Origin of the sequence: Cupriavidus sp. SW-Y-13 (genome assembly GCF_009793345.1) — a bacterium.
Lineage (GTDB): Bacteria > Pseudomonadota > Gammaproteobacteria > Burkholderiales > Burkholderiaceae > Cupriavidus.
Genome location: NZ_WHLX01000001.1, coordinates 741,872 through 799,542, shown reverse-complemented (window position 1 = coordinate 799,542; position 57,671 = coordinate 741,872). Strand labels below are relative to the sequence as shown.

The following is a 57,671-nucleotide window of genomic DNA, read 5'->3' as shown; positions in this document are numbered from 1 at the left end:
CGCGTTTCGACGACCGCATCCGCGTGGGCGGCATGGCGCAGATCGTGGGGTACGACCGCTCGCTCGACCCCAACAAGCGCCGTACGCTGGAACACGTGGTGACCGACCTGTTCCCCGGCGCCGGCGACGTGAGCCGCGCCACGTTCTGGACCGGCCTGCGCCCGATGACTCCCGACGGCACCCCGGTTGTGGGCCCTGCCGGCATTCGCGGCCTGTGGCTCAACACCGGACACGGCACGCTCGGCTGGACGATGGCTTGCGGTTCGGGACAATTGCTCTCCGACCTGGTCTCGGGCGCGCGTCCGGCGATTCGTGCCGATGACCTGTCGGTGGATCGATATCGGAAGTCGGCGCGCACGCACCATGCGCCGAGGCCGGTGACGGCGTAAAAAAGGCGACCCGAGTGAACTGCACCCCAAAAGTTGGACATCAATCCAACCTTTGGGGTGTTTTTCATGACGAAGTACAACGAGGCGTTTAAACGACAGTTGGTTCAGGAGTATCTGGCGGGCCAGGTTGGGACTCGGGCTCTTAGCGAAAGGCATCAGATCAGCCATTCGACCCTCCGACGCTGGATTGCTGGGTGGCAGCATCACGGGCAGGCCGGGCTGCGCAAGAAGCATGAAACGTATAGCGCCGAGTTCAAGCTGAAGGTGCTGCAACGCATGTGGCGCGACGAGTTGTCCTTCCAGCGGGTAAGCGCGCTGTTCGATCTGCGTGAAGCAAATGGAATCGCTCGGTGGGAGCGCCAGTATCATGAGGGTGGTTTTGAAGCTCTCCAGCCTCGCCGCAAAGGCCGGGCGCCCACAATGTCCCAAGCCAAGCCGCCAACTCTCCCCCCGTCCGTGCCGGTTCAAGACCGTTCGCGTGAGGATCTGCTCAAAGAAAATGAGTGCCTGCGCGCTGAGGTCGCGTACTTAAAAAAATTGAGGGCCTTGCGCCAGGCCAAGGAACAATCGGCGCAAAAGAGAAAGCGCAAGTCGTGAACGTATTGCGCCAACATCATCCCCTGTCGATCTTGCTCAAGATCGCCGGACTGGCACGCAGCACGTTCTACTACCAAGTGAGCGCAGGTAAGGCGCAGGATCGACATGGCGAGCTGAAAGCGCATATTGCCCGCATCTTTGCCCAGCACAAGGGTCGATATGGCTATCGCCGGATCACGGCCGCTTTGCGTCACAGCGGTATTCGAGTCAATCACAAGACCGTGCAACGGCTGATGGCGGTGTTGCAACTGAAGTCACCTGTGCGGCCCAAGCGATACCGCTCGTATCGAGGGCAAGTGGGACGCGTGGCCCCCAACCTGCTACAGCGCCAATTCGCGGCAACCAGACCAAATGAGAAGTGGGTGACAGACGTAACCGAGTTCAGCGTTAGTGGCAAGAAGCTCTATCTCTCGCCCGTGCTGGACCTGTATAACGGCGAGATCATAGCGTGGCAAACCAGCGAGCGACCTGACTTCGAACTGGTCCGGGGAATGCTTGATAAGGCTTTGCGAAAGCTAGGCCCTGAAGACGCCCCAATGTTGCACTCGGATCAAGGCTGGGCCTATCAAATGGCGGCATATCGTCGGAAACTGGCCAAGCGAGGCTTGCCTCAGAGCATGTCTCGAAAAGGCAATTGCCTGGACAATGCGGCGATGGAGAGCTTCTTCGGCACGCTGAAGTCCGAGTACTTCCGGCTGGAGCGTTTCGCGGACATCGACCAATTGCGACGCGGCATTGCCGAATACATCCGGTACTACAATTACGACCGCATCAAGCTCAAGCTAAATGGGCTGAGTCCCGTGCAATACAGGACTCAGCCCCAGGCCGCCTAACTTACTTACCCGTCCAACTTTGTGGGGTCAGTTCACGAGGGTCGCCTTTTTTGTTTCCTGCTGCTTGCTCCCCTCTCCCGCTCTGTTTTTGCTCCCCTCTCCCGCAAGGCGGGAGAGGGGTTGGGGGAGAGGGCCGGAGGTTCTGCTTGCCGATCACGTCGCAATTTGAACGGCTTGCCCTCTCCCCTGCCCCTCTCCCAGAGGGAGAGGGGAAAAAACCAAGAGGGCAAACTAGCGCCTCAAAACTGCTCCGCCCCCAGCGCATTCACCGCGTCCGCACCCGCCACAATCCCCGCGCGCAACGAGCTCGCCTGCGACAGGATGTGTTCGCCGAAGAAATGTGCCGTGGCGATCTTCGCCTCGTAGAACGCCGGGTCTTCCGAGCGCTTCGCATCGGCCGCCAGCATGGCACGGCCGAACTGCCAGCCCGAGAACACAATGCCGCAAAGCTTCAGGTACGGCACGCTGCCGGCGAACACCGCATTGGGGTTGCTCTTGGCGTTGTCCACCACAAACTGCACCACGGCTTCCAGTGCCTCACGGCCCTGCTTGAGCTGCGCCGACACTGCCTTGAAGGCTACGCCCCCGTGCAGGGCAAGCGCCGCCTCGGTCTCGGCGATCTGCGCGCAGAGATTGCGCGCCACCGCGCCGCCATCGCGCACGGTCTTGCGGCCAACCAGGTCGTTGGCCTGAATGGCCGTCGTGCCTTCATAGATCGGCAGGATGCGTGCATCGCGATAGTGCTGCGCGGCGCCCGTTTCCTCGATGAAGCCCATGCCGCCGTGAACCTGCACACCCAGGCTCGTCACGTCGATCGACAGCTCGGTGCTCCAGCCCTTCACGATCGGCACCAGGAACTCGTAGAGCGCCATGTTCTGCTTTCGCACGGCCTCGTCCGGATGCTGGTGCGCCACGTCGCTGGCAGCCGCTGCGAAATAGGCCACGGCGCGGGCGCCTTCGATCAGTCCGCGCATCGTCATCAACATGCGCTTGACGTCGGGATGATGGATGATCGTCACGGCCTCGCGCGCCGAGCCATCCACTGGGCGGCTTTGCACACGATCCTTCGCGTACGCCACAGCCTGCTGGTACGCACGCTCGGACACGGCAATGCCCTGCATGCCCACCGAGAAGCGGGCCGAATTCATCATGATGAACATGTACTCGAGGCCGCGGTTCTCCTCGCCCACCAGCGTGCCGATGGCCCCGCCGTGGTCGCCGAATTGCAGCACCGCAGTGGGGCTGGCCTTGATGCCGAGCTTGTGCTCGATCGACACGCACTGCACGTCGTTGCGCTCGCCCAGCGAGCCATCGGCATTGACAAGGTATTTCGGCACGGTGAACAGCGAGATACCCTTCACGCCTTCCGGTGCATTGGGCGTGCGCGCGAGCACCAGATGGACGATGTTCTTCGCCATGTCGTGTTCGCCATAGGTGATGAAGATCTTCGTGCCGAAGATCTTGAACGTGCCGTCACCCTGCGGTTCGGCACGCGTGCGCACCGCAGCCAGGTCCGAACCGGCCTGCGGCTCGGTCAGGTTCATCGTGCCCGTCCACTCGCCCGAGATCAGCTTCGGCAGGTAGGCCTGCTTCTGCGCGTCCGTGCCGGCCGTCAGCAGCGCCTCGATGGCGCCATCGGTCAGCAGCGGGCACAGCGCGAACGACAGGTTCGCGGCGTTGAGCATCTCGTTGCACGGCGTCGCCACGAGCTTGGGCAGGCCCTGCCCGCCGAAGTCAGCCGGGTGCAGCACGCCCTGCCAGCCACCTTCGCCAAACTGGCGGAACGCATCCTTGAAGCCCGGCGTGGTGGTCACGACACCGTCTTTCCAGCTGCTCGGGTCGATGTCACCGGCACGGTTCAGCGGCGCCACGACTTCCTCGTTGAAGCGCGCGGCTTCCTCGAGAATGGCTTGCGCGGTATCGGGGGTAGCGTCCTCATAGCCAGGCAACTGGCTCAGTTGCGCGAGGCCAGCCAGTTCGTTCATGGCGAACAGCATGTCCTTGAGCGGTGCGCGATAAGTCATCGACGTCTCCTGTCTTTGTAAAAAAGCCGCTCGCGGGAAATACCCGGAACGGCTTCTTGTTCTTCTATACGGGCCGGCTCACCAAGGGGGAACCGGCCGGGCGGGCGATCAGCCCAGTGCGGCTACCAGTTCCGGCACCACGGTGTTCAGGTCACCAACCAGGCCGTAGTCCGCCACCGAGAAAATCGGGGCTTCCGCGTCCTTGTTGATCGCGACGATCACCTTGGAGTCCTTCATACCGGCCAAGTGCTGGATCGCGCCCGAGATACCGACGGCGATGTACAGCTGCGGAGCAACGATCTTGCCCGTCTGACCGACCTGGTAGTCGTTCGGCACGAAGCCGGCATCGACTGCCGCACGCGAGGCGCCCATCGCCGCGCCGAGCTTGTCGGCCAGCGGGGTCAGCACCTTCGTGTAGTTCTCGCCCGAACCCACGCCACGGCCACCGGACACGATGATCTTGGCAGCGGTCAGTTCCGGACGGTCGCTCTTGGTCACTTCACGCGACACGAATTGCGAGATGCCCGCGTCGGCCACGGCCGGCAGCGTTTCCACGCTGGCCGAGCCACCTTCGGCGGCAGCCGGGTCGAACGCCGTGCCACGCACGGTGATGACCTTGATCTTGTCGGCCGACTTCACCGTGGCAATCGCGTTGCCGGCGTAGATCGGACGCTCGAACGTGTCAGCGGCATCCACCTTGGTGATGTCCGACAGTTGAGCCACGTCCAGCTTGGCAGCCACGCGCGGCAGGATGTTCTTGCCCGATGCGGTGGCCGGCGCCAGGATGTGCGAGTAATCGTTGGCGATGGCCAGGATCTGGTCGCCCACGTTTTCGGCAAGCTGGTCAGCAAAGTACGGTGCATCGGCCAGCAGGACCTTCGACACGCCCGCGATCTTCGCGGCGGCATCGGCAGCGGCCTTGGCATTCGAGCCAGCCACCAGCACGTGGACATCGCCACCGCACTGGGTGGCTGCCGTCACGGCATTCAGCGTGGCGGCCTTGATCGATTGGTTGTCGTGTTCAGCAATGACAAGTGCAGTCATGTTTTATCTCCGCACGCTCAGATGACCTTGGCTTCAGACTTCAGCTTCTGCACCAGCGTGGCCACATCCGGGACCATCTGGCCAGCGCTGCGCTTGGCCGGTTCAACGACCTTCACGGTCGACAGACGCGGCTTCACGTCCACACCGAGATCTTCCGGCTTGACGGTATCGAGCTGCTTCTTCTTAGCCTTCATGATGTTCGGCAGCGTCACGTAACGCGGCTCGTTCAGGCGCAGGTCGGTGGTCACCACGGCCGGCAGCTTCACCGACAGCGTTTCCAGACCGCCATCCACTTCACGCGTCACCGATGCCTTGCCATCCGCCACCACGACCTTCGAGGCGAAGGTGGCTTGCGGCAGGCCAGCCAGCGCAGCCAGCATCTGGCCGGTCTGGTTCGAATCATCGTCGATGGCCTGCTTGCCGAGGATCACCAGTTGCGGTTGTTCCTTGTCCACCAGTGCCTTGAGCAGCTTGGCCACGGCCAGCGGCTGCAGGTCTTCGGTGGTTTCCACCAGGATGCCGCGATCGGCACCGATGGCCATCGCGGTACGCAGCGTTTCCTGGCATTGCGCCACGCCGCACGATACGGCGATCACTTCCGTGACGACGCCGGCTTCCTTGAGGCGCACGGCCTCTTCCACGGCGATTTCGTCGAACGGGTTCATGCTCATCTTGACGTTGGCCAGGTCGACACCCGAACCATCCGACTTCACACGGACCTTGACGTTGTAGTCCACCACCCGCTTGACTGCGACGAGTACTTTCATGCGCTCACTCCACTGATAGCTGATAGTCCAAAGTTTTGAATCGCTCGCCATTATAACCACCGGGGTGGCGGCGCTTTTGATTTTCGAACGATCGTACTATTTTATAGACAAAGAATTGCCGGGCATAGCCGGCAATTCGAAAAATCCGTGCTCATTGTGCCGCAGGATGCCCTGCAGGCACAGTGTATGGATGAAAACCCCTAGAACTTACCAGGCCGTAATCACCGATTCCTTGAACGTCGTCTGCACGTACTGCTTGATTTCCGGCGAGTGATACGCCTTCACGAGCTTGGCCACCCACGGCTTGTTCTTGTCGGCTTCGCGGATGGCGATCAGGTTCGCGTACGGACCCTTCGGGCCTTCCGTGGCGATGGCATCGCGCGTGGGCGACAAGCCAGCCGATTCCGCGTAGTTGCCATTGATGGCAGCGGCGTCGAGATCGTCCAGCGAGCGCGGCAGTTGGGCAGCGTCCAGTTCCACGATCTTGATCTTCTTCGGGTTCTCGACGATATCCAGCGGCGTGGCCTTCAGGCCCGCATCCGGACGCAGCTTGATCAGGCCCTTGGCCTGCAGCAGCAGCAGGCCACGGCCACCGTTGGTGGGATCGTTCGGCACGCCAACGCGGGCGCCCTGCTTGATCTGGTCGAGCGACTTGATCTTCTTCGAGTAGACGCCCATCGGGAACGTCACCGTGAAAGCGATATGCGTGAACTTGTAGCCGCGATCCTTGATCTGCGCTTCGAGGTACGGCAGATGCTGGTAGCTGTTGGCGTCGAGGTCGCCAGCGGCCAGCGCGGCGTTCGGCTGAACGTAGTCGCTGAACTCGACAAGCTGGATGTTCAGGCCATCCTTGGCTGCCACCTTCTTCACCTGCTCCATGATCTGCGCGTGCGGGCCGCCCGTCACGCCGATCTTGATCGGCTTGTCCTGCGCGAACACGCCAGCCGATACCGTCAAACCCAGCGCCACCACGGCGCCCTTCAGCACATTACGACGTTGCATCTCGATTTACCCTGTTTTCCCTGTTGAAACTTGCGAATCAGCGATGGCTGATCCGGCGCACCAGCCAGTCGCCAAAGCTCTGCACAGCCTGTACGAACACGATCAGGACCAGCACCACGGCGACCATGATCTCGGTCTCGTAACGCTGGTAGCCGTAGCGAATGCCGAGGTCACCCAGACCACCGCCGCCCACCGCACCCGCCATGGCCGAATAACCCACCAGGCTCACGAACGTGATGGTCAGGCCCGCGACGATACCGGGCATGGCCTCGGGCAGCAGCACCTTCCAGACGATCTGCCGTGTCGTGGCGCCCATCGACTGCGCTGCTTCCACGAGGCCCTTGTCCACTTCGCGCAGTGCCGCTTCCACCAGCCGCCCGATGAACGGCACGGCCGCAATGGTCAGCGGCACGATAGCCGCCGTGGTGCCGATCGACGTACCGACGAGGAATCGCGTCAGTGGAATCACCAGCACCAGCAGGATGATGAACGGAATAGAGCGCACCGCGTTGACGACCACACCAATCGTGCGGTTGAAGAACAGGTTCGACACCACACCACCGTTGTTCGTCAGGTGCAGTAACACACCGAGCGGCACGCCGAGCAATGCGCCAACCACGCCGGAAATGCCCACCATCAGCAGCGTCTGATTGAACGAAGACAGGAACATATCGAGCAGTTCAGACGACATGATCGATCTCCTCTACAACCACGCCCTGGTTCTGCAGATACTCCATGGCCGCGCGCACGCTGGCCGGGTCGCCCGTGGCCATGATCGCCAGCGAGCCGAATGCCTGGCCCTGGATCTCGTCGATATGGCCATGCAGGATGTTGAAGTCGAGGCCGTGCTGGCGGATCGCCTGCGCCAGCACGGGCTGGTCAACGTTATCGCCCGTGAAGGCCAGGCGATACACGTGGTCACGGCCATTGCCGAGCCGGCTTTCCACGCGCTTGAGCACGCTGACCGGCAGTTCCTGCGCGATGACGTCGCCGATCATGGCACGCGTCACCTCGTGCTGCGGACGCAGGAACACGTCGATCACGCGGCCTGTCTCCACGACCTGCCCCGCTTCGAGCACGGCCACGCGGTCACAGACCTGTTTGATGACTTCCATCTGGTGCGTGATCATCACGATGGTCAGGCCCAGCTCCTTGTTGATCCGCTTGAGCAGTTCGAGGATCGAGCGCGTGGTCTCCGGATCGAGCGCCGATGTGGCTTCGTCCGACAGCAGCACCTTGGGCTTGCTGGCCAGCGCACGCGCAATGCCCACGCGCTGCTTCTGGCCGCCGCTGATCTGTGCCGGATAGCGGTCGCGCAATACTGACAGTCCCACGAGTTCAAGCAGGGGCTCCACCGTGGTGGCGATCTCCTGCTTCGACTTGCCCGCCAACTCCAGCGGCAACGCCACGTTGTCGTAGACGGTGCGCGAGGACAGCAGGTTGAAATGCTGGAAGATCATGCCGATCTCGCGGCGCGCCTCGCGCAGCGCGGACTTGCCCAGTGCGGTCAGGTCCTGGCCGGCCACGATTACGCGGCCACCGGAGGGCCGGTTCAGCAGGTTGATGGCACGCACCAGCGTGCTCTTGCCGGCGCCGCTTCGGCCGATGATGCCGAAGATCTCGCCGGATGCGATGGATAGGCTGACGTCACGCAGCGCATGCACTTCCCCCGACCCGCCGGGGAATCGCTGCGACAGCCCTTGCAATTCGATCATTGGAAAACGAAAAAACGGCAACAGCGCGGGGTCTCCTGCGTTGTTGCCGTAGATATTTTTATGAAGCCCGCATTTTATGCGATCCGCTTCATACCTCAAACGAGATTTTTTCGATGGCGTTATGCATTGGCGTCATATAGACGCGGTGAAAATGCTGCAAAAGTCATTTAAGACCGATTGAGCGGAAACTACGCCTCCATCAGCACCTTGATATGTGCAAACACGCTGCGCGCCAGTGCACTCAGGTTGTAGCCGCCTTCCAGACAACTGACGATGCGGCCCCTTGCATGGGTCTTGGCCACTTGAACGAGTTGCTCGGTGATCCAGGCGTAGTCCTGTTCCACCAACCCCATCTGGCCGAGGTCGTCCTCGCGGTGCGCATCGAAACCCGCCGAGATGAACAGCATCTCGGGCTTGAACTCGTTCAGGCGCGGCAGCCAGATCGTCTCGACAACCTCGCGCACGGCCATGCCGTTCGTGTAAGCCGGCAGCGGAATATTCGACATGTTTGCCGCGAAATGCTCGGTGCCGCTGTACGGATAGAACGGATGCTGGAAAAAGCTGCACATCATGACGCGCGGCTCATCGAGGAAGGCCGATTCCGTACCGTTGCCATGATGGACATCGAAGTCGATCACTGCCACGCGCGCCAGACCGTGTGCCGCCAGCGCGTGGCGCGCGGCAATCGCCACGTTGTTGAAGAAGCAGAAACCCATCGCGCGATCCGGTTCGGCGTGGTGGCCAGGCGGGCGCACGCAGCAGAAAGCGTTCTCGATCTCTCCTGTGATCACTGCGTCGGTAGCGGCCACGGCCGCCCCCGCCGCGTGGGTGGCAGCCGCCAGCGTATGGCGGTTCATCGAGGTATCGGGATCGATGGGATAGTAGCTCCCCGCTGACGGGATGTTCGCCGTCAGGCTGGCCACGTAGTCGGGCCGGTGCACACGTTCGATCTGGTCTTCGGTGGCGGCCGGGGCATCGCGCCGGTCGAGCAAGCCGTCCATCCCATGGGAAATCAGATGGTCTTCGATGGCCTGCAGCCGTTCCGGGCACTCGGGGTGGAAATGCCCCATCTCGTGCAACAGGAACGACGGATGCGTGTAATAGCCCGTTGGCATTTTCGTTTGCGGGTCAAGTTTGTCTCCAGACGTTACGTTAGCACAGGACGTGCCGGGTCTTTCGCGGATGCCCGAGCGCCACTGAGCCCCGCTTCCAAGGCCGGGGCCGTCGGACTTCGCATGTATCGCATCCGCTATACTCGGTCCGACTTGCAAAGGACAACATGACCGACCAACAGCGCTCCCTGCGCCGCCCCCTGCTGGGCGCCGCACTCACCGCTGCCGCATTGGGCCTGTGCGGCGTTTCTCCCAAGCTGCTTGCCGCTGGCAAGCGTCGCGTGAGCAGTACCCGGGAAGAGGAAATCGAACCGGGCCGCTATCAGAACCATCCCCAGGCACGGGCGTTCATCGACGATATGGTGGCGCGCAACAACTTCCCGCGCGCCGAGCTTGAATCGTATTTCAGCCAGGCCGTGTTCTCGGCCACTGTGGCGCGGCTGATCATGCCGCCGACAACTCCCGGCAAGAAAAGCTGGCGCGCCTATCGCTCACGCTTCATCGAACCGATCCGGATCAATGCCGGTGTGCGCTTCTGGCAGCAGAACCGCGAAACACTGCGCCGCGCCGAAGCCGAATTTGGCGTGCCGGCGTCGGTAATCGTCGGCATCATCGGCGTCGAGACGATCTACGGCCGGGACATGGGAACGTTCCGCGTGATCGACTCCTTGTCGACGCTAGCCTTCGATTACCCGGACACCCCGAACCGCGCCGCCCGCACCCAGTTGTTCCGCAACCAGCTGGCCGACTACCTGCTCTGGTGCCGCGAGACGAAGACTGACGTGTTCTCGGTGCTCGGTTCCTATGCCGGCGCGGTGGGCATTCCGCAGTTCATGCCGACGAGTCTGCGCGAGTACGCCGTGGACTATGACGGCGACCGCCATGTCGACCTGCGCAACAGCCCCACCGATGCCATCGGTAGTGTCGGACGTTTCCTGCAACTGCATGGATGGGAAGCGAACCGCCCCGTGGCCTGGCGCATCGCCAGCGATGCGGGCAGCCTGGGCGTTGCCGCAGCCGCCGCTGACGGTGAACCCTGGCCGACGCGCACACTGAACCAGCTCACGCGTGCGGGACTGCGTGTGGACGAGCCGATCGACACACAGCGAGAAGGCGAAACCGGCGTGCTCGTGGTGGACCTGCCCACGCCAGACCAGCCCGTCGAATACATGATTGGGCTGCGAAACTTCTATGTGCTGACGCGCTACAACCGCAGCTTCTTCTATGCGCTGGCGGTGTACCAGCTGGGAGAGGCGGTGAAGGCAGCGATGGGGTGAGGCGCCTGTTGTTGGCGTGGTTTTCTCCCCTCTCCCGCAAGGCGGGAGAGGGGAGAAAAACAGAGGGATCGCTACCGACTCAAGCCGGAAACACGCCCGTCGACAGATACCGATCCCCGCGGTCGCAGACCACGAATACGATCGTCGCGTTCTCTACTTCTTCGGCGACGCGCAGGGCCACGCACAGTGCGCCAGCGGCCGAGATGCCGCAGAAGATGCCTTCCTCGCGGGCCATGCGGCGGGCCATATGTTCGGCATCGGCCTGCGTCACCGGCTCCTGGCGATCGACGAACTTCGGGTCATAGATTTTCGGCAGATACGCTTCCGGCCATTTACGAATGCCTGGAATGCGCGAACCCTCGGCCGGCTGGGCGCCGACGATCTGGATTGCGGGGTTCTTTTCCTTCAGATAGCGCGACACACCCGTGATGGTGCCGGTCGTGCCCATGGCCGAGACGAAGTGCGTGATGCGGCCTTCGGTATCGCGCCACAGCTCGGGCCCCGTCGTCTCGTAGTGCGCCAGCGGATTGTCCGGATTGGCGAACTGGTCGAGGATGACACCCTTGCCTTCGCGCTCCATGGCATCCGCCAGGTCGCGTGCGTACTCCATACCGCCCTTCACCGGGGTCAGAATGATCTCGGCACCATACGCCGCCATGCTCTGGCGGCGCTCAAGGCTCAGGTCCTCGGGCATGATCAGGATCATGCGGTAGCCACGCACCGCTGCGGCCATGGCCAGCGCAATGCCGGTATTGCCCGACGTGGCCTCGATCAGCGTATCGCCCGGCTTGATGCGGCCGCGCTCTTCTGCTCGGCGGATCATCGACAGTGCGGGACGGTCCTTGACCGACCCGGCGGGATTGTTTCCCTCGAGCTTGCCAAGGATCACGTTGCCGCGCGCTTCGATGGCAGCGCCGGGAATGCGCTGCAGTCTCACCAGCGGCGTGTTGCCGATGGTGTCTTCAATCGTTTTATAGGCCATGGTGCGGGGTCGCTCAGATTTTCGTCGGCCATTGTAATGCACCCACCTTACCCGCACCGGTGGCCGGGACTTTCAGTGCGTCAGCCCTTGCTCTTCCTCACGGCCCTTGCCGAGCAGATGGTAGAGCAGGATCGCACCAAACGTCGCAGTCCCGATGCCCCCCAGCGTCATGCCGCCCAGCTTCAGCGTCAGGTCACCGGCGGCCACCGTCAACGTCGCACCCACCGTGATCAGGTTGCGCGAACTCGAGAAATCGACGTGGTTCTGCACCCAGATCCGGCCGGCCGTTGCCGAGATCAGACCGAAGACGACGATGGTCAGGCCACCGATCACCGGACCGGGAATCGTCAGGATCAATGCGCCGAACTTCGGCGAGAAACCGAGCAGGATTGCCACGGCAGCAGCCACCACGAAGATCAGCGTCGAGTAGATCTTCGTCACAGCCATCACGCCCATGTTCTCGGCGTAGGTGGTCACACCCGTGCCGCCACCCGACGCGGACAGCATCGTGGCCACGCCATCACCAATGAACGCGCGGCCGATGTACGGGTCAAGATTGCGACCCGTCATCACGCCAATAGCCTTGATGTGCCCGAGGTTCTCCGCGACCAGCACGATGGCCACCGGCGCGATCAGCAGCATCGCATTGAACTCGAAGACCGGCGTCGTGAATTCAGGCATGCCAAACCAGCTGGCCGCCGCCACGCCCGAGAAATCGATCGCCTTGCCCATACCCATCAGGTTAGTGGCAACAAAGTAGGCAAGATAGCCAGCCAGGCCGCCCAGCAGGACCGGCAATCGCCCCAGCATACCCGGCGCACGGACCGCGATGAGGCCCACGGCGAGCACTGTCAGCAGCCCCACCCATGTGTCGAGCGGCGCGCCACTGACGGCCTTGACCGCTACCGGTGCGAGGTTCAGCCCGATGGCAGCGACGATTGCGCCAGTGACCACGGGCGGCATGAGCTTTTCGACCCACGCATAGCCCACGGCCTGCACCACCAGTCCGATCACCGTATAGAGCGCACCGGCCGCGATGATGCCGCCGAGCGCCACGGGAATATTCGGATTGGGGCCGCTACCGCCGTAGCCGGTGGCAGCGATCACCACGGCAATGAATGCGAAGCTCGAACCGAGGTAGCTCGGTACGCGCCCGCGCACGCACAGGAAGAACAGCAAGGTACCGATGCCCGAGAACAGGATCGCGATGTTGGGATGGAATCCCATCAGGATCGGCGCGATGGCCGTGGAGCCGAACATCGCCACCACGTGCTGGATGCCCGCCAGCAGCGTCTGTCCGGCCGGCAGGCGTTCATCGGGGCCGATCACGCCCGTGGTCTTGAGCCGCCATTTCGGCAGGAAACCCTCGTCATGATTGCTGTCGGTACTGTCCTGGCCATTCGCCATATTGTTCTCTCCCTGTCAGCGGTATGCCTGTTTGTTGGAATGTGTCGACGCGCGTATAGCGTCCTGGTGCAGCAGGTGACGGCATGCACCCGCACGCTTTCTCAGCGATGCGGATGATACCGCGCACCCCGAACCGTGCAAATCGTCACGGCCGCCCACGATTGCCAGCCAAGCACAACGCATACCAGCCGCCACCTGTTGACGCCGGGCAGGGCGGCCGGGAAGGACAGCCCCGCCGCCGGTCAGCGGGTCGCCGCAGGCTTCTGGCTGGATGCCTGAGCTGACTTCGCTACCGGACGGGCATCCTTGCGCGTCGCCTTGGGCGCCGCTGCAGGTTTACCAAAGGTCAACCCCGAAGCTTCAAGATTGGCAGCCGACTTCGATCCCACGCCCGGCACACGATCGGCCAGATCGGCAGCGTCCTGGAATGCACCATGTTTGTCACGTTCGTCGAGGATGCGTTTGGCCGTGGCCGGTCCGATTCCCTTGAGCGCGGTAAGCGCGGCCTCGTCTGCCGTATTGACGTCGACATTGGCGTAAGCGGGACCCATGCCGAGCAGGGCCACTGCCATGCCGAGCGCCACGGCCACATCACGCCAGCCGTCGCGGACGGCATGGAACACTTTCGAGAGGGAATGTACGAGGATCTTGTGCATCAGGAACTCCTTTCCTTTTTTGTTGACCCGCCGCCGGATGGCAGCAGGGAAGGTCAGGATAGGTTTCCGAATGGACCTCAGAAACGGCCGGACACACAAGTTCACGACTTCCGCGCGCTTATGTGTCCGCACTGCAATGGGAGCGTTGCACTCCCAAATTCCTACGAGGTTTGCGCGCCATCAGCGTCGCACGCAAACCACATCAAAAACAACATCCGACGGGTCAGCTACGTTCCATCAACCACTTGCAGTAACGCTCCACGCCTTCCTGCACCGTGAGGAACGGTGCGTCGTAGCCGGCGGCGCGCAAGCGCGACACATCGGATTGCGTGAAGCACTGGTACTTGCCGCGCAGCGCATCGGGAAACTTCACGTACTCGACCAGCCCTTCCTGCACCATCTCGTCGAGCGAGAGCGGCGGCTTGTCGTCCGCCTCGCGCAGCGCGTTGACCACCGACACCGCGATATCGTTGAACGGCTGCGACCGGCCTGTCCCGAGGTTGAAGATGCCGGACTTGCCCGGGTGATCGAGGAAGTACAGGTTGACCCTGACCACATCCTCCACCGACACGAAGTCGCGGCTCTGCGTACCCGGCGCGTAGCCGTTGTACTCGCCGAACAGCTTCACGGTGCCCTCGGCACGGAACTGGTTGAAGTGGTGGAACGCCACCGACGCCATGCGGCCCTTGTGATACTCGCGCGGGCCATAGACATTGAAATATCGGAAGCCTACGATCTGCGACAGCGCGGTGGGCAGGCGACGACGCACCACCTGGTCGAACAGGAACTTCGAGTAACCGTAGACGTTCAGCGGCTTCTCGTAGTCGCGGTCTTCGCGGAACATGGTCGAAGCGCCATAGGTGGCCGCCGAGGACGCGTACAGGAACTGCGTGCCCTGTTCCAGGCACGCCTCCATCAGCGCCAGCGTATAGCGGTAGTTGTTCTCCATCATGTAGCGGCCGTCGGTCTCCATGGTGTCGGAGCACGCGCCTTCATGAAACACCGCGCGGACCTTGCCGAACTCACCACGCTTGAAGCGCTCGACGAACTCGGTCTTGTCCAGGTAATCGGCAATCTCGCAATCCACGAGGTTGTTGAATTTCTCGGCACGCGTCAGGTTATCCACGGCAACGATGTCGGTCTCGCCGCGATCGTTGAGGCCCTTGACGATGTTGCTGCCGATAAAGCCGGCAGCGCCGGTCACGATGATGGTCATGGCGGATTCTGGCTAGGGCGCGCTTCAGGCGCCGAACAATTCGGAATAACTGACAACAGCGGTGCCGAGCTTGCCGACGACGATGGCACCGGCGCGGTTGGCGTGCTGCACCGCTTCCTTGAGCGGCACACCGGCGCCGAGCATCGTGGCCAGCGTGGCGATCACCGTATCGCCGGCCCCCGATACATCATAGACTTCGCGGGCCTGGGCCGAGACGTGGAGTACTTCCGCTTCGGTGTAGAGCGTCATGCCCTCTTCCGAGCGCGTCAGCAGCAACGCCTCCAGATGCAGGTCGCGGCGCAGGTTCTGGGCGCGGATCGTCAGGTCCGCCTCGGTCTTCCAGGCGCCCACTACGGCACGCATTTCGGAACGGTTCGGTGTGATCAGCGTGGCGCCGCGATAGCGCGAGTAGTCATCGCCCTTCGGATCGATCAGCACGGTCCGGCCAGCGGCGCGCCCCGCCTCGACCATGCGGCCGACGTGCGTCAGCCCGCCCTTGCCGTAGTCGGACAGCACCAGTACCTGATAGTCCTTCACTAGTGCGTTATACCGATCCTGTACCGATGCCAGCACTTCGCTGGCCGGCGCGTTCTCGAAATCGACGCGCAGCAGTTGCTGCTGGTGCGCCATCACGCGCAGCTTGATCGTCGTGCTCAGCGACCGGTCGTGATGCAGGTATGGTTGCACATGGCTGGCCGCCAGCAGGGCCTCAAGCGTGCGGCCGGGTTCGTCGTCGCCGACCACGCCCAGCATGCCAACTCGTGCACCCAGCGCCGCGGCATTGCGCGCCACGTTGGCGGCACCGCCCAGTCGTTCGTCGCTGCGCTTGATCTGCACCACGGGGACTGGCGCCTCGGGCGAGATGCGCTCGACATCGCCAAACCAGTAGCGGTCCAGCATCATGTCGCCCACCACCAGCACCTGGGCCTTCTGGATCTGTTCCTGCGGAATGATGTTCTTGCTCATGAACTGTCCTTTGCGACACGCCTCGCGCCGGTCAGGCGCGGTCAGGCATACCAATCAGGGATGGGCGTTCGAACGCCCGATCGCGTGATATTCGATGCCGGCATCGGCCATGGCATCGGGTTCATAGAGGTTGCGGCCGTCGATGACGACCGGCGTTTTCAGCATCGTGCGGATCTGCGCGAAATCGGGGCTGCGGAACACCTTCCATTCCGTCACGATCACCAGCGCATCGGCACCCGTCAGCACGTCCATCTGCGCGTCGCAGAATTGCACGCGCGCCATCCCCCCCTCGATGCCGGCCAGATCGGCTTCCATCACGCGGCGGGCCTCGGCCATCGCAACGGGATCATGCACGCGCAGCGACGCCCCACGCGACACCAGTTCACGCGCCAGCACGCGCGACGGGGCCTCGCGCATATCGTCGGTATTCGGCTTGAAAGCCAGACCCCAGATGCCGAAAGTCTTGCCGCTCAGGTCTTCGCCAAAACGGCGAATGACCTTCTCGCCCAGCACCTGCTTCTGCGCGTCGTTGACGGCCTCCACGGCCTCGAGCACGCGCATCGGCTTGCCATGAGCGCTGGCCGTACGCATCAGCGCCTGCACGTCCTTCGGGAAACATGAACCACCATAGCCCGCGCCCGCGTAGAGGAAGCTGTAACCGATGCGCGGGTCCGAGCCGATACCCATGCGCACCAGTTCGATATCGGCACCCACTTCATCGGCCAGGTTGGCCAATTCGTTCATGAACGAGATCCGCGTGGCCAGCATCGAATTGGCGGCGTACTTGGTGAACTCGGCCGAGCGCACATCCATATAGAAGGTGCGTTCATGATTGCGGTTGAACGGCGAGTAGAGCTGGCGCATGATCGCCTGCGCATGGCGGCCCGCTGCGTCGGGCGCGCAACCCAGCACGATGCGGTCGGGCCGCATGAAGTCTTCGACGGCCGCGCCTTCCTTCAGGAATTCCGGATTCGACACCACCGAGAACTGCAGGTCTTCCAGTCCGCGCGCGGACAGCTCCTCGCGGATTGCAGCAGTGACACGATCGCCAGTGCCGACGGGCACCGTGGACTTGTCCACCACCACCTTGAATCCGGTCATGTGCCGGCCGATATTGCGCGCGGCAGCCAGCACGTACTGCAGGTCCGCCGAGCCATCCTCGTCCGGCGGCGTGCCTACGGCGATGAACTGCACATCGGCATGTTCGACGCTGGCCGCAACATCGGTGGAGAACGTGAGCCGCCCCGCCGCGCGGTTGCGGTCGATCAATTCCTTGAGGCCCGGCTCGTAGATCGGTACACCGCCAGCATTGAGCAGCGCGATCTTCTTTTCATCTACGTCGAGGCAAAATACGGCGTTACCGAGTTCGGCCAGGCAGGCGCCGGTCACCAGACCCACATAGCCGCTGCCGATAATCGTGACTTTCATTTACTGAGGCTCCAGAACTGTGACGTTCGCCTGAATTGTCCTAGCCAAGCGCTTCGGAGCGACGCGGCGCATAAGTTTCCCAGCGGTTGCAGCCCGGGCACTGCCAATAAAACAGGCGCGCGCGGAAGCCGCACTCGCGGCACGTGTAGCGCGCCAGATTGCGCGTGCGAAGTTGCAACAGATCGCGGATAGCAGCGGTTTCCTGCGCCTGCTCGTCTGGCGTACCCACGCCGCCCGCGTCAGCGGCCTGTTTCTCGGCGGCCTGCGCTTCGAAATACTTTGTCAGCGCCAGCAGCGTTGGCTGGCGGCGCAGTTGCTCGCGCATCAGTGTTGCCGCGCCCACCGGCCCATTGACTTCGAGTTCGGTCCGATACGCAGTGTCGAGCAGTTCGGCCGCGAGGTTGCCCTTGAGCAGCCCACGCAGCCAGTCCAGCGCCTTGCCTTGCTCGCCAAGCGTGGCATACGCCTTCACCACACGATCGGCCACCAGCGGCAGGTAGGCAGCATCCTGGGATTCGATGGCGAGCCAATGCTTCAGGGCGCCCGGCAGGTCACCCGCAGCAGCCGATACGTCACCCAGCAGGATCGGCGCGCGGACGTTGGCCGGATTCTCCTCGCGGGCACGGCCCAGCCAGGTGACGGCGTCTTCGGGCTTTTTCTTCTGTAGCGCGTCCTGCGCCAGTTCGCAGCAGAACTGGGCGATTTGTATGCGGTAATCCTTCTGTTCGAGTGTCTGCAGCTCGCGCGCGGCGTCGATGGCCTTGAGCCATTCCTTTTCCACTTCGTACAGTTCCAGCAGCACGCGCTTGGCCGATGCCGCATACGGACCCGACATCAGCCGGCGCAGCGATTCCTCGGCACGGTCGAGCAGACCTGCACGCAAGTAGTCCTGCCCCAGTTCGTAGAGTGCGTGCTCACGTTCGGGCTCGGGAAGGTCGGGCCGCGTCGCCAGGTTCTGGTGCACGCGGATGGCCCGCTCCGTTTCGCCCCGGCGGCGGAACAGCGCGCCCAGCGCGAAATGCAGTTCCGTGGTCTCGGGATCGAGCCGGGCAACCTCGACGAACGCATCGATCGCCTGGTCAGGCTGTTCGTTGAGCAGGAAATTGAGGCCCTTGAAGTAGGAGCGCGGCAACGCGCCTTGCTCGCTGATCAGCTGGCGCAGATCAAACCGCGCCGCCATCCAGCCAAGGCCAAAGACAAGTGGCAGCGCTAGCAGCCACCAGGTTTCAAACATCATGGATCAGACTTTCGGGCCGACTACGTTATAGGGAACGCCCGGCTTTGCCTCTGGCGGCACGGGATCGACGGGTGACGTCGCGGCACGCACCTGGCTCAGCGCGCGACGCAGCCGCGCGGCCTCCATCCGCTGGCGCATCAGGCCAGGCGCCACGGCAGCCAGCGCCGCCACGATACCGAGCCCGAATGCGGCGAGCAGAATCAGGATCAGCGGCGCATGCCAGACCGCGCCAAAGAACAGCTGCAGGTCGGCATCGGCGGTATTGCGCAGCGCCAGCACGAACAACAGGACGAACAGGACGATGCGGAAGATCCAGGCGACGAGTTTCATGCGGTGAGGGCCATCGGAACAGGAGCGGGCATCCGGGCAGGATGCGTTATGGAACGCCGGGCGACGGATTCCCGGCATTGTAGCGGAATCACTTCCTGCAAACGGTAACCATTGGTCGCATCGGTAAACGAAAAAAGCGCTCCCGGGGGAGCGCTTTTCAACAGGCTGCCAGTGATGGCGAGCTTTCCTACGAGCGGACCAGATTCAGCTGGCTGTCGTCATGCAGCCCCGCCGGAGCGGAAGACTGCGGCGCCGACAACTGCCCGGCCTTGCCGTGCAACGCCTGGCCGTTGGAGGCCATAACGCCACTTTGCGGCATTGCCGGGCGATCCACCCGTTCGCGCAACTCCTTGCCCGCCTTGAAGTGCGGCACCCGTTTCTCGGGCACCAGCACTCGTTCGCCGGACTTGGGGTTGCGACCCACGCGAGGCGGCCGCTTGTTCAGACCAAAGCTGCCGAAGCCACGGATCTCGATACGATGACCATCGGCCAGAGCCTCGGACATCGCGTCGAGTATCGTTTTCACTGAAATGTCCGCATCCCGCAGCAGCAACTGCGGAAAACGGGCAGCCAGTTTCTCGACGAGCTCAGACTTGGTCATGGGCGGTCTCGCTGTTCGCGCGGCGCTCGTAAATTACTGGTTGTCCTGGCCCAGCTTGGCCTTCAGCAGCGCGCCCAGGTTGGTCGTACCAGCGGCGCCGGTATCAGCCTGGAACTTCTGCATGGCTTCTTGCTGGTCAGCACTGTCCTTGGCCTTGATCGACAGGTTGATGTTGCGCGACTTGCGGTCGACGTTCACCACCAGTGCGGTGATCTGCTCGCCTTCCTTCAGCACGTTGCGGGCATCTTCCACGCGGTCTGCGGAAATTTCCGAAGCACGCAGGTAGCCTTCCACGTCGTCTGCCAGTTGCACGACAGCGCCCTTCGGATCAACAGTCTTGATCGTGCCGGTAACGAGCGAACCCTTGTCGTTAGCCGAGATGAAGTTGTTGAACGGATCGCCCGACAGTTGCTTGATACCCAGCGAGATGCGTTCCTTGTCGACGTCGATGCCCAGGACGACAGCTTCCACTTCGTCGCCCTTCTTGTACTTGCGCACGGCTTCTTCGCCCGTCTCTTGCCACGACAGGTCCGACAGGTGCACCAGGCCGTCGATGCCGCCCGGCAGACCGATGAACACGCCGAAGTCGGTGATCGACTTGATCTGGCCGGCCAGCTTGTCGCCCTTCTTGTGGTTGCGGCTGAAATCGTCCCACGGGTTGGCCTTGCACTGCTTCATGCCCAGGCTGATACGACGCTTGTCTTCGTCGATATCCAGAACCATGACTTCGACTTCGTCGCCCAGCTGGACAACCTTCGACGGGGCCACGTTCTTGTTGGTCCAGTCCATTTCCGACACGTGGACCAGGCCTTCGATACCGGCTTCGATTTCCACGAATGCGCCGTAGTCGGTCAGGTTCGTCACCTTGCCGAACAGACGCGTGCCTTGCGGGTAACGGCGCGAGATGCCCACCCACGGATCTTCGCCCAGTTGCTTCACGCCCAGCGAGACGCGGTTCTTTTCCTGGTCGAACTTGAGGATCTTGGCGGTGATTTCCTGACCAACCGACAGCACTTCGCTCGGGTGGCGGACACGGCGCCAGGCCAGGTCGGTGATGTGCAGCAGGCCGTCGATACCACCCAGGTCCACGAACGCGCCGTAGTCGGTGATGTTCTTGACGATACCGTTGACGATCGCGCCTTCCTTCAGCGTTTCCATCAGCTTCTGACGCTCTTCGCCCAGCGTGGCTTCCACCACGGCGCGACGCGACAGCACGACGTTGTTACGCTTGCGATCGAGCTTGATGACCTTGAATTCCAGGGTCTTGCCTTCGTACGGCGTGGTGTCCTTGATCGGACGCACGTCGACGAGCGAACCCGGCAGGAATGCGCGGATGCCGTTGACCATGACAGTCAGGCCGCCCTTGACCTTGCCGGTCACGGTACCCGAGATGATCTCGCCGTCTTCCAGCGCCTTCTCGAGGTTCAGCCACGATGCCAGGCGCTTGGCCTTGTCGCGGGAGAGAATCGTGTCGCCATAGCCGTTCTCGAGTGCATCGATGGCCACGGAGACGTAGTCGCCGGCCTGCACTTCGAGTTCGCCCTGGTCGTTCAGGAACTCCTCCACCGGCACAAATGCTTCGGACTTGAGGCCGGCATTGACGACCACGAAGTTGTGGTCGATGCGCACGACTTCAGCGGAAATCACTTCGCCAGCCTTCATATTGGAGCGGGCGATCGATTCCTCGAACAGTGCGGCAAAGGATTCGTTAGTTTGCAGGTCGGACATAAACGTAAGTAGCAATCCGCAGTACATTGGCCGGCACGAGGGTCGTGCTCAGTCTGCCAGTGCAGCGGGGTTAGGTTGCAATACACCCGGGCGTCGAAGATTTTCGATCCGGGCTCCTTGGTGTCGGGGCTTTCCCAACGTTATCGCGCCATCAGCAGCGCGCTTGAAAATTTCTTGCGAGCTACTGCGAAACGCGCACGGCGGCGAACCACTCCAGCACCTGCGTCACCGCCTCGTCCACCGTCATTTCAGAGGTATCCAGGCGATACGCACCCTCTGCGGGACGCAGCGGCGCGGCGGCACGGGAACGATCCCGCGCGTCGCGCGCCTCGAGGTCACGCAAAAGGTCTTCGATATTAGCAGAAATTCCCTTATCAATCAATTGTTTATAGCGCCTGCGGGCGCGCGCCTCGACACTCGCGGTCAGGAATACCTTGAGCGGGGCCTCCGGGAAGATCACCGTGCCCATATCGCGGCCGTCCGCCACAAGGCCGGGGAGCTTGCGGAAACCACGCTGAAGTGCCGTCAACGCATCGCGAACCGGCTGATGCACGGCCAGCGCCGAGGCCCGGTTGCCAATGGCTTCCTGGCGGATCAATTGACTGACTTCCTCGCCTTCGAGCCAGACCCGATCCGGGCCGAACTTCACATCGAGGCGCAGGGCAATCTTTGCGAGGGTATCCACCTCCTGCACGTCGACATTGGCGTGATCGCTGGCCAGCGCCACGAGCCGATAGAGCGCGCCGCTGTCGAGGAGGTGAAAGCCGAGGGCGTCTGCCACCTTATGGGCCACCGTGCCTTTGCCGGATGCGGTTGGACCATCAATGGTGATGACGTCGATAATAGTCATTCTTTATTGGTTAGCTTGAAACTATTGATTTCCGGAATCAATCGTGAATCGTTACGATGGGGACCATGGTTGCGCGGCGGCGCGTTACTACCCGCCCCCACAAAAGGCTGCGCAACCATCCTCATACTTACTGCGTCACGCCGCCAAATACCGCGAAGTATTCCGGGAACGTCTTGGCGACGCAGCCGGGTTCGTTGATCCGCACCGGCAGCGGCCCAAAAGCGGCCAACGAGAAACACATGGCCATCCGATGATCATCATAGGTGCCAATTCCGTCTGCCGGGGTCTGCCAGGCTGACTGCGATGCCGGTGGCGTCACTTTCAGGTAGTCCGCACCTTCTTCCACCTCCGCACCGAGCTTGCGCAACTCCGTGGCCATGGCAGCGATGCGATCCGTTTCCTTGACGCGCCAGCTCGCGATATTGGTCAGCGTGGTAGTGCCGTCGGCGAACAGCGCGGCCACGGCCAGCGTCATCGCTGCATCGGGAATATGGTTGCAGTCGAGTTCGATGCCGTTCAGCCGGCCATCGTCGCGCTCGGTACCGCGCACCTCGATCCAGTTATCGCCGGCCATCACATTGGCGCCCATGCGATTCAGCGCGTCTGCAAAGCGCACGTCCCCCTGGATGCTCGACAGGCCCACGCCCTCCACACGCACCGGACCACCACCGATGGCACCCGCCGCCAGGAAGTACGAAGCCGTCGAGGCATCGCCTTCCACATAGATCTCGCCCGGCGACTGGTACTGGGCCTCGGCCGGCAGGATGAACCGCTCCCAACCCTGGCGCTCCACATCGATACCGAAGCGCGCCAGCAGGTTCAGCGTGATCTCGACATACGGCTTCGAGATCAGCTCTCCCACCATCTCGATTTCGATCTTGCCCGACGCCGACTTGGCCATCGGCAGCGTCATCAGCAACGCAGTCAGGAACTGGCTGGAAACATCGCCGCGCACGCGGATCGGCGCGTCGATACGGATTTCGGCAGGCTGGATCTGCAACGGCGGATAGCCGGGCGTACCCAGATAGTCGATAGCAGCCCCCACCTGCCGCAGTCCGTCGACCAGATCGCCGATCGGCCGCTCGTGCATGCGCGGCACCCCGCTCAGCTTGTACGCGCCGCCCTGCAGGGCCAGCGCGGCAGTCAGCGGACGGATGGCGGTGCCGGCATTGCCCATGAACAGGTCAGCCGATTTGGTCGGAAACTGCCCACCCACGCCCGTCACGATGCAGTCGCCGCCATCGCGCCGCCATGTCACGCCCAGCATGTTCAGCGCTTCGAGCATGACACGCGTGTCGTCGGAATCGAGCAGGTCCCGCACGCGGGTTTCGCCGGTGGCCAGTGCGGCCAGCAGCAGCACTCGATTGGAAATGCTCTTCGAGCCGGGCAGGCGGACCGTACCCGATGCACGGGTCAGGGGGCCGAGGGTCAGATGTTCCATGGTCTTGGCAGCATGGCCATCACGCTAATGGCGCGACAGCGTCAGGGTTCTACGTTATGGAGGGCGGTCGCACGCGCGGCGCCCCATTTCAGGCGGGTCTCGCTGGCGCGCTTGAATACGCGCTCCAGCGCCTCACCATCGCCCGCCTTGATCTGCTTTTTCAGATAGCCGAGCACTGCTTCGTACGTGTCGATCTCGCGCAGCAGAGCATCCTTGTTCGCGACACAGATATCGCGCCACATCTCCGGCGACGAGGCCGCGATGCGCGTGAAATCCCGGAAGCCGCCACCTGCGAAATCCAGCTTCAACGCGGCGTCCTCCGCATTGGCGGTCTGCGCCACCAGCGCGTAGGCCAACACGTGGGGCAGATGACTGACGGATGCGAACACGGCATCATGCTGCACAGCGGACATCACGTGGCAATCGGCGCCTGCCGACTCCCACATCGCGCGCACCGCGGCCACATCGGTGCGGCTGTTTTCCTGCAGCGGGCACAGCACCACTTTCTTGCCGAGATACAGATCGTTCAGCGCAGCTTCCACGCCGTTCAACTCTCGCCCAGCGATCGGGTGGGCGGGCACGAACTGGGCAACCTTGTCACCGAGTGCCGTCTTGGCCGCCATGATCACGTCGGACTTCGTACTGCCCGCATCGGTGACAATCGTGCCCGGTTCCAGGTGCGGCTCCAGCGCATGCAGCAACGCAAAGTTCTGCGCCACGGGCGCGCACAGCACAATCAGGCTGGCGCCACGTGCGGCATCGGCCAGCGACGTCGCGGCGTCGTCGATTACGCCAAGCTTCATGGCCTTGTCGAGCGACGCCGCCGAGCGGCCCACTCCCACGACGGTGCCCACTACGCCGGCACGCTTGAGCGACAGCGCCAGCGATCCGCCGATCAGGCCGACACCGACAATCACAACACGGGAAAAATGCAGAGCGTTCACGGATTCAAACCTGCCTGGATTCACTTCAACGCCTGCTCGAGCGCCGCGATGCACGCGGCGTTCTCGTCGGGCAAACCAATCGTGATACGCAACCACTGCGGCAACCCATAGTTCGCCACGGGCCGCACGATCACACCCTGCTTGAGCATCGCCAGATTCACGCGCGCGCCAGCGCCATCGTCGGTCCCCACGCGGACCATGACGAAGTTGCCCGACGACGGGACGTATTCCAGACCCAACCGCTCGAAGGCGGCCACCAGTTGCGCCTTGCCAGCGCGGTTCAGTGCCGCGCTGCGTTGCAGGAAATCTGCATCACCCAGCGCTGCCACCGCAGCGGCCTGCGCCAGGCTGTTGACATTGAACGGCTGGCGCACACGATTGAGCAGGTCGGTCAGCGGGGGCTGCGCTACGCCGTATCCCACGCGCAAACCCGCGAGGCCGTACGCCTTCGAGAACGTCCGGGACACCATCAGGTTGGGATACTTCCGCACCCATGCCACGGACTCGTATTGTTGCGCCGGATCGAGATACTCGTTGTACGCCTCGTCGAGCACAACCACGACGTGCGACGGCACCTTTGCAAGGAACGCTTCGATCTCGGCTGCGGACACGAACGTGCCCGTCGGATTGTTCGGATTGGCAACGAACACCAGCTTCGTGTCGGGCGTGATGGCGGCAGCCATCGCATCGAGATCATGACCGTACTGACGCGACTTCACCTCGATGGCCCGCGCACCCACTTCCTGCGTAGCCAGTGCGTAGACCGCGAACGAATACTCGGCATAGACGATCGATTCACCGGCGCGCACCAGCGCGTGCGCGGCCAGCTCCAGAATATCGTTGCTGCCATTGCCCAGCGTCAGCCATTCCGCCGGCACGTCATACTTTTCCGACAACGCTGCCTTCAACGCAAAGCCGTTGCTGTCGGGATAGCGGCCCAAATCTTCCACCGCCTCTGCGACGGCGGCCTTGGCCGAAGCCGGCATGCCGAGCGGATTCTCGTTCGACGCCAGCTTGACGATGCGCGCCTCATCGAGTCCGAACTCGCGCGCAACCTCGGAAATCGGCTTTCCTGCGATGTACGGCGAAATCTTCCGGACGTAGGTGGGACCGAAGTAGTCTGCCGCGTTACCCTGCTCTGCCATGATCTGCTCCGGTTACTTGCTCGACGGGTAAGAGCCCAGCACTTTCAGATATGCCGCATTGGCGCGCAGCATGTCGATCGCGCGCGCTACGGACGGATCGTGTTGATGGCCTTCCACATCGACATAGAAGTAGTACTCCCACGCCCCGCTACGTGCCGGACGCGATTCGAAACGGCACATCGACACGCCGTTCTCGGCCAGCGGCGCCAACAACTGATACACCGCGCCAGCCTTGTTCGGCACCGACAGGATCATCGACGTCTGGTCACTGCCCGACGGCTCCGTCTCGTAACGGCCGATCACGGCAAAGCGCGTGCGGTTGTGTGGATCGTCCTGGATATGCGTGCGGACAATGTGCAGGTGATAGCGGTTGGCCGCAGACTCACCTGCGATCGCTGCCACGGTAGGATCCTCGCTTGCCATGCGTGCGGCCTCGGCGTTGCTCGATACGGCCTGCCGCTCCAGATGCGGATAGTTCGCGGTCAGCCAGTGCTGACACTGCGCCAGCGCCTGCGCGTGGGCGCGCACTACCTTCACGCCCTTCATGTCAGGCGTGGAAGCCATCAGGTTGTGATGCACCTTCAGCGCAATCTCGCCGCTGATCTTCAGCGAAGTCTGCAGGAAAAGATCGAGCGTGCGCGACACCGCGCCTTCGGTCGAGTTTTCCACCGGCACCACGCCATACTCGACGGTACCCGCCTCCACGGCGCGGAACACCTCGTCGATGCTCGGGCACGGCACGCCCGAGACCTCATGGCCAAAATGCGCGTACAACGCCTGTTCCGAGAACGTGCCGGCCGGGCCAAGGAATGCAATCTCCAGCGGCTTCTCCAGCCCACGACAGGCCGACATCACCTCACGCCAGATGGACGCCACGCTCTCGCCGAGCAATGGCCCTGGATTGGCACCCTGCACCTTGCGGATGACCTGCAGTTCGCGCTCGGGCCGAAACACCGGCGCACCGTATTTCTTCTTGACCTCGCCCACGTCGAGCGCCAGTTGCGCACGGCGGTTCAGCAGCGCCAACAGTTCACGGTCAACGGTATCGATCTGGTCGCGCAACGGCGCGAGGTCTGCTGACAGCGCCTGTTCCTGCGGACTCGGTCCCGGATTGGAGCCGTTGGCGTCGGGGCGTTGCACGCCGGCATCTGCGCCCGGCTTGTCTTGCTGTGTCATATCAGGGCCTGTGGGCCGCGCGTCGTGGCGGCCTCGGAAAAGTCTGGGGCAACGACGGCCCGCCGCACAGGCAGCGGGGTCGGATACACCGCCGTCAAGCGGCGGTGCGCTCGAATTCGCGCATGAACTCGACCAGCGCGGCAACCCCTTCGAGGGGCATTGCGTTGTAGATGCTGGCGCGCATGCCGCCCACGGACTTGTGGCCCTTGAGCTGTACCAGGCCATTCGCGCGCGCCTGGGTCAGGAACGCTTCGTTGCGCGATTCGTCGCGCAGCAGGAACGGTATGTTCATGCGCGAGCGGCAGCTGGGATCGATTTCGTTACGGTAGAAGTCGCTCTGGTCCAGGTAATCGTACAGCGCACGCGCCTTGGCGATATTGCGCTGCTCGATTGCGGCCACGCCGCCCTGGGCCTTGAGCCATTGGAACACGAGTCCGGCGATGTAGATCGCATAGGTGGGCGGCGTGTTGTACATCGAATCATGTTCGGCCACCAGACGCCAGTTGAACGCCGACGGGCACATCGGATGTGCGAAGCCGATCAGGTCTTCACGAACGATGACGATGGTGACGCCGGCCGGGCCGATGTTCTTCTGCGCACCGCCATAGACTACCTGCGCACGCGACCAGTCGATAGGTCGCGACAGGATATGGCTCGATGCGTCGGCCACAACAATGCGTCCCTTGTCGTGCACGCCGGTCTGGCCGATGTCCGGGATCTCCTGGAACTCCACCCCGACGATGGTCTCGTTGGTGCACAGGTGGACATACGCGGCATCGTCGGACAGGTTCCACGACTTGGCGTCGGGAATCTTGTGCCACTTCTGATCCTGGCTCGACGCGGCGATATTCACCTCGCTGTAGCGCTGCGCTTCCTGCTCGGTCTTGACCGACCACGTACCCGTGACCACGAAATCGGTCTTCGGCTTGGCACCCTGCACGCGGCCCGCGAGGTTCAGCGGTACGATGCCGTTCTGGCCAATCGCCCCGCCCTGCATGAACAGGATGCGGAAATTCTTCGGGATATGCAGCAGTTCGCGCAGGTCGGCCATCGCCTGCTGATGGATGCTCTCAAAATCCTTGCTGCGGTGACTCATCTCCATCACCGACACCCCGGTGCCACGCCATGACAGCATTTCTTCCGCGGCCTGCTGCAGGACCTCGGCCGGCAATGCGGCGGGACCGGGCGAGAAGTTGTAGACGCGCTCGGCCAGCGAACGTTGCAGGCCGGTCAGGGCGGGATTCTGGTGATCGTTCATGGAGGAAAAAGAAAAATGGCTGCCGGATTGAACCAGGCAGCCATTATCCCCCAAAACCCGCGCCCCTTGGACACCGTAGGCGTCCGGAGCGGGGTGGGAACAGCCGGATCGCCGGACCATCAGGCCCGGCGAGGCCGACCGTCGATCACTTGCGTGCTTACTTCGAGGCAGCAGTGATTTCCTTCTCGGCGGCGTCGCGCATCGACTTGCCAACCTGAGGACCGTACTTCTGCATCATCGAACCCCAGATTTCCTGGGTGGCCTTGCCCTGGTTCTGCATGAACTTCTGGCCCGTCGGCGACTTCAGGAACGTGGTCAGGTCCTTCAGTTCCTGCGTCGTGTAGTACTTGCCGAACGCGTCGTAGTGCGCCTGGATGGCGTCCTTGCGGAAACCATCGGTGTTGAACGCGGTGCCCGCGCCATCCACCATGCGCTGCACTGCGCCGTTCTTCTTGAGCTTCTCGACAGCGGCCTGCTTCTGCTTGTCGTTCAGCGTCTTGTTCTCGACCAGCACCTGCTCCAGCACCAGCGGGGCTTCCTGCTTCGCACCCTGTTGCCAGTTATCGGCCTGACCCTTCACTGCCTGGTCGGCCTGCATGACGGAAAGCAGTTCCTTGATGGCCGCTGTCTTGTCCTTGTCTTCCTGAGCGTGCGCACCTTGCGCCAGCATCATGAGCGGAGCGAAAGCAGCCAGAACAGCGATACGTCGATAGGTTTTGAGCATTATGACTCCCTGGAAAATACGTCCGGATTAGTCCGGTCGGCCGTCTGGCGAGTTCCGGCCGCCGTCCCATTGTTGCAACAAATTACGAATTCGCGTCTGCGTCAGTGGCGCCTGCGTCGCTGGCGCCCGTGGTGTCGTCCGCCGCCTCGTCGTCATCCGCGCCATTGGTGTCGGCGTCGGTCTCGACGATGCGCTGCAGCCCCGACAGCCGCGTGCCCTCATCCACGTTGATCAGGGTGACACCCTGCGTGGCGCGGCCCATCTCGCGGATTTCCGCGACACGGGTGCGAATCAGCACACCGCCCGTCGTGATCAGCATGATCTCGTCTTCAGGCGAAACCAGCGCAGCAGCGACCACACGGCCATTGCGCTCGCTCGTCTGGATCGCAATCATGCCCTTGGTGCCGCGCCCGTGTCGAGTGTATTCACTGATAGGCGTACGCTTGCCATAGCCGTTCTCGGTGGCCGTCAGCACGCTGCCCACCGGGGCGGTGATGCTGGCTTCGGGAGTCTCGGCGGCATCAGTTTCTGCCGGCGCCACGAGCATGGCGATCACCGACTGGCTTTCGTCCAAGTTCATGCCGCGCACGCCACGGGCCTGACGGCCCATCGGACGGACGTCGTTCTCGTCGAAGCGCACGGCCTTGCCGGCGTCCGAGAACAGCATCACATCGTGCTTGCCGTCGGTCACGGCCGCGCCAATCAGGAAGTCACCCTCGTCAAGATCGACGGCGATGATGCCAGCCTTGCGCGGGTTCGAGAAATCCGTCAGTACGGTCTTCTTCACCGTGCCACGCGCGGTGGCCATGAAGATGAAGTGCTCCGCATCGAACTGGCGCACCGGCAGGATCACGTTGATCTTCTCGCCGTCAGCCAGCGGGAACATGTTCACGATCGGACGACCACGCGAGTTTCGCGAACCTTGCGGCACCTCGTAGACTTTGAGCCAGTAGAGGCGGCCACGGTTCGAGAAGCACAGGATGTAGTCGTGCGTGTTGGCCACGAACAGCGTATCGATCCAGTCGTCTTCCTTGGTCGCCGTGGCCAGCTTGCCGCGCCCGCCGCGCTTTTGCGCCCGGTATTCGGAGATCGGCTGGCTCTTCATATAGCCCGAGTGGGACAGCGTCACGACCATGTCCTGCGGCGTGATCAGGTCCTCGGTGTCGAGCTCGGTCGCGTTCATCTCGATCTGCGAACGGCGCTCGTCACCGAACTCGGCACGAATGGCGCCCAGTTCGTCGGTGATGATCGTGGTGATACGTTCCGGACGCGCCAGGATGTCGAGCAGGTCAGCGATCACGCCCATGACCTCGCGGTACTCCTGGACGATCTTGTCCTGCTCCAGGCCGGTCAGGCGCTGCAGACGCATCTGCAGAATTTCCTGCGCCTGACCATCGGAGAGCTTGTACAGGCCATCCGGCTGCATGCCGAACACGGCAGGCAAACCATCCGGACGATACGAGGCGCGGCCACCCGAAGTGTCGCTTTCGGCACGTGCCAGCATTTCGCGGACCAGGCCCGAATCCCAGGGCTTGGCCATCAGCTCTGCTTTAGCCAGCGGAGGCGTCGGCGCGGCCTTGATGATCGCGATGAACTCGTCGATGTTCGCCAGCGCCACAGCCAGGCCTTCCAGCACGTGGCCACGCTCGCGCGCCTTGCGCAGTTCGAAGACCGTACGGCGGGTCACGATCTCGCGGCGATGCGACAGGAACGCCACGAGCATCTGCTTCAGGTTCAGCAGGCGCGGCTGGCCGTCGACCAGCGCCACCATGTTCATGCCGAACGTATCCTGCAGCTGCGTGTTCTTGTACAGGTTGTTCAGGACGACTTCCGGCACCTCGTTGCGCTTGAGTTCGACCACCACGCGCATGCCCGACTTGTCGGATTCGTCACGGATGTCCGAGATGCCCTCGACCTTCTTCTCGGTAACCAGCTCGGCAATACGCTCAAGAAGCGTCCGCTTGTTCACCTGGTACGGCAGTTCGTCGACGATGATCGCCTGGCGCTGGCCACGGTCGATATCCTCGAAGTGAGTGCGCGCACGCATGACCACCCGGCCGCGGCCGGTGCGGTAGCCTTCGCGTACGCCCTGAATGCCATAGATAATGCCGGCCGTCGGAAAATCGGGTGCCGGCACCAGTTCAATCAGCTCGTCGATCGTCGCATCGGGATTACGGAGCAGATGCAGGCAGGCATCGACGACTTCATTAAGGTTATGCGGCGGGATATTGGTGGCCATACCCACCGCAATACCCGACGAACCATTGATCAGCAGATTAGGAATACGGGCCGGCAAAATGCCCGGCTCTTTCTCCGAACCGTCATAGTTCGGATCGAAATCGACAGTTTCCTTGTCGATATCGTGGAGCATTTCGTGGGCAATCTTGGAAAGGCGGATTTCGGTATAACGCATCGCCGCGGCGTTATCTCCGTCCACCGAACCGAAGTTACCCTGGCCGTCCACCAGCATGTAACGCAGCGAGAAATTCTGCGCCATGCGGACGATCGTGTCGTAGACAGCAGTATCCCCGTGCGGGTGATACTTACCAATCACATCGCCGACGATACGGGCGGACTTCTTATAGGCCCGGTTCCAGTCGTTGTTGAGCTCATGCATCGCATAGAGCACGCGCCGGTGTACCGGTTTCAGGCCGTCCCGGACATCGGGCAGCGCGCGCCCCACGATAACGCTCATTGCGTAATCGAGGTATGAGCGGCGCATTTCCTCTTCCAGCGAGACCGGCAGGGTTTCTTTGGCGAATTGATCCATTGCGACGTGGTTTATGCGGCGGGTTTAAGCAAATGAAGCCCGCGAAATCGGAAGCCCGGAAGGGCCTGTCGACGACGGGCGAACATGGCATTCTAACACGCGCGCAACCCCTTCCCGCCCTCCCCCGAGGACCCCGTCCGGAGCCTCTCCAAACGCCCCGGATACCGAAACCCCCTACCCGGCAACCCATACAGGACAAGGGTTTGCAGGCGCCGCAAGTCCGATGTTGCACAAACACCACAGGCCCAAAACCACGTGGTTAGATCGAATATATTTACTTCTTAGGAAACGAGCCTTGTGGCACAATTCCCCAGCGAAGAGCCAGACATTGTTCGAAGTGGAGCATACTCCACATCGCGAATGTTATACTCCGAAGAATGTATGACTTGTTTTCGTCCATTTGCTCGCAGTAACCCTGCGGTGATCTCATCCTGAGAGGAGAAATATGAAAAAATTTGCCAAGCTCGCACTCGTTGCAGCTACCGCAGTAATGGCTGCATCCGCTCAAGCCCAGTCCGTCCCCTATGAAAAGAAGGCCGTGAACGATAACTGGGGCAACGGTACGAGCGAGTACGTGTGGAAGAATGGCACGAACGAGCTCTGCTGGCGCGACAGCTCCTGGACCCCGGCAACGGCCAATGCCCTGTGCGATGGCGCACTGGCTCCGGCTGCTGCTCCGGCTCCGGCACCGACCCCGGTGGCACCGCCGGTTGTGTCCAGCGAGAAGGTCACTTTCGCTGCTGACACGCTGTTCGACTTCGACAAGGCTGTTCTGAAGCCCGAAGGCAAGGCCAAGCTGGACGACCTGGTCTCGAAGCTGCAAGGCATCACGCTGGAAGTCATCATCGCCGTTGGCCACACCGACTCGTTCGGTTCGGACAAGTACAACGATCGCCTGTCGATCCGTCGTGCTGAATCGGTCAAGGCTTACCTGGTGAGCAAGGGCGTCGAAGCCAACCGCGTCTACACCGAAGGCAAGGGCAAGCGCCAGCTGAAGGTTGATCCGAAGTCGTGCAAGGGCAACCGCACCGCTCAGATCGCCTGCCAGCAGCCGAACCGCCGCGTGGAAGTCGAAGTGGTCGGCACCCGCAGCGCACGTTAATCGGAACGCTTCCGATGAAGAAAGCCCAGCGCAAGCTGGGCTTTTTTTCGTTTATGCCTTCCGTGTTTCCACTGGAAAACCAGGCGCATCTCCGCCTCGCATGCCAATGCGGCTCTGGTTTTTTGGTAAAGTTGCCGCAGCCTTCTCACGAGACCGCCGGTCGCCCGGCCTTAAGATGTCGCATTCGTCCACGCTCACCTCCTCGCTCGATTCCCGCCCCGGGCTCAACGCCGATCCGAAAGAGATCGACAAGTTCAGCGAGCTCGCTCACCGCTGGTGGGACCCGAATAGCGAGTTCAAGCCGCTGCATGACCTGAACCCGCTCCGGCTCGGCTGGATCGATGGTATCGCCGGCCTTTCGGGCAAGCAGGTCATCGACGTCGGCTGCGGCGGCGGCATCCTGTCCGAAAGCATGGCGCGCCTGGGCGCCACGGTCCGCGGCATCGACCTGTCAACGAAGGCACTGAAGGTGGCCGACCTGCACAGCCTGGAATCCGGGGTGGCAGTGACATACGAAGAGATCGCCGTCGAGGCGTTGGCCGCGCGCGCGCCATCCAGCGTCGACGTGGTGACCTGCATGGAAATGCTCGAACACGTGCCCGATCCGCAGTCGATCGTGCGCGCCTGCACCGCGCTGGTCAAACCGGGCGGTTATGTCTTCCTCTCGACGATCAACCGAAACCTGAAGGCATATCTGCTGGCAATCGTCGGCGCCGAGTATGTCCTCAACATGCTGCCGCGCGGCACGCACGACTTCGAGAAATTCATCACGCCCTCGGAAATGGCCCGCTTTGCCCGCGTAGTCGGCCTGGAGCTCATCGAGATGCGCGGCATGACCTTCAACCCGATCACGCAGGTCTATGCGCTGGGCCGTGATACTGACGTCAACTACATGATGGCATTCCGCAAGCCACGCTAAAACGATGCCAACATTCGACGCAGTTTTCTTCGATCTCGACGGCACGCTGGCCGACACCGCCCCGGACCTGGCCGCGGCGGCCAACCGCCTTGTCGTGGAGCACGGGCGGGACCCGGTCGCCTACGAGAAACTCCGTCCCGTCGCCTCACATGGCGCGCGCGGACTGATTGGCGTCGCGTTCGGCAAGCGACCCGAAGATCCGGAATTCCCCGCGCTTCGCGATACGTTCCTGAACTACTACGAAGCGGACATCGCCGTGCATACGCGGCTGTTCGACGGCATGGACACGGTGCTCGCGGCCCTGGAAGCCGACGGCATACGCTGGGGCATCGTCACCAACAAGATCGCCCGCTTTACCGTGCCGCTGGTAGACGCCATCGGCCTGACACCGCGCGCTTCAGCCGTCGTCAGCGGTGACACCACCGCACACGCCAAGCCCCACCCTGCCCCCCTGCTGCACGCCGCCGCAGTGAGCGGCGTGGACCCGACCCGCTGCCTGTACGTTGGGGACGACCTGCGCGACATCCAGGCCGGCAAGGCCGCGGGCATGGCAACCGTTGCCGCCGCCTACGGCTATTGCGGCGACGCCGAGCCGCCCGAGACCTGGCACGCCGACTACCTGATCCAGCATCCGTCGGAGCTGCTGACGCTGCTTCGCTGAGTCCCCGTAGCCCAGAAGGAACCACCGTGCGCCAGCGGCGTCGAAACGGAGTACAATCGCGGTTCTTTCGCGTTTGACTACGCACATTGGGGCCGACCTGGTTTCGACGTGGGTTACAAAGCAGTGGAGGGCATACCGAGGACCCGTCACCTCGTTAATCAATGGGAATGCAATAACTGCTAACGACGAACGTTACGCACTGGCTGCCTAAGGGCTAGCCGTCCTCGCACTGGCTCGCTGACGGGCTAGGGTTCGCAAGAACCAGCGAGGTCATTTACGTCAGATAAGCTTCGGGAGTGTCACGGGCCCGAGGACGAAAACCTAGTGACTCGCCGTCGTAGAGCGTGTTCGTCCGCGATGCGCCGGTTAAATCAAATGACAGAACTAAGTATGTAGAACTCTCTGTGGAGGGCTTGCGGACGCGGGTTCGATTCCCGCCGGCTCCACCAGACACAAAAAAACCCAACCTTCACCGGTTGGGTTTTTCCTTTTCTGGCCACGCTTCGCGGGCGGCAGCGCCACGTCAGTGCATCACGGCACCCGTCGCCGGCAAGCTATCCAGTCGTGCCTTGTAGAAGCGCTCCACGGGCAGCGTGACGCCCAGCCACGCGAACATGTGGCCGGCGTGGTCCACCGACTGGATCATGCCCGGCATCCACAACCGCTGCAGGCGCGTGGCTTCCATGCCCGAGCGCTCGGCAAAGCCGTCAACGCCGAACTCCTGGATGGCCTTGAACAGCACCAGGCCCACCAGGTACATGTCACCCGTATCGAGGGCGATTTCTGCCTGTGCGGTCCAGCGCGCTTCGCGGTTCTCTATTTTTTCTGCTTCTGCAAAGCGCTCGCTCATATCCGGTTCTGGCGTGCTGCCCAACAGGTGAAACGAAAGACTCATTGCCCGTCTCCAAATCCCGTGTCGAAATTCAATGACGGCAATTGACGCCGAAAACTGTAGCGATCGGTATAGATCGCAGCAGTTTTCAGCGCAAATACAACAGTTAGCGGACGATGCGCCACAGAGCCGGCGTGGCCGCTGGGGTCCAGCCAGCACCTGCCCAAGCCGTATGACGTTGTCGGCAAGCGTAGCGGCGACCGTTGTACGTCACCACCTGTCCGATTTCGTACGATACGTTTTCGGCCCAAGGCATGCCGCCTTTCGCGCCTGCGTTGCCACTATTGCCAGTGGCACCGTTACCGGACGACGGTGCTTCCTTGTCCACCTCGAACTTGTAACCCTCATAGCCCTTGCCCAGGTAGACCCGGTTCTGCGTTGCCGAGGTCTGCGGCACGACGTTCGCCACACCGTTCCGCGACTGGAGTTCGCCGATGCGGAAGACGTGCGATTCGGCGTTGACCTTCTGCGCGAGCTGGAAGGCCCAGGCATCGGCGCCCGTGCGTCCTGCCACCACATCGACCGTGTGTTTGGCGATGTCACGGCCCGAGGCATCCATCACGCGGAAGGTCAACCTGGTGCCCGCCGCCAGATCTCCTGCTGCAACGAGCGGTCCTTGGTCTTCCCAGCCGGCGGAAGGTGCGGCGACCCCATCACCGGGAAATTTCACGTCGGCGCACGCGTAGAACGCTTCGGGGCTGTCGTTGCGCTGCCAGACGCTGTAGATGATGTGGCTGCCCTTCTTGCCAGCGGGCAGTCGCACGTTCATGCGATACCGGCCGCCCTCGTTGGTCGCGGACGAGCCGGGCACCGAGGCGAACTCTTCAAGATCGCTCCAGGCGAGCGCCTTTGACGGGTCCCAGCCGTCGCGCGTGATGTAGTACTTGAAATACTGTGTGGCATGGCGGGCCGTGGCGCGCCAGACGAACGTGTAGTCGCCTGCCGGTGTCGGTACGATCGAGGTCTGTTGCCAGTCGCCGCGCGGCAGGTCAAGGCCACGGAACAGCGAGGAGCCGCCCGAGCACAGCATGCCATCGGCTACAACCGCTTTGTGGTCACCGTTCGCACCGCCCTGCCGCACTCCGTTCCAGTCATAGAACTGCTGCGCGCCGCCCACCGCGCGGGCGGCCTTGCAGCCGCCTGACTTCGGACTCTCTGCACCTTCGTTGTAGCAGTTCAGCACGCGGCTGACCGGCAGTTCCATGGTTCCGTGAGCTATTGCCGAGGTGGGCAGCGCGGCGCCCATGGCAAGCCCCGCGAGGATGATGACTGTCTTTGACATATTGCACCTGAAGAAAAAAGGGTCGGGAGATCGAGACTGCAACCGCCATGGAGAACCCGAAAGCGGCGGGGCCGATTTCACCCGCTACAAGGTGCGAAGAAAATAGGAAACCTCCTAAAGCATCAAAGTCTTGCGATGCTTCAATTCCTGCGTGCGTACGATGCCGGCAACCTATCTGAGAACGAATCGGACGAGCGCCCGACAGCGGGCGCTACAATAGCCCGTCGATGCTCTCACGCCCTCTCCTCATGTCCGATCACCCACGCTTCACCATCAACCGGTCCATGGTCATCCTGCTGCCCGAGCAGCCATTCGTTGACTGGATCCTCGCCGTCGATCCCGAGCCCCCGCCTACGCTCTCGGTGGAAGCCGTGCGCGACGATGCCAGCGTGTTCCTGCTGCCCGAGGACGCCGCCGACACCCCTGAGAATGCGCAGCAGTGGGTCGAGCAACGCTGGCGCGCCATGTTCGAATTCATGCTCGCAGAATGGTTCGACGAATCACTGTGGCCCGCGACCCTCTCGCTGGACATGTTCCGCAAGTGGTTCTCGGTCAAGTACCACTCGATGATTTGGGACCTGTCTCCCGAGACGACACTCGATTACGAAGATTGGGAAGAGGACGACGACGATTCGTCCACGATGCTGCACTGAACCGGCATCGGCCATGCCAAAGCAAAACGGCACGCCTTGCGCGTGCCGTTTTTCCTTTCACCGCCCTCCCCGCATCAGAGGAATCGGTCCAGAATCTTCCGACTTGGCTTGTCCAGCGTGAGCTGATCGCGAATCAGGTAGTGGATGCCGTGGCTGTCCGAGATCAGCAGCGTATTGCCCGTGAGCCGGCGAATATCCTCCTCTCCGCGCAACACGAGGTCGGTCTGGCCACGGTCGGTCTTCACGGTCCACACGCTCGGCGTGGCATAGGTGGACACGCCCAGGATCTTCTCGATCTCGGGCATGAACTCCCGCCCGGCAAGTTCCGCCTCGATCAGTTCGCTAATCTGCGCAGGCAGCAGATCGAGGCGCGGAATCCAGGCCAGTTCGCGGCCGTCGGTGCTCATCAGGCCGAGGCCATCTTCCGATGCGGAAATCGGAAACGCCCGCACCGGCACCACGCCTTCATGTTGCGTACCATCGGCCATGGTCATCAGGAGCTTGCCGAGGCGATTACGGGTCAGGGTGAATTCAGGCGTCTGCATGGCCGATCCAAATGATGGGTTATTGGGCACCGATCGTCTCGGCCGTTTCGCTGCGGTCGCCAACGCTGGCATCCTCGACATCCACGTTGCGCGCCTGCGCCTGGTAGAGCTTGTAGTAGTGTCCCTCGCGCGCCAGCAGTTCGTCGTGGTTACCTACCTCGACGATCTGGCCGCGATCCATCACCACCAGGCGATCGGCCTTGCGCAGCGTCGACAAACGGTGCGCAATGGCAATCGTGGTGCGGCCCTGCACGAGGTTGTCGAGCGCCTTCTGGATTTCCTTCTCTGTGGTGGTGTCCACCGACGACGTGGCCTCGTCCATGATCAGGATGCGCGGATTGATCAGCAGCGCGCGGGCGATGGAGATACGCTGACGTTCGCCACCAGACAGGGCCTGGCCGCGCTCGCCCACCAGCGAGTCGTAGCCGTGCGGCAGGCGCAGGATGAACTCGTGGGCATGCGCCGCGCGGGCCGCGGCCACGATTTCCTCACGCGTGGCCTCGGGCTTGCCGTAGGCGATGTTGTCGGCGATCGTGCCGAAGAACAGGAACGGCTCCTGCAGCACAAGGCCGATGTTCTGGCGGAACTCCGAGACGGGCAGCGAGCGGATATCGACACCATCCACGCGAATCGCGCCTTCAGACACATCGTAGAAGCGGCAGATCAGATTCACCAGCGTGCTCTTGCCCGAGCCGCTATGGCCTACCAGGCCGATCATCTCGCCGGGACGAATCGACAGGTTCAGGTTGCGGATCACAGCACGGTTGCCGTAGCGGAAGCCAAGGTCGCGCAGTTCGATGGCACCCTGCACGTTCTCGATATGCACCGGGCGCTGAGGCTCCGGCACGCTCGATACGTGGTCGAGAATGTCGAAGATCCGCTTGGCGCCAGCCGCGGCCTTCTGCGTGACCGAGACGATTCGGCTCATCGAATCAAGGCGCGTATAGAAGCGGCTGATATAGGTCAGGAACGCGACCAGCACGCCTACGGTAATGGCGTCGTGGCTGACCTGCCAGATGCCGAAGATCCACACCACCAGCAAGCCCACCTCGGTCAGCATCGTCACGGTCGGCGTGAACAGCGACCACACCGCATTCACGCGATCGTTGATAGCGAGGTTGTGCCGGTTGGCTTCACGGAAGCGCGTGACTTCGCGCTTCTCCTGAGCGAACGCCTTCACCACCCGGATGCCCGGAATCGTATCGGCCAGCACGTTGGTGATTTCCGACCAGATCCGGTCGATCTTCTCGAAGCCATGGCGCAGGCGATCACGCACCAGGTGGATCATCCATGCGATGAACGGCAACGGCACCAGTGTCACGAGCGCGAGCCACGGATTGATGGAAATCAGGATGATCGCGGTCATCGCAATCATCAACACATCGGTGGCGAAGTCCAGCAGATGCAGCGACAGGAACACGCTGATACGGTCGCTCTCCGAGCCAATCCGCGCCATCAGGTCGCCCGTGCGCTTGCCGCCGAAGTATTCGAGCGACAACTTGAGCAAATGCTCGTACGTGGTGGTGCGCAGATCCGCACTGATGCGCTCCGAGACACGCGCCAGCAGATAGGTGCGCGCCCAGCCCAGCAGCCATGCCACCAGCGCCGCACCGAGCAGTCCGCCCAGGTACATCTTGACCAGGTCATAGTCGATGGGCACCCCGTTCTGATACGGAATCAGAACCTTGTCCATCAGCGGCATGGTCAGGTACGGCGGGATCAGCGTGGCACCCGTGCCGAGCACCAGCAGCATGAAGCCGGCCAGCAGTTCCCAGCGATACGGCCGGGCAAAGCGCCACAGGCGCAGCAGCGCCCAGGTGGAAGGCGGCGTTTCGAGTTCGCGGCTGCATTGCGGGCATTGCTCTTCGCCTGCCGGAATCGGCGCCTTGCAGGTGGGGCAGATATCTGCTTCGACAGAGACGGTGCGACCTGTCGTCAGCGCGTCAAGGCGCGTTTCGAACTGGTCGGCCAGACGCAACGCGTCGGGATTGTAACCAAGCGTATAGCGCCAGGTGGCCAGCCGCTGTGCGCCGCTGGCCAGTTCCAGCGTCCCTACCCCTGCATGGTCACCGTGCGAGAGTGACATCCCTGTTGCAATGTCCCAGCTTTGCAGCGATTTTTCTCCAGGTGTGCGAGAGATCAGACGACGATTCGTCACAATCAGCCACCCTTGGGTAAAATGCAGCCTCGCGTCCAGATCCAGTGGGAGCCCGGCCAGAACAGTTTCCCCGGGTGCCAGGCTGGCGGCCAGCTCGGCGACCCAGGGTTCCGGGGTGCCTGAGGGTTGGGGGACGGACGGGGAGGTTTGGGTCATCTGTTGGCGCTGGAAAACGAAAACAAGCTAGGAAACTGGCGGAGAAACGAGTGAAATGCGCGTCCGGATGACCCGAAAAGGATCAGATTCGGACATAAATTGAAACAATTTCAGCAGCTTGCCGACTGGCGGGCCGCAATTTTGCCCGCAAGTATACATAACGCAAACAAACGGAACTCCTGCTGCGCCGCACAACACGGCAGCGTGGTGTTTTTGGAGCCTGTGGGGTCAACCCTGAGCGTGCAGTAACGTTACTGAAAGGTTAGGCTTCCAATTCTCGGGCGCTCGCCCACTGCCTCAAAGTAGATCAATGAAAAAGAAGGACATTGAGATTTTCGATGTCATGTCGCTGCGCGGCCCGAATATGTGGACATATCGGCCAGTGCTGGAGGCGTGGGTCGACATCGGCGAACTGGAGGATTTCCCCTCCAACAAGATTCCGGGGTTCTACGAGCGGTTGTCGGCGTGGTTGCCGACGCTGATCGAGCACCGCTGCAGCCCCGGCGTGCGCGGTGGGTTCCTGATGCGCCTCAAGGAAGGAACGTGGCCGGGACACATCCTGGAACACGTCACGCTGGAGCTGCAGAATCTGGCTGGCATGCCGGGTGGCTTCGGCAAGGCGCGCGAGACCCCGGTGCGAGGCGTCTACAAGGTGATCGTGCGCGCCTGGCACGAGCAGGTGACGCGCGCGGCGCTGTTCACTGCCCGGGACCTGGTCATGGCCGCCATCGAGGATCGCCCGTTCGACGTGCCCGAGGCCGTGGACAACCTGCGCCGGCTGGTGGACGAACATTGCCTCGGCCCGAGCACCGCCTGCATCGTCGACGCGGCGGATGACCGGGACATCCCGTCGATCCGCCTGTCGGACGGCAACCTCGTGCAGCTCGGCTACGGTGCGCGTTCGCGTCGCATCTGGACGGCCGAGACTGACCGTACCAGCGCCATCGCCGAATCGATTTCGCGCGACAAGGACCTGACCAAGAGCTTGCTGGAATCTTGCGGCGTGCCGGTGCCGGAAGGCCGCATGGTCGACAGTGCCGAAGACGCCTGGGACGCTGCCGAGAGCATCGGCGTGCCGGTGGTGGTCAAGCCCTATGACGGCAACCACGGCCGTGGTGTCTTCACCAACCTGATGACGCGCGAGGAAGTGGAAACGGCCTATGCCGTGGCCATCGACGAAGGCAATGGCGTCATCGTCGAACGCTTCATTCCGGGCAACGAGCACCGCCTGCTGATCGTGGGCGGCCGCATGGTGGCCTGCGCGATGGGCGAGACCGCCTCGGTCGTCGGTGACGGCAAGCAGAGCATCGACGAACTGATCGAATCGCAAATCAACGCCGATCCGCGTCGCGGCAGCACCGAAGACCATCCGCTGAACCGCGTGCGCCTGGATTCCGCGGCACGTCTGGAACTCAAGCGCCAGGGCTACGCCGATGGCAGCGCCGTGCCGGCCGAGGGCCGTACCGTGCTGATCCAGCGCAACGGCAACGTGGCGTTCGACGTCACGGATCGCGTGCATCCGAGCGTGGCGGCCCATGCCGCGCTGGCTGCGCGCGTGGTGGGACTCGACATCGCCGGCGTGGACCTGGTGGCCGAGGATATCTCGCGACCGCTGGCCGAACAGCGCGGCGCCGTCGTCGAGGTCAACGCCGGTCCGGGCCTGCTGATGCACATCAAGCCCGCCGATGGCGAACCGCGCCCCGTTGGCCGCGCGATCGTCGATCACCTGTTCCCGAACCGCAATGGCGTTGAGGACGATGGCCGCATCCCCGTGGTGGGGATTGCGGGCACCAACGGCAAGACCGTGGTCGCCAAGCTCGTCGCACGATTGCTGCAACTCTCCGGCAAACATACGGGTCTGGCCTGCAGCGACGGCCTGTTCCTGGACCGCCGCCGCGTGGAAAGCGGTGACCGTGGCGAGAAGGCCAGTTGGGATGCCGGTCACCGCATCCTGATGAACCGCGCAGTGGAAGCCGCCGTGTTCGAAAACGACAGCGGCATGATCCTGTCGCAGGGCCTGCCCTACGACCGCTGCCAGGTGGGCGTGATCACGAACTTCGGCCAGCCCGATCACCTCGGCGACTACTACGTCGAGGACGAAGACCGCATGTATAACGTGCTGCGCACGCAGGTGGACGTGGTGCTGCAGACCGGCGCGGCCGTGCTCAATGGCGCCGATCCGCGTCTGGTCGAAATGGCCGAGCTGTGCGATGGCGACGTGATCTTCTTCGGCCTGTCCGCCGATGTGCCGGCCATCGCCGCGCATCGCGCTGCGGGCAAGCGCACGGTGTTCGTACGCGAAGGCAAGGTGGTGCTGGCCACGGGCAACAACGAAACCGCGCTGACCGATGTCTCGGCGATTCCGCTGACGTACGCGGGCCGTGTCGCGTTCCAGATCGAAAACGTGCTGGCCGCCGTGGCCACGGGCTGGGCGCTGGGCATCTCCAATGACCTGATCCGCGCGGGCGTGGTCACGTTCGATGTGGGCCAGGTGGACGTGCCGGGCCGCTTCACGATGTTCGAGCGCAATGGCGCCACCGTCATCGTCGACGATCCGCACAATGCGCCGGCCTTGACGGCACTGGCTGCCGCGCTGGACCGCTTTCCGTCCGAGCGGCGCCTGCTGGTGTTCGGCGCAGGCGTGCAACGCCGCGACGAGGACATCGTGGCGCAGGGCAAGGTCATCGGCAAGACGTTCGACCGGGTGTTCCTGTGCGAAGACCTGAGCGTACGCCGCGACCTGCCCGAGACCGAGGCGCGCGCCCTGCTCAAGAAGGGCCTGTATGAAGGACGCCGCGTGACCAAGATCATCGACGAAGGCAAGCGTAGCGTGGCTGTGGAAGCTGCGCTGTCGCAACTGGTGGCCGGGGACCTGCTGGTGCTCCAGTGCGACGAGGCATCGGTCGAGAGCACGGTCGAGCAGGTACATCAGTGGATGGGCCGCAGCGGACGCCGCGCGTGAATCCGGCCGGAAGAACAACGGATAAATAGTCTATGGAAGTTTCTCGCATCCGGGCCCTGCGTGGCCCGAATCTCTGGTGCCGACACACCGCCATCGAAGCCATCGTGGCGTGTTCCGACCAATCCCATCTGCTGGCCGAACTGCCCGGCTTCGAAGAGCGTCTGCGCGCGCGCTTCCCGGGCATCGGCCCGATGCGTCCCGACGAGGAAGCTGGCTCGCCCTCGATGGCGCATGCGCTCGAAGCCGCTGCGCTGGGCCTGCAGGCTGCGGCCGGCTGCCCGGTTACCTTCAGCCACGCGGCGCCTACGCTGGAACCGGGCACCTATCAGGTGGTGGTGCAGTACAGCGAAGAGGAAGTGGGCCGCCTGGCGTTCGAACTGGCCGAGAAACTTTGCCTGGCCGCACGCGACGACCAGCCGTTCGATCTCGACGATGCGCTGCATCGCCTGCGCGAACTGGACGAGGACGTGCGACTGGGCCCGAGCACGGGTTCGATCGTCTACGCAGCGGTTGCGCGCGGCATTCCGTATCGCCGCCTGACGCAGGGCTCGATGGTGCAGTTTGGCTGGGGCAGCAAGCAACGCCGCATCCAGGCCGCCGAGACTGACATGACGAGCGCGGTCTCCGAATCGATCGCGCAGGACAAGGAACTGACCAAGGCGCTGCTGCACGCAGCTGGCGTACCGGTGCCCTTGGGCCGCTCCGTACGCAGTGCCGATGAAGCCTGGGCGGCCGCGCAGGAAATCAACGGTCCGGTCGTGGTGAAGCCGCGCGACGGCAACCAGGGCAAGGGCGTGGCCGTGCGCATCCGCACGCGCGAGGAAGTCATGACGGCCTATGAAGTGGCGGCCGATATTTCTTCCGATGTGCTGGTGGAACGTTACATCCCCGGTCACGACTTCCGTTTGCTGGTAGTGGGCAAGCACCTCGTGGCCGCGGCGCGCCGCGATCCGCCCCAGGTGATTGGCGATGGCAAGCATACGGTGCGTGAACTCGTGGACGAAGTGAACCGCGACCCCCGCCGTGGCGAAGGCCATGCCACCTCGCTCACGAAGATCCGCTTCGACGACATCGCACTGGCCACGCTGGCCAAGCAGGGCCTGACCGCCGATGCCGTGCCGGCCAAGGGCACGCGCGTGGTCTTGCGCAATAACGCCAACCTGTCCACGGGTGGCAGCGCCACCGACGTGACCGACGACGTCCATCCGGACATCGCCGCGCGTGCCGTGGCCGCAGCCCAGATGGTCGGGCTCGACATCTGCGGCGTGGACGCTGTCTGCGAGACGATGCTCAAGCCATTCGAGGAACAGGCGGGCGGCATCGTCGAAGTCAACGCCGCGCCGGGGCTGCGCATGCATTTGCAGCCGTCGTACGGCAAGGGCCGCGCGGTGGGCGAAGCCATCATCTCGACGATGTTCACCGATGGCGACGATGGCCGGATTCCCGTGGTGGCCGTATCGGGCACCAATGGCAAGACCACGACCGTCCGCCTGATCACGCACCTGCTGGCCTCCAACGGGCTGCGCATGGGCATGACCGGCACCGACGGCGTCTACATCCGTGGCGAGCGCATCGACACCGGCGACTGCAGCGGACCGCGCAGTGCGCGCAACGTGCTGCTGCACCCCGACGTGGATGCCGCCGTGTTCGAAACCGCGCGTGGCGGGCTGCTGCGCGAAGGCCTGGCGTTCGACCGTTGCGACGTGGCCGTGGTGACCAACGTGGGCGAAGGCGACCACCTGGGGCTGTCGTACATCAGCACCGTGGAAGACCTGGCCGTGCTCAAGAGCGTGATCGTGCAAAACGTGGCGCCGCATGGCATGGCCGTGCTGAATGCCGCAGACCCGATGGTCGTGCGCATGGCCGATGCCTGCCCGGGCACCGTCACCTTCTTCGCGCACGATGCCGGCCTGCCGACGATGGCATTGCATCGCGCGCAGGGCAAGCGCGTGGTGTTCGTCGAAGGCGACGAGATCGTGGCCACCGAAGGCGAGACCGTGGCGCGCTTTGCGCTCGCGGATATCCCGCTCACGCGCAATGGCTCGATCGGCTTCCAGGTGGAAAACGCGATGTCGTCGATTGCTGCGGCATGGGCACTTGGCATCGACTGGAACGTGATCCGTCGCGGGCTGGCCACGTTTGTGAGCGACTCCGCCACGGCGCCGGGCCGCTTCAACGTGTTCGACTACAAGGGCGCAACACTGATTGCCGACTACGGACACAACCCGGACGCGATCCAGGCGTTGTGCAACGCCGTGCAGTCGATGCCGTCGAAGCAGCGCGTGGTGGTCATCAGCGGCGCGGGGGATCGTCGCGACGAGGACATCCGCAAGCAGACGCAGATCCTGGGCGGCGCATTCGACGATGTGCTGCTGTATCAGGATCAGTGCCAGCGGGGCCGCGAGGATGGCGAAGTGCTCGCCCTGTTGCAGGAGGGTCTGGTGGGTGCGCAACGTACCCGCCATATCGAGGAAATCCGTGGCGAGTTTCTTGCCATCGATACCGCGCTGGCCCGCCTGCAGCCCGGCGACCTGTGCCTGATCCTGATCGATCAGGTCGAGGAAGCGCTGGACCACATCGCCAAGCGCGTGGCGGGGCAGTGATCGACCACTGATCCGCCGGCAGTACCCTTCCCTCTCCACGCCCGGAGAGGGAAGGCTCCCACTTAGTGACGCGTCGGCAGCGAGAGCCGGCGCTCCATCACATGCTGCAGCGCCGACAGTGCGGTGCTCAGAATCCAGTAGATGACGGCGGCCGCCAGATAGAGCGGCAAGGGCTGGTAGGTTGCAGCGATGATTTCCTGCGACGTGCGCAGCAGTTCCGTCACGGTAATCACCGAAACCAGCGACGTGTCCTTGATCAGGCTGATCAGACTGTTCGAGAGGCTCGGCACCGCCAGCCGCAATGCCTGCGGTCCCACCACGAAGCCAAGCGTTTGAAGCGGTGTCATGCCCAGGCTGTACGCCGCGAGCCATTGGCCACGCGCCACGCCCAGAATCGCCCCGCGCATGCTTTCCGAGAGATACGCGCCCACATTGAGGCTCAGCGTCAGCACGCCAGCGGGCGTAGGCTCCAGCGAAATGCCGATGCCCGGCAAGCCGTAATACACCACGAAGATCTGCACCAGCAGCGGCGTGCCGCGCATGATGCTGACGTAGATGCGTGCGGGAATCGTGAAGATCCGCAACTGGCTGATGCCCATCAACGCCACCACCACTCCTACTATCAGCCCGAAGAACATCGACAGCACGGCGAACTTCAGCGTGAGCAGCGTGCCCTGCAACAGTACGGGCAGGGAATCAATGACGAGCTGGAGGGCAGGCATGGCGGAGGCTGGAAGCAGTCGTAAACCGGAATGCCGCGATCATACGTGAAGCCGGGGCCGGCCCGCTGCCAGCCCCTTGTTCGAACACACTATTGCTTTCTTACTTGAGCGGCTTCGTCACGTCCGACGCAAACCACTTGTTTGACAGCTTGGTCAGCGTGCCATCCTTCCGCAGATCGTCGAGTGCCTTGTCGATAGCAGCGGCGAACTTGGGATTGTCCTTGCGGAACGGGATGGCGACCTCGGTGTTGGCACCCGGCAGCACTGCGCCCGGACGCAGCGGCAAGTTGGCCTGCTTGATCAGGTAGTTGACCATCAACCGGTCATTGAGCGCCGCATCCACGCGTTGCGAAGCCAGGTCGCGCAGGTACTCGGGCGCACCGGGATACGTCTTCACGTCGATGCCCGGCACCGACTTGGCCAATTCGTTGTAGTTGCTGCCCAGGCTCACGCCGAGCTTGTGGCCCTTGAGCGCGTCGAGCGAGGCGAACTCGCGCTTGTCGTCCTTGCGCTGGATGAGCTGGGCGGCGGAGTACACATACGGCGTGGAGAAATCGAGCGCCTGCTTGCGTTGCGGCGTGACGGAGACCTGATTGACGATGATGTCGAACTTGCCCGCCTGCAGGCCGGCGATGATCGCACTCCATTCGGTCGTCACGAATTCCGGTTTGACGCCAAGCTTGGCGGCCACGGCACGCGCCACGTCGACATCGAAGCCGTCGAGCTCGTTGTTGGCACCACGATATCCGAACGGGGGGTAGGTCCCTTCCAGACCCACCTTGAGGACACCGGCCTGCTTCACGGTGTCCAGCAGGTCGGCAGCCTGCGCTGCCGTCGCGGAAACGCCGCCCGCCACCAGTGCGGTAACCAGCAGCGTCTTGAACCAACCCGATCGAATCTTTCGCATATGTTCTCCAGTAAGGATGCGGTTCTTTTGCCGAGCCCCTCCTCTCTTAGAGGAAGGCCGGCGGCCCTATGAGCCTATAACGGCCTCAAAGGTACCGCAAACACTATCGAAAGCGAAATAATGATTCGATATGGCTATATAACTGGGCTTTACTTACTCCCCTCTCCCGCGTGCGGGATAGGGGCTGGGGGAGAGGGCCAGCGGTGCAATCAACAACATGCCGCAATTTGAACCACATGCCCTCTCCCCCACCCCTCTCCCACTGACATGGGAGAGGGGAGCGCATAACGACGGGTAGCGCCCGTGTCTTACTGAAACGCCTTGTCGTTCGGCGCGGCAAACAGCTGCTTCATTTCCGGCGACAGCGCGTAGTTCATGTTGATGTTGCGCGGCGGGATCGGTTGCAGGAACCACTTGGTGTACATCTTCTCGGCGCGGCCGCTCTTCTGGATGTCGGCCACCACATCGTCCACGAGCTTCTTGAACTGGGCGTCGTCCTTGCGGAACATGCAAGCGTAGTTTTCGGTCTGCAGCGGCGTGCCGGCCACAACCCACTCACCTGCATTCTTGGCCTTGGTACGTTCGCCGTACAGCAGCGGCTCGTCCATCACGAATGCTGCGGCGCGACCCGTTTCCAGGATCAGGAACGCCTGGCCGTGGTCCTTGGCGCTGGTGAGGTTCATGTTGTAGCCCTCGCCGTTCATCTTGACCAGCAGACGCTCGCCGGTGGTGCCGGCCGTGGTGACCACGTTCTTGCCCTTGAGGTCAGGGAAGTCGCTCACGCCCGAATCCTTCTTCGTCAGCATGCGGATGCCGTAGATGAACAGGCTGTTCGAGAAGGCCACCTGCTTCTGACGCTCGGTATTGTTCGTGGTGCTGCCGCATTCGATGTCGAGCGTACCGTTCTGCATCAGCGGAATGCGGTTCTGCGACGTGATCGGCGTCATCTTGACCTGCAGGTTCGGCATGTTCAGCGTCGACTTGACCTTGTCGACGATAGCCAGCAGGTAGTCATGCGAATAGCCCATGACTTCCTTGCCATCGGAATACGAAAAAGGAATCGACGATTCGCGATAGCCCAGCGAAATCGTGTTGCTGTCCTTGATCTTCTTGAGCGTATCGCCATCGGCGGCATGGGCGCCAGCGGCGGCACCGAGCAGGACGGCCGCAGCCAGCAGGCGTTGGACGGGGAATTGACGGACAGACAGTGACTTCATGATTCGCTCCTTCAAGGGGCTTGGTTTAATGGCACGACGAGGCAATCTCACTACCGAGTATTTACTGCGGCGTATCAACTACGCGTATCACTCACACTTCCACTTCTTCACATCTTCAGTACAACCCGTGTTGCAGCCATCCACTCGCACTAGCTAGGCAGCCGCTGCACTGAAATCTTCCGCATCGATGGCCGGGCGGCGCCCAGCCAACTGATCCGCCAGCAGACCCGCGCTGCCCATCGCCAGCGTGAAACCCAACGCGCCGTGACCGAGGTTCAGCCACAGCCCGCGTAACCGAGATTCGCCAACCATCGGCAAACCCGTTGGCGTGGCAGGCCGCAATCCGGCCCATGGCTGCAGGCCGTCGAGGTCCGCGCCGTTCGCCACATTGCCGAACACCGCGCGCGTCTGCGACACCAGCGTCTGCGCGCGCTCGCGATCGATGACTGCACCGCCGCGCACGATATCGGCCATCCCTGCCACGCGCAGCGTGTTGCCGATGCGCGCATAGACGATCTTGTTGGCGAAGTCCGTCACGCTGATATGCGGAGCCTGCACGCCATCGGCGATCGGCACCGTGATGCTGTAACCCTTCAGCGGCCACAGCATCGGCCGGACACCCGCCGGACGCAGCAATGGCACGCTGCCGATGCCGCCCGACACGATGACGGCATCCGCTGCAATCTCGCCCTGATCGGTGCGCAGGCCCGTTACCCGGTCACCCTGACGCATCAATTCGGTCACCCGCGTGCCGAAGCGCAGCGTCACGGCAGGATTGCCTTGCAACAGATGGGCCAGCGATACGCAAAAACGATGACAATCGCCCACTTCCTCGCTCGGCGTGTAGATCGCACCGGCGATATCTTCCTGAATACCGGCCAACGCCGGCTCCAGCGCCACCGTGGCCGTACGATCCAGCGCCTGCTGTTCGCATCCCAGGCTGGCTTGGTAATCGAGCAGCCGGCAAGCCGACTCGTAGGCGGCGGTATCGCGATGCACCACAAGCTTGCCGCGCCGCGCAAAATCGAAACCGCCACCCTCCTCGCGGGCATCGGGCCGTTCCACGAACGCCTGCATCAGATCCCGCGAATAGAACGCCAGGCGCAGCAGCTTGCGCGTCGTGGCCTCGCTGGTCGATGCATTGCAAGCCCGCACAAACGCCATCAGCCAGCGCCACTGGCCCGGGTCCATCGACGGACGGAAGCGCATCGGCGAATCGCGGTCCAGCAGCCACCCCGGCACCTTCGACAGCACGCCAGGGCCGGCAAGCGGCGCCACGTAGCTGTAGCTGAGCTGGCCACCGTTGGCGAAGCTGGTTTCCTCGCCCGGCCCGGTGTGCCGTTCCACCACCGTCACCTCATGCCCGTCATTGGCCAGTCGCCATGCCGTGGTCATGCCCACCACACCTGCGCCCACGATTGCGATTCGCACTCTGCACCTGCTTTCCATCAAAACGATGGGCCAGAGCGTAGAACACACGCGGCCGCTTGCCCAATGCCAATACGTGCCAGAATATGTCCTCAAGCTATAGGTGCGCACCACGGGTCTACCCTGTAGTGCAAAGCACCATTGCGCCTTCCGCCTACGCACCATGGCGGTCACCACTTGGCACCACAACGATGCGCCTGCGCCAGATCGAAGTCTTCCGCGCGGTGATGCTGACAGGCACCGTCAGCGAAGCCGCCCGCCTGCTCCATGTCTCCCAACCCGTCGTCACGCGCGTGCTACAGCACGCCGAGGCGTCGCTGGGCTTTCGTCTGTTCGATCGGCAACGCGGCAGGCTCCAGCCGACTCCCGAAGCCGTGGCGTTGTATGGCGATGTCGAAAGGCTATATGGCGAGATCGAGCGCGTACGGCGCGTTTCCGAAAGCCTGCGGCACAAGGGCGCGGGACGCCTGCGCGTGGCCGCGACGCCTAGCCTGGCCAATCCGCTGCTAGTCCCCGCCGTGCGACGCTTCTGCGCGCGACACCCCGAAACGCAGGTACAGGTGCTGACGCACCATACGAACGAGATCGTCGCGGCGCTGCTCGCCAACCAGATCGATGTGGGATTCGCGTTTTCCCCACCGCTGCACGAAGCGATTACGAGCCAACCCGTCGCCACCGGACGCATGCTGCTGGCCGTGCCGCGCGAGCAGCCGTTGCCTGCGGGCCGGCGCGGCGTGGTGCCGATCCGCAAGGTCATGGAGCGACCGTTCATCGGCTATGACGACGACAGTTCGCTCGGCCTGCTAGTCCGGCAGACATTGGCACGCCATGCGCTGGAACCACACTCCACGCTGGAAGTACAAACCTATTCGCTCGCGCTGGCGCTGGTCGATGCCGGACTCGGCCTGACATTGCTCGACCAGTACACCGCGCTGAGCGCCAACCCAGATCACGTGACGCTGCACGATGTGCAGCCCGAACTAGGCTTCGAGATCCAGATGCTGCGCGCGAGCCATCGCGGCGCGTCGAGCCTCGTCGACGATATGCACGCGCAGTTCACGGCTGCGGCTGGGGCGCTCGCCGCCACGCTCGATGATCGGCTGGCAGCATCGTTGGTCCACTTTGATCCGCCGGGACGCTGACGATCGATTCGATTTGACGAGTGAGCAGACAATTGACAGCCCCGGCGCGGGGCACCATCATCGACATGCCCCTACCGGCGCGTGAAACCTTATGTTCGTCCTGACCCTGATCCTTCTTGTGCTGGCGAGCGCGTTCTTCTCGATCTCCGAGATCGCCCTGACCGCGGCCCGGCGCACCAAACTCCAAGTCCTCTCCGAACGCGGCGATCGCCGTGCCACCAAGGTGTTGCTGCTCAAGGAAGAGCCCGGCAACTTTTTCACGATCGTGCAGATCGGCGTGAACAGCGTGGCGATCCTGGCCGGTATCCTCGGCGAAAAGCACGTCTCGGACCTGCTCTACGAACTCCTGCTGAGCTATATGGATGCCGGGGTCGCGCAACGCGTGGCCAATATCGGCTCGTTCCTGGTGGTGACGCTGCTCTTCATCCAGTTCGCCGACCTGATTCCGAAACGCATCGCGATGACATTCCCCGAAGCCTGCGCGGTGCAGGTCATCGGCCCGATGCTGATGCTGCTGCGGATCTTCAAGCCTGTAGTGTGGGTCTTCAATGCCGCTGCCGACGCCATGCTGCGCCTGCTCGGCATTCCCACCAAGCCCGTGGACCAGATCACCACGGAAGACATCGCCGCAATGGTCGATGCCGGTGCCGAGGCCGGCGTGCTGCACAAGCATGAACTGCACCTGATCGAGAACGTATTCGAACTGGACTCGAAGCCGATCACCGCAATCATGACGCCGCGTGACGACGTGGTCTTCCTGACGCTCGACGAATCCGCCGACAGCATCTGCCGCAAGCTGGTCAAGCAACCGCACGGCCAGTATCCGGTCTGCGGCAAGAGCATCGACGACGTGCTCGGTTTCATGGACTCCAAGGCCATCCTGCAACTGCTGCTGGCCAACGAAAGCGCCGCCGTGCTCGACGATATCGGCAAGCACTACGACAAGAACGTGCTCGTGATTCCAGACACACTAACGCTATCCGAATCGCTGACGCGCTTCCGCGAGATGCACGAGAACTTCGCGATCGTGATGAACGAATATGGACTGGTGGTGGGAATCGTCACGCTCGACGACAGCGTCGGCGCGCTGATGGGCGACATCCTCTACACGAACGAAGACGAACAGATCGTGCGCCGCGACGACTCGTCATGGCTCGTGGATGGCCTCACGCCGCTGGTGGACCTGAAGAAGGCGCTGGAACTGGAAACGCTGCCCGGCGACGACTATGTCGACACCGCAGCAGGCCTGGTCATCTACGCGCTGAAACGCATCCCGAAGAAATCGGAATCGATCACCGTGGCCGGCTACCGCTTCGAAGTGCTCGACATCGACCATCACAAGATCGACCAGTTGCTGGTGTCGAGGTTGCCGGTGGTGGCAAAGGCGTCCGAGTAACCCTTGTTTTTTGCTCCCCTCTCCCGCAAGGCGGGAGAGGGGAGCAAAACCACAGTAAAAATCAATCGCCCAAAAACAAAACCGACGCGTGCTTGCGCAGGCGTCGGTTTGAGATTTACTACTTTTGTTGCTTGCCGGTGGTCGAATACGTCGGCAGCTTCTTGTTTTGGCGGAGAGGGTGGGATTCGAACCCACGGTACCGTCGCCGGTACGCCTGATTTCGAGTCAGGTACATTCGACCACTCTGCCACCTCTCCGGTAACTGGGTCGTTGCGTTTCAGCAGCGAAGCCAAGATTATAGGGACATTGCTACGAATTGCGCAAGCCCCTTCCTGCAATTTTTTAGGCTTCCGGTTCCAGTCGCTCGGTGCCACCCATGTAGGGTTGCAGCGCCTTCGGCACAGTCAGCGAACCATCGGCGTTCTGGTAGTTTTCGAGAATCGCCACGAGCGTGCGGCCCACGGCCAGGCCCGAGCCGTTCAGCGTATGCACGAGTTCCGGCTTGCCTTGCGCGGCGCGCGAGCGGGCCTGCATGCGGCGCGCCTGGAAGTCGCCCATGTTCGAGCACGAGCTGATTTCGCGGTACGTGTTCTGCGCGGGAATCCACACTTCGATGTCGTAGGTCTTGGTACTGCCGAAACCCATGTCGCCCGTGCACAGCACCACGGTGCGGAACGGCAGGTCCAGCTTCTTGAGGATGGCTTCGGCGTGGCCGGTCATCTGTTCCAGCGCATCCATCGACTGGTCTGCCGGCACGACCTGAACCATCTCGACCTTGTCGAACTGGTGCTGGCGGATCATGCCGCGCGTATCCTTGCCATACGAGCCAGCTTCGGAGCGGAAGCACGGGGTATGCGCCACGAAACGCAGCGGCAGTTTCTCGGCCGCGACGATGGCATCGCGGACCATATTGGTCAGCGGCACTTCGGCGGTCGGGATCAGATAGAAATTCTCGATCGTGTCCTGACCGTCCTCGCCACCCACCTTGCGCGGCACCTTGAACAGATCGTCTTCGAACTTCGGCAGTTGGCCCGTGCCGCGCATCGACGCAGCATTGACGATGTAGGGCACGTACATCTCGGTGTAGCCGTGCTCCAGCGTATGCGTATCGACCATCAGCTGCACCAGCGCGCGGTGCATGCGGGCGATACCGCCACGCAGGAAGGTGAAGCGCGAACCGGTCACCTTCGAAGCGGTCTCGAAATCCAGGCCCAGTTGCGCGCCGACATCGACGTGGTCCTTCACCTCGAAATCGAACGTGCGCGGCGTGCCGACGCGGCGCACTTCCACGTTCTGGGTCTCGTCCTTGCCCACGGGGACGCTGGCGTCCGGCAGGTTCGGAATCGACATCATGGCGTCGTTGAGCTGGCCCTGGATCTGGCCCAGACGCTCGGCCGAAGACTTCAGCGTGTCGGCAATGCCAGCCACTTCGGCCATCGGGGCCGAGGCGTCTTCGCCTTTGCCCTTGAGCATGCCGATCTGCTTGGACAGCGCGTTACGGCGCGCCTGCAGGTCTTCGGTCTGGGTCTGCAGTTGCTTGCGTTCGGCCTCCAGGGCCTGGAACGTTGCAATGTCGAGTTGGAATCCGCGCGTGGCAAGGCGTTGGGCCACGGCGTCGATGTCTTTGCGGAACAGCTGGATGTCGAGCATGTTGCGGGTCGGTGTGCAGTACCGGCGACATGCCGGCGGAACGCGACATTTTACTGCACCCACATGGCCGCACGCGCCGAATCTGCCGGGTTTTCGTCCCGTTGTTCTCGGGCGAGCGCCATATGGCGCCGCACCCTCAGTCTTTGTCGCCGCTTTCCGAGGGGTTCCTTGCGCCCTTCTGCTCCCGATGCCAGGCCGCATCGAGATCGCGCAGGTGCCGCAATTTGTCGCCGATCTTGCCCTCCAGCCCGCGCGGGGTGGGCTGATACCAGTCCTGGCGCCGCAGGTCGTCAGGCAGGTAGTGCTCGCCGGCGGCATAGGCTTCGGGCTCGTCATGCGCGTAGCGATACGCGTGACCGTAGCCGAGTTCCTTCATCAGCTTGGTCGGCGCATTGCGCAGATGCACGGGCACCGGTCGCGATTTATCCTTGGCGACGAATGCGCGTACCGCGTTATAGGCGTTGTAGCCCGCGTTGGACTTCGGCGCCACGGCCAGATAGATCAGCGCCTGGCCCAGCGCCAGTTCGCCCTCGGGCGAGCCCAGTCGCTCGTAGGTTTCCGCTGCATCAAGCGTGATGCGGGCCGCGCGCGGATCGGCCAGTCCGATGTCTTCCCACGCCATCCGCACAATGCGGCGCGCCAGATAGCGTGGATCTGCGCCGCCGTCGATCATCCGGCAGAACCAGTACAGCGCGCCATCGGGATCGGAGCCGCGCACGGACTTGTGCAGCGCGCTGATCTGGTCGTAGAACGCGTCGCCGCCCTTGTCGAAGCGCCGCAGGTTCTCGGCCAGCGCACTGCCCAGCAGCGCCGTATCCACCAACTGCACACCGGCATTGCGCGCGGCGCGCACCACGATCTCGATGTTGTTGAGCAGCTTGCGGCCATCTCCATCGGCCGATCCGACGATCAGCGTCATGGCCTCGTCGTCCCAGGCCACGCCACCGAGTTCTTCGCTCGCGCGCAGCACCAATTGGCGCAACTCGGTTTCATCGAGGCTCTTGAGCACGTACACCGCCGCACGCGACAGCAATGCGCCGTTGACCTCGAACGACGGGTTCTCGGTGGTGGCGCCGATGAACACGAACAGCCCGCTTTCCACATGAGGCAGGAAAGCATCCTGCTGGCTCTTGTTGAAGCGGTGCACCTCATCGACGAACACCAGCGTGCGCCGGCCATGCGCGCGGTATTGCTCGGCGCGCTCCACGGCTTCGCGGATATCTTTCACGCCCGACAGCACCGCCGACAACGCGATGAACTCGGCATCGAACGCATTGGCCATCAGCCGTGCCAGCGTGGTCTTGCCTACGCCGGGCGGCCCCCACAGGATCATCGAATGCGGCTCGCCCGATTCAAAGGCCACGCGCAGTGGCTTGCCGGCGCCCAGCAGGTGCTGCTGGCCGATGACTTCGTCGATATTGCGCGGGCGCAGACGCTCCGCGAGCGGTTGCCGGGAACGTTCAGGGGGGTCGGAGAACAGCGAATCCGCCACGATGCGAAAGCCTTTCAGTAGATGCGGCCGCCGAAGCGGCGCGGAACGCCACAGTGTAGACCATCCCGTGCCGCGCACTTTTTCCTGAAGCCCGCCTAAAGGTTTGCTTGCAATGTGCCGATAGCACCCAATGGCCCGCGTTTCACGCCACACGGGCAGACTCGGCGCCGGCACGACCGGCGGCTCACCGCAGGACATTGTTTTCGAACTTCGAGGATTTGTATGCTGCGTTACCGCATGCTGATGTTCAAGCTGAACCGGCTGGCTAACAAGAACAAGCTCAACGCCGTGGATGAGGTGTCGCTGGCCGGCCAGTTCACGGAACTGATCGAATCGCAGGAAGACGCCGACCGGGTCATCGAGGACCTGTTCGAGCACGAGAATCCGCATGTGCGCCGCATTGGCCTGTCCGCCATCCGCCGCACCCGCCGCCACGGTGGACGCCTGCTCCCGGCAGCGCTGCTTAAACGCATGGCCGATGTGGAAGGCTGGATTCGACACGACGCCATCTGGATCGTGCAGGAAGCCACCATGGATGGCGCCGAACTGCGCGCCGCCCTGCGTCGCGTGGCGGGCAATGTGAAACTGCCGCAAGACGCGGTGCGCGCCAAGCAGAACCCCGCCGACGGCCACCTCAACGCCGCCGTGCGCGCGAGGCAGTATCTCGATGTACTGATCGCAAAATCAGCCGCCGCTCACAATGAAGCGCTGGCGGCAGGAGGCGGACTGGCGGGTGCCACTGACGGCAAACCCTACGCGCAGGACTCCGTAGGCCACATCCGGGCCGTGCATCGCCAGCTTCAGAAAAAGACGGCGGGGCGCAAGCTCAAGAGCAGCACCAAACTCACGTTCCGCAAGATCGAGCCGCGATACTCCGAGAACGACAACCGGCGCTTCCTGACCTGATGCAACCTGCCGCATGGCGGGCGGCGCACCGATGCTGCGCCGCCGCATGAGCGGGATGGCAAGGCGATCTGAATTCTTTCGAATGCGGAAACCGGCGCGCCACCCCGCCTTGTCATCCTTTACCATGGCAGGCAGCCGGCATTTGGCGCCGGCATGACAGGAGGACATCACTGCCATGGCCATCACCACCCGCGTACGCAAGAAGAAGCAGTATCGGAAAGCGGTGCTGAAACTGCGCGCCGCCATCAAGCGCGGCGACGAGGAAGCGATCCGTATCCGCCGCGAGAAACTGCAGGCACTGCCGAAACCGCGCCAGCGCTACGCGCGCGAATCACTGGCGGGGTAGATCCCCTCCGCATCACCAGCAGCAATCAGCCGCGCGCCCGTTCGGTCAGTGTCTTCACTGCATCGGCCGGCAGCGGGCCGTGGCAGCTGCGCTCTCCCCCCGTCTGACCCACGATCAGCCAGACTTTGTCCGGCGTTCCCTTCGGGTGAAACACCCAGGCCGGTCCGCGCGCCAGGCTGGCGGCGGGCAGGTCTTCCAATGCTCCCCTGTCGGGAGATTGCAGCAGCGCGGCGCATTCCGTCGGTGCAATGCGCGTGGCCTGGAGGAAGTCGCTATTGGCGAGCACTTCGGGCAGCGCGGTATCCGAGCCGCGCAGGAAGGCGTCCACGTCGAACCGGCTGGCATGGCTGGTTGCGCAGCCGGCCAGCACCAGTGCGGCGGCCACGGCACTGCCGGATGCCACGAACGTGCGGCAGGAATACAGGAAAGCGGGGGCGTCTTTCATCGATGGTGTCCTTGGCGCGGCGTTGATTCGCCAGATGCGCTTATTGCTTCATCACGTCGGCGCCCTTCGGCACCGTGAAGCGGAACGCGTCCGCAGGCAGCGGTGGATTCTTCTGGATGCCCGTGAACGTCAGCATCGTCGTGTTGCCGAACGCATCGCGCAATTCCATCGCCTCCAGATTACCGCCCTTGAAGCCAATGGCGATCCGCTCGAACTGCGTGTCCTTCGCCTTCGGCGTCAGGTCAAGCCACTCCACGCCGTCACGCGTGGCGCCATTCTTCACGTCGAAGTTCTTGCCCAGATCGTTGCTGCCGAACAGGATGGCCGCCGGGCTCGATCCCAGCGCGCCATCGAGCTTGCGCTCGGTGACCTGATTCAGGTCTTTATCGTAGATGTACAGCGTCTGGCCATCGGCCTGCAGAAGTTGATCATAGGGCTTGGTATAGCGCCACGTGAACTTGCCAGGCC

General features: G+C 62.9%; 50 protein-coding genes, 1 tRNA gene and 1 other RNA gene (2 of these 52 running past the window's edge). 14 read left to right on the top strand and 38 right to left on the bottom strand.

The features are described 5' to 3' along the window. On the top strand, positions 1-389 hold the 3' end of the coding sequence (locus GA566_RS03645; protein WP_160471674.1) for a D-amino acid dehydrogenase. It extends 916 nt beyond the left edge of the window; 389 of the gene's 1,305 nt are visible here — the last part of the coding sequence; its start codon lies off the left edge, out of view; it ends in the stop codon at positions 387-389. 66 nt (positions 390-455) lie between these two features. Then, positions 456-1,819, top strand: a protein-coding gene (locus tag GA566_RS03640; RefSeq protein ID WP_160471670.1) for an IS3 family transposase whose coding sequence is annotated in 2 segments (ribosomal slippage) — positions 456-957 and positions 957-1,819 — 1,365 coding nt in all. Because the reading frame shifts where the segments join, the coding sequence is not laid out codon by codon here. 239 nt (positions 1,820-2,058) lie between these two features. Here the strand turns inward: GA566_RS03640 and GA566_RS03635 are convergent. The 7 genes from GA566_RS03635 to GA566_RS03605 all read right to left on the bottom strand — a co-directional run bounded on the left by GA566_RS03635 (position 2,059) and on the right by GA566_RS03605 (position 9,486). After that, positions 2,059-3,843 (bottom strand): acyl-CoA dehydrogenase, encoded by a 1,785-nt coding sequence (locus tag GA566_RS03635; protein ID WP_137926426.1) that lies wholly within the window; start codon positions 3,841-3,843, stop codon positions 2,059-2,061. A gap of 108 nt (positions 3,844-3,951) precedes the next feature. Continuing rightward, a complete protein-coding gene (locus tag GA566_RS03630; RefSeq protein WP_137926427.1) occupies positions 3,952-4,887 on the bottom strand; it encodes an electron transfer flavoprotein subunit alpha/FixB family protein in 936 nt (311 codons plus the stop codon). Positions 4,888-4,904: 17 nt separating this feature from the next. Next, positions 4,905-5,654 (bottom strand): electron transfer flavoprotein subunit beta/FixA family protein, encoded by a 750-nt coding sequence (locus GA566_RS03625; protein ID WP_137926428.1) that lies wholly within the window; start codon positions 5,652-5,654, stop codon positions 4,905-4,907. 207 nt (positions 5,655-5,861) lie between these two features. Beyond that, positions 5,862-6,656, bottom strand: a complete 795-nt coding sequence (locus GA566_RS03620; RefSeq protein ID WP_137926429.1) for a MetQ/NlpA family ABC transporter substrate-binding protein — start codon at positions 6,654-6,656, stop codon at positions 5,862-5,864. Positions 6,657-6,693: 37 nt separating this feature from the next. Then, a complete protein-coding gene (locus tag GA566_RS03615; protein ID WP_137926430.1) occupies positions 6,694-7,347 on the bottom strand; it encodes a methionine ABC transporter permease in 654 nt (217 codons plus the stop codon). Beyond that, the gene (locus GA566_RS03610) at positions 7,337-8,371 is read right to left on the bottom strand and encodes a methionine ABC transporter ATP-binding protein (RefSeq protein WP_137926431.1); all 1,035 of its coding nucleotides are present in this window, start codon (positions 8,369-8,371) and stop codon (positions 7,337-7,339) included. The genes GA566_RS03615 and GA566_RS03610 overlap by 11 nt, the downstream gene beginning before the upstream one ends. 188 nt (positions 8,372-8,559) lie before the next feature. Next, positions 8,560-9,486, bottom strand: a complete 927-nt coding sequence (locus GA566_RS03605; protein ID WP_137926432.1) for a histone deacetylase family protein — start codon at positions 9,484-9,486, stop codon at positions 8,560-8,562. A gap of 164 nt (positions 9,487-9,650) precedes the next feature. Here GA566_RS03605 and mltB point away from each other — a divergent pair, with 164 nt between their 5' ends. Continuing rightward, complete coding sequence (gene mltB / locus GA566_RS03600) at positions 9,651-10,760, top strand: lytic murein transglycosylase B (protein ID WP_137926433.1); 1,110 nt, start codon at positions 9,651-9,653, stop codon at positions 10,758-10,760. A gap of 79 nt (positions 10,761-10,839) precedes the next feature. On the opposite strand, the gene cysM is transcribed toward mltB, so the two are convergent. From cysM to gyrA, 18 genes are all read right to left on the bottom strand, one after another. Continuing rightward, a complete protein-coding gene (gene cysM / locus GA566_RS03595; protein ID WP_137926434.1) occupies positions 10,840-11,742 on the bottom strand; it encodes a cysteine synthase CysM in 903 nt (300 codons plus the stop codon). Between the two features lie 72 nt (positions 11,743-11,814). Continuing rightward, positions 11,815-13,149: a solute carrier family 23 protein gene (locus GA566_RS03590; RefSeq protein ID WP_160471668.1), complete on the bottom strand. Its 1,335-nt coding sequence runs from the start codon at positions 13,147-13,149 to the stop codon at positions 11,815-11,817. Between the two features lie 242 nt (positions 13,150-13,391). After that, positions 13,392-13,805, bottom strand: a complete 414-nt coding sequence (locus tag GA566_RS03585; RefSeq protein WP_160471666.1) for a helix-hairpin-helix domain-containing protein — start codon at positions 13,803-13,805, stop codon at positions 13,392-13,394. A gap of 223 nt (positions 13,806-14,028) precedes the next feature. After that, positions 14,029-15,021, bottom strand: a complete 993-nt coding sequence (gene rfaD / locus GA566_RS03580) for an ADP-glyceromanno-heptose 6-epimerase (RefSeq protein ID WP_137926437.1) — start codon at positions 15,019-15,021, stop codon at positions 14,029-14,031. 24 nt (positions 15,022-15,045) lie between these two features. Continuing rightward, positions 15,046-15,987, bottom strand: a complete 942-nt coding sequence (gene rfaE1, locus GA566_RS03575; protein WP_137926438.1) for a D-glycero-beta-D-manno-heptose-7-phosphate kinase — start codon at positions 15,985-15,987, stop codon at positions 15,046-15,048. 54 nt (positions 15,988-16,041) lie between these two features. Further along, positions 16,042-17,415, bottom strand: coding sequence for a UDP-glucose/GDP-mannose dehydrogenase family protein (locus GA566_RS03570; RefSeq protein WP_160471665.1), 1,374 nt, complete (start codon positions 17,413-17,415; stop codon positions 16,042-16,044). A gap of 40 nt (positions 17,416-17,455) precedes the next feature. Further along, positions 17,456-18,652 (bottom strand): lipopolysaccharide assembly protein LapB, encoded by a 1,197-nt coding sequence (gene lapB, locus GA566_RS03565; RefSeq protein WP_160471663.1) that lies wholly within the window; start codon positions 18,650-18,652, stop codon positions 17,456-17,458. A 3-nt stretch (positions 18,653-18,655) separates the two neighbouring features. Beyond that, complete coding sequence (locus tag GA566_RS03560) at positions 18,656-18,982, bottom strand: lipopolysaccharide assembly LapA domain-containing protein (RefSeq protein ID WP_160471661.1); 327 nt, start codon at positions 18,980-18,982, stop codon at positions 18,656-18,658. A gap of 187 nt (positions 18,983-19,169) precedes the next feature. Further along, positions 19,170-19,583, bottom strand: coding sequence for an integration host factor subunit beta (locus GA566_RS03555; RefSeq protein ID WP_137926442.1), 414 nt, complete (start codon positions 19,581-19,583; stop codon positions 19,170-19,172). 33 nt (positions 19,584-19,616) lie between these two features. Continuing rightward, the gene (gene rpsA, locus GA566_RS03550; RefSeq protein ID WP_137926443.1) at positions 19,617-21,311 is read right to left on the bottom strand and encodes a 30S ribosomal protein S1; all 1,695 of its coding nucleotides are present in this window, start codon (positions 21,309-21,311) and stop codon (positions 19,617-19,619) included. 181 nt (positions 21,312-21,492) lie between these two features. After that, entirely contained in the window at positions 21,493-22,161 is a 669-nt protein-coding gene (gene cmk / locus GA566_RS03545; RefSeq protein ID WP_160471660.1) for a (d)CMP kinase, read from the bottom strand. Between the two features lie 127 nt (positions 22,162-22,288). Further along, positions 22,289-23,602, bottom strand: coding sequence for a 3-phosphoshikimate 1-carboxyvinyltransferase (gene aroA, locus GA566_RS03540; protein ID WP_160471658.1), 1,314 nt, complete (start codon positions 23,600-23,602; stop codon positions 22,289-22,291). 41 nt (positions 23,603-23,643) lie between these two features. Continuing rightward, the gene (locus tag GA566_RS03535; protein WP_160471656.1) at positions 23,644-24,546 is read right to left on the bottom strand and encodes a prephenate dehydrogenase/arogenate dehydrogenase family protein; all 903 of its coding nucleotides are present in this window, start codon (positions 24,544-24,546) and stop codon (positions 23,644-23,646) included. Between the two features lie 20 nt (positions 24,547-24,566). Then, positions 24,567-25,691 (bottom strand): histidinol-phosphate transaminase, encoded by a 1,125-nt coding sequence (hisC, locus tag GA566_RS03530; protein WP_137926447.1) that lies wholly within the window; start codon positions 25,689-25,691, stop codon positions 24,567-24,569. Positions 25,692-25,703: 12 nt separating this feature from the next. Then, complete coding sequence (pheA, locus tag GA566_RS03525) at positions 25,704-26,867, bottom strand: prephenate dehydratase (protein WP_160471654.1); 1,164 nt, start codon at positions 26,865-26,867, stop codon at positions 25,704-25,706. A gap of 94 nt (positions 26,868-26,961) precedes the next feature. Then, complete coding sequence (gene serC, locus GA566_RS03520) at positions 26,962-28,125, bottom strand: 3-phosphoserine/phosphohydroxythreonine transaminase (RefSeq protein ID WP_160471652.1); 1,164 nt, start codon at positions 28,123-28,125, stop codon at positions 26,962-26,964. Between the two features lie 157 nt (positions 28,126-28,282). Continuing rightward, entirely contained in the window at positions 28,283-28,849 is a 567-nt protein-coding gene (locus GA566_RS03515) for a DUF2059 domain-containing protein (protein ID WP_137926450.1), read from the bottom strand. 82 nt (positions 28,850-28,931) lie between these two features. Next, a complete protein-coding gene (gene gyrA / locus GA566_RS03510; protein ID WP_160471651.1) occupies positions 28,932-31,619 on the bottom strand; it encodes a DNA gyrase subunit A in 2,688 nt (895 codons plus the stop codon). A gap of 445 nt (positions 31,620-32,064) precedes the next feature. Between gyrA and ompA the strand changes: the two genes are divergently transcribed. The 4 genes from ompA (at position 32,065) to ssrA (ending at position 34,750) form a co-directional block, all read left to right on the top strand. Then, the gene (gene ompA, locus GA566_RS03505) at positions 32,065-32,721 is read left to right on the top strand and encodes an outer membrane protein OmpA (RefSeq protein WP_066739225.1); all 657 of its coding nucleotides are present in this window, start codon (positions 32,065-32,067) and stop codon (positions 32,719-32,721) included. A 175-nt stretch (positions 32,722-32,896) separates the two neighbouring features. Beyond that, positions 32,897-33,640 carry a bifunctional 2-polyprenyl-6-hydroxyphenol methylase/3-demethylubiquinol 3-O-methyltransferase UbiG gene (gene ubiG, locus GA566_RS03500; protein WP_137926688.1) on the top strand — a complete coding sequence of 248 codons (744 nt, stop codon included), beginning with the start codon at positions 32,897-32,899 and terminating at the stop codon, positions 33,638-33,640. A 4-nt stretch (positions 33,641-33,644) separates the two neighbouring features. Next, positions 33,645-34,301 carry a phosphoglycolate phosphatase gene (gph, locus tag GA566_RS03495; RefSeq protein WP_137926650.1) on the top strand — a complete coding sequence of 219 codons (657 nt, stop codon included), beginning with the start codon at positions 33,645-33,647 and terminating at the stop codon, positions 34,299-34,301. Positions 34,302-34,389: 88 nt separating this feature from the next. Beyond that, positions 34,390-34,750, top strand: a transfer-messenger RNA (tmRNA) gene (ssrA, locus tag GA566_RS03490). A 74-nt stretch (positions 34,751-34,824) separates the two neighbouring features. Here the strand turns inward: ssrA and GA566_RS03485 are convergent. Continuing rightward, positions 34,825-35,196 carry a hypothetical protein gene (locus GA566_RS03485; RefSeq protein ID WP_237380039.1) on the bottom strand — a complete coding sequence of 124 codons (372 nt, stop codon included), beginning with the start codon at positions 35,194-35,196 and terminating at the stop codon, positions 34,825-34,827. Between the two features lie 103 nt (positions 35,197-35,299). After that, positions 35,300-36,475, bottom strand: coding sequence for a lytic polysaccharide monooxygenase (locus GA566_RS03480; RefSeq protein ID WP_160471649.1), 1,176 nt, complete (start codon positions 36,473-36,475; stop codon positions 35,300-35,302). A gap of 248 nt (positions 36,476-36,723) precedes the next feature. Between GA566_RS03480 and GA566_RS03475 the strand changes: the two genes are divergently transcribed. Continuing rightward, entirely contained in the window at positions 36,724-37,128 is a 405-nt protein-coding gene (locus GA566_RS03475) for a hypothetical protein (protein WP_137926652.1), read from the top strand. Between the two features lie 74 nt (positions 37,129-37,202). On the opposite strand, the gene GA566_RS03470 is transcribed toward GA566_RS03475, so the two are convergent. Then, positions 37,203-37,673, bottom strand: a complete 471-nt coding sequence (locus tag GA566_RS03470) for a DUF1854 domain-containing protein (protein ID WP_160471647.1) — start codon at positions 37,671-37,673, stop codon at positions 37,203-37,205. A 19-nt stretch (positions 37,674-37,692) separates the two neighbouring features. After that, entirely contained in the window at positions 37,693-39,987 is a 2,295-nt protein-coding gene (locus GA566_RS03465) for an ABC transporter ATP-binding protein (protein ID WP_137926654.1), read from the bottom strand. A 310-nt stretch (positions 39,988-40,297) separates the two neighbouring features. On the opposite strand from GA566_RS03465, the gene cphA (GA566_RS03460) reads away from it, so the two are divergent. After that, positions 40,298-42,949 (top strand): cyanophycin synthetase, encoded by a 2,652-nt coding sequence (gene cphA, locus GA566_RS03460; RefSeq protein ID WP_160471645.1) that lies wholly within the window; start codon positions 40,298-40,300, stop codon positions 42,947-42,949. 32 nt (positions 42,950-42,981) lie between these two features. Continuing rightward, entirely contained in the window at positions 42,982-45,552 is a 2,571-nt protein-coding gene (gene cphA, locus GA566_RS03455; RefSeq protein ID WP_160471643.1) for a cyanophycin synthetase, read from the top strand. A 62-nt stretch (positions 45,553-45,614) separates the two neighbouring features. On the opposite strand, the gene GA566_RS03450 is transcribed toward cphA (GA566_RS03455), so the two are convergent. The 4 genes from GA566_RS03450 to GA566_RS03435 all read right to left on the bottom strand — a co-directional run bounded on the left by GA566_RS03450 (position 45,615) and on the right by GA566_RS03435 (position 49,829). Next, on the bottom strand, positions 45,615-46,274 hold the full coding sequence (locus tag GA566_RS03450) for an amino acid ABC transporter permease (RefSeq protein ID WP_137926657.1): 660 nt from the start codon (positions 46,272-46,274) through the stop codon (positions 45,615-45,617). 100 nt (positions 46,275-46,374) lie between these two features. Next, positions 46,375-47,181, bottom strand: coding sequence for a transporter substrate-binding domain-containing protein (locus GA566_RS03445; RefSeq protein ID WP_160471642.1), 807 nt, complete (start codon positions 47,179-47,181; stop codon positions 46,375-46,377). Between the two features lie 308 nt (positions 47,182-47,489). Next, the gene (locus GA566_RS03440; protein ID WP_137926659.1) at positions 47,490-48,398 is read right to left on the bottom strand and encodes a glutamate/aspartate ABC transporter substrate-binding protein; all 909 of its coding nucleotides are present in this window, start codon (positions 48,396-48,398) and stop codon (positions 47,490-47,492) included. Positions 48,399-48,551: 153 nt separating this feature from the next. Continuing rightward, positions 48,552-49,829, bottom strand: coding sequence for a D-amino acid dehydrogenase (locus GA566_RS03435; RefSeq protein WP_160471640.1), 1,278 nt, complete (start codon positions 49,827-49,829; stop codon positions 48,552-48,554). Positions 49,830-50,017: 188 nt separating this feature from the next. Between GA566_RS03435 and GA566_RS03430 the strand changes: the two genes are divergently transcribed. Both GA566_RS03430 and GA566_RS03425 read left to right on the top strand, forming a co-directional pair. Further along, positions 50,018-50,968, top strand: a complete 951-nt coding sequence (locus GA566_RS03430) for a LysR family transcriptional regulator (RefSeq protein WP_137926661.1) — start codon at positions 50,018-50,020, stop codon at positions 50,966-50,968. A 91-nt stretch (positions 50,969-51,059) separates the two neighbouring features. After that, positions 51,060-52,364, top strand: a complete 1,305-nt coding sequence (locus GA566_RS03425) for a hemolysin family protein (RefSeq protein WP_160471638.1) — start codon at positions 51,060-51,062, stop codon at positions 52,362-52,364. A gap of 167 nt (positions 52,365-52,531) precedes the next feature. Here the strand turns inward: GA566_RS03425 and GA566_RS03420 are convergent. The 3 genes from GA566_RS03420 to GA566_RS03410 form a co-directional block, all read right to left on the bottom strand. Next, positions 52,532-52,621 (bottom strand) — tRNA-Ser (locus tag GA566_RS03420). 85 nt (positions 52,622-52,706) lie between these two features. Continuing rightward, a complete protein-coding gene (serS, locus tag GA566_RS03415) occupies positions 52,707-54,014 on the bottom strand; it encodes a serine--tRNA ligase (RefSeq protein WP_137926663.1) in 1,308 nt (435 codons plus the stop codon). Between the two features lie 136 nt (positions 54,015-54,150). After that, on the bottom strand, positions 54,151-55,506 hold the full coding sequence (locus GA566_RS03410; protein ID WP_160471636.1) for a replication-associated recombination protein A: 1,356 nt from the start codon (positions 55,504-55,506) through the stop codon (positions 54,151-54,153). Positions 55,507-55,728: 222 nt separating this feature from the next. On the opposite strand from GA566_RS03410, the gene GA566_RS03405 reads away from it, so the two are divergent. Both GA566_RS03405 and GA566_RS32850 read left to right on the top strand, forming a co-directional pair. After that, entirely contained in the window at positions 55,729-56,412 is a 684-nt protein-coding gene (locus GA566_RS03405) for a hypothetical protein (RefSeq protein WP_137926665.1), read from the top strand. A 175-nt stretch (positions 56,413-56,587) separates the two neighbouring features. After that, complete coding sequence (locus GA566_RS32850) at positions 56,588-56,758, top strand: hypothetical protein (RefSeq protein WP_171020460.1); 171 nt, start codon at positions 56,588-56,590, stop codon at positions 56,756-56,758. Between the two features lie 25 nt (positions 56,759-56,783). Here GA566_RS32850 and GA566_RS03400 read toward each other — a convergent pair whose 3' ends face one another. Further along, positions 56,784-57,203, bottom strand: a complete 420-nt coding sequence (locus tag GA566_RS03400) for a hypothetical protein (protein WP_137926666.1) — start codon at positions 57,201-57,203, stop codon at positions 56,784-56,786. 40 nt (positions 57,204-57,243) lie between these two features. Next, a protein-coding gene (gene lolA / locus GA566_RS03395; protein ID WP_160471635.1) for an outer membrane lipoprotein chaperone LolA crosses the window boundary here: on the bottom strand, positions 57,244-57,671 show its 3' portion. 208 nt of this gene lie beyond the right edge of the window; only the last 428 of its 636 coding nucleotides appear in the window; the start codon falls outside the window, past its right edge; it ends in the stop codon at positions 57,244-57,246.

What these genes read in the sequence shown, in the direction of transcription:
- GA566_RS03555 (WP_137926442.1), bottom strand. Translation starts at nt 19,583, where the DNA reads ATGACCAAGTCTGAGCTCGTCGAGAAACTGGCTGCCCGTTTTCCGCAG.
- GA566_RS03475 (WP_137926652.1), top strand. Translation starts at nt 36,724, where the DNA reads ATGTCCGATCACCCACGCTTCACCATCAACCGGTCCATGGTCATCCTG.
- rfaE1 (WP_137926438.1), bottom strand. Translation starts at nt 15,987, where the DNA reads ATGAGCAAGAACATCATTCCGCAGGAACAGATCCAGAAGGCCCAGGTG.
- GA566_RS03635 (WP_137926426.1), bottom strand. Translation starts at nt 3,843, where the DNA reads ATGACTTATCGCGCACCGCTCAAGGACATGCTGTTCGCCATGAACGAA.
- cmk (WP_160471660.1), bottom strand. Translation starts at nt 22,161, where the DNA reads ATGACTATTATCGACGTCATCACCATTGATGGTCCAACCGCATCCGGC.
- rpsA (WP_137926443.1), bottom strand. Translation starts at nt 21,311, where the DNA reads ATGTCCGACCTGCAAACTAACGAATCCTTTGCCGCACTGTTCGAGGAA.
- cphA (WP_160471645.1), top strand. Translation starts at nt 40,298, where the DNA reads ATGAAAAAGAAGGACATTGAGATTTTCGATGTCATGTCGCTGCGCGGC.
- aroA (WP_160471658.1), bottom strand. Translation starts at nt 23,602, where the DNA reads ATGGAACATCTGACCCTCGGCCCCCTGACCCGTGCATCGGGTACGGTC.
- GA566_RS03610 (WP_137926431.1), bottom strand. Translation starts at nt 8,371, where the DNA reads ATGATCGAATTGCAAGGGCTGTCGCAGCGATTCCCCGGCGGGTCGGGG.
- rfaD (WP_137926437.1), bottom strand. Translation starts at nt 15,021, where the DNA reads ATGACCATCATCGTGACCGGCGCTGCCGGCTTTATCGGCAGCAACATC.
- GA566_RS03630 (WP_137926427.1), bottom strand. Translation starts at nt 4,887, where the DNA reads ATGACTGCACTTGTCATTGCTGAACACGACAACCAATCGATCAAGGCC.
- GA566_RS03570 (WP_160471665.1), bottom strand. Translation starts at nt 17,415, where the DNA reads ATGAAAGTCACGATTATCGGCAGCGGCTATGTGGGTCTGGTGACCGGC.
- GA566_RS03585 (WP_160471666.1), bottom strand. Translation starts at nt 13,805, where the DNA reads ATGCACAAGATCCTCGTACATTCCCTCTCGAAAGTGTTCCATGCCGTC.
- GA566_RS03480 (WP_160471649.1), bottom strand. Translation starts at nt 36,475, where the DNA reads ATGTCAAAGACAGTCATCATCCTCGCGGGGCTTGCCATGGGCGCCGCG.
- gph (WP_137926650.1), top strand. Translation starts at nt 33,645, where the DNA reads ATGCCAACATTCGACGCAGTTTTCTTCGATCTCGACGGCACGCTGGCC.
- GA566_RS03605 (WP_137926432.1), bottom strand. Translation starts at nt 9,486, where the DNA reads ATGCCAACGGGCTATTACACGCATCCGTCGTTCCTGTTGCACGAGATG.
- ompA (WP_066739225.1), top strand. Translation starts at nt 32,065, where the DNA reads ATGAAAAAATTTGCCAAGCTCGCACTCGTTGCAGCTACCGCAGTAATG.
- GA566_RS03445 (WP_160471642.1), bottom strand. Translation starts at nt 47,181, where the DNA reads ATGCGAAAGATTCGATCGGGTTGGTTCAAGACGCTGCTGGTTACCGCA.
- lapB (WP_160471663.1), bottom strand. Translation starts at nt 18,652, where the DNA reads ATGATGTTTGAAACCTGGTGGCTGCTAGCGCTGCCACTTGTCTTTGGC.
- GA566_RS03560 (WP_160471661.1), bottom strand. Translation starts at nt 18,982, where the DNA reads ATGAAACTCGTCGCCTGGATCTTCCGCATCGTCCTGTTCGTCCTGTTG.
- GA566_RS03465 (WP_137926654.1), bottom strand. Translation starts at nt 39,987, where the DNA reads ATGACCCAAACCTCCCCGTCCGTCCCCCAACCCTCAGGCACCCCGGAA.
- GA566_RS03590 (WP_160471668.1), bottom strand. Translation starts at nt 13,149, where the DNA reads ATGGCGAATGGCCAGGACAGTACCGACAGCAATCATGACGAGGGTTTC.
- GA566_RS03425 (WP_160471638.1), top strand. Translation starts at nt 51,060, where the DNA reads ATGTTCGTCCTGACCCTGATCCTTCTTGTGCTGGCGAGCGCGTTCTTC.
- GA566_RS03615 (WP_137926430.1), bottom strand. Translation starts at nt 7,347, where the DNA reads ATGTCGTCTGAACTGCTCGATATGTTCCTGTCTTCGTTCAATCAGACG.
- GA566_RS03430 (WP_137926661.1), top strand. Translation starts at nt 50,018, where the DNA reads ATGCGCCTGCGCCAGATCGAAGTCTTCCGCGCGGTGATGCTGACAGGC.
- cysM (WP_137926434.1), bottom strand. Translation starts at nt 11,742, where the DNA reads ATGGCCTATAAAACGATTGAAGACACCATCGGCAACACGCCGCTGGTG.
- GA566_RS03515 (WP_137926450.1), bottom strand. Translation starts at nt 28,849, where the DNA reads ATGCTCAAAACCTATCGACGTATCGCTGTTCTGGCTGCTTTCGCTCCG.
- gyrA (WP_160471651.1), bottom strand. Translation starts at nt 31,619, where the DNA reads ATGGATCAATTCGCCAAAGAAACCCTGCCGGTCTCGCTGGAAGAGGAA.
- serS (WP_137926663.1), bottom strand. Translation starts at nt 54,014, where the DNA reads ATGCTCGACATCCAGCTGTTCCGCAAAGACATCGACGCCGTGGCCCAA.
- GA566_RS03450 (WP_137926657.1), bottom strand. Translation starts at nt 46,274, where the DNA reads ATGCCTGCCCTCCAGCTCGTCATTGATTCCCTGCCCGTACTGTTGCAG.
- cphA (WP_160471643.1), top strand. Translation starts at nt 42,982, where the DNA reads ATGGAAGTTTCTCGCATCCGGGCCCTGCGTGGCCCGAATCTCTGGTGC.
- GA566_RS03405 (WP_137926665.1), top strand. Translation starts at nt 55,729, where the DNA reads ATGCTGCGTTACCGCATGCTGATGTTCAAGCTGAACCGGCTGGCTAAC.
- GA566_RS32850 (WP_171020460.1), top strand. Translation starts at nt 56,588, where the DNA reads ATGGCCATCACCACCCGCGTACGCAAGAAGAAGCAGTATCGGAAAGCG.
- ubiG (WP_137926688.1), top strand. Translation starts at nt 32,897, where the DNA reads ATGTCGCATTCGTCCACGCTCACCTCCTCGCTCGATTCCCGCCCCGGG.
- serC (WP_160471652.1), bottom strand. Translation starts at nt 28,125, where the DNA reads ATGAACGATCACCAGAATCCCGCCCTGACCGGCCTGCAACGTTCGCTG.
- hisC (WP_137926447.1), bottom strand. Translation starts at nt 25,691, where the DNA reads ATGGCAGAGCAGGGTAACGCGGCAGACTACTTCGGTCCCACCTACGTC.
- pheA (WP_160471654.1), bottom strand. Translation starts at nt 26,867, where the DNA reads ATGACACAGCAAGACAAGCCGGGCGCAGATGCCGGCGTGCAACGCCCC.
- GA566_RS03440 (WP_137926659.1), bottom strand. Translation starts at nt 48,398, where the DNA reads ATGAAGTCACTGTCTGTCCGTCAATTCCCCGTCCAACGCCTGCTGGCT.
- GA566_RS03620 (WP_137926429.1), bottom strand. Translation starts at nt 6,656, where the DNA reads ATGCAACGTCGTAATGTGCTGAAGGGCGCCGTGGTGGCGCTGGGTTTG.
- GA566_RS03470 (WP_160471647.1), bottom strand. Translation starts at nt 37,673, where the DNA reads ATGCAGACGCCTGAATTCACCCTGACCCGTAATCGCCTCGGCAAGCTC.
- GA566_RS03485 (WP_237380039.1), bottom strand. Translation starts at nt 35,196, where the DNA reads ATGAGTCTTTCGTTTCACCTGTTGGGCAGCACGCCAGAACCGGATATG.
- mltB (WP_137926433.1), top strand. Translation starts at nt 9,651, where the DNA reads ATGACCGACCAACAGCGCTCCCTGCGCCGCCCCCTGCTGGGCGCCGCA.
- GA566_RS03625 (WP_137926428.1), bottom strand. Translation starts at nt 5,654, where the DNA reads ATGAAAGTACTCGTCGCAGTCAAGCGGGTGGTGGACTACAACGTCAAG.
- GA566_RS03400 (WP_137926666.1), bottom strand. Translation starts at nt 57,203, where the DNA reads ATGAAAGACGCCCCCGCTTTCCTGTATTCCTGCCGCACGTTCGTGGCA.